This window comes from Nonomuraea polychroma (assembly GCF_004011505.1).
GTDB classification, from domain to species: Bacteria; Actinomycetota; Actinomycetes; order Streptosporangiales; family Streptosporangiaceae; genus Nonomuraea; species Nonomuraea polychroma.
Genome location: NZ_SAUN01000001.1, coordinates 7404394 through 7462064, shown reverse-complemented (window position 1 = coordinate 7462064; position 57671 = coordinate 7404394). Strand labels below are relative to the sequence as shown.

Here is a 57671-nt window from a genome sequence, read left to right as displayed (position 1 = left end):
CGTGATCGTGGCCGTCGTCGCCCTGCTGGCGGCCGGCGGTCTCTTCCTGCTCTTCAGGCCGGGACGCAAGGCGCCCCCGCCGGTCAAGCCGCCAGAGGCGCCGCCCCTTCCCGAGGAGGAGCGGCGGCCCGCGGCGGCAGAGGAGGGTGAGGGCGCCACCACCACGCTGCCGCCGCCGGCGAAGCCGGCCGAGCCGGTGGTCGTCAAGCCCGAGATCGAGGTGCCGCCGCCGTCCGCGGGCCGGATGGTGCGGCTGCGCTCGCGGCTGGCGCGTTCGCAGAGCACGCTCGGGCGCGGTCTGCTGGAGCTGCTCTCCCGCGACCGGCTCGACGACGAGGTGTGGGACGAGATCGAGGAGCGCCTGATCACGGCCGACGTGGGCGTCGCGCCGACGCGCGCCATCGTGGAGGAGCTGCGCACCAAGGTCAAGGTGCTGGGCAGCCGCACGCCCGAGGAGGTGCGCGGCCTGCTGCGCGAGCAACTGCTCATCCAGATCAACCCCGACCTGGACCGCACCCTGCACGTTCAGAAGCACGGCGAGCGGCCCGCGGTGGCGCTCATCGTCGGCGTCAACGGCACCGGCAAGACCACCACCACCGGCAAGCTCGCCCGAGTGCTCATCGGCGACGGCAAGAAGGTCGTCCTCGGCGCGGCGGACACCTTCCGCGCCGCGGCCGCCGACCAGTTGCAGACCTGGGGTGAGCGGGTCGGCGCCGACACGGTGCGCGGGCCCGAGGGCGGCGACCCGGCCTCCGTGGCCTTCGACGCCGTGGCCAGAGGCATGGAGGAGAAGGTCGACGTCGTCATCGTCGACACCGCCGGCCGCCTGCACACCAAGACCGGGCTCATGGACGAGCTGGGCAAGGTCAAGCGGGTCATCGAGAAGAAGGCCACGGTGGACGAGGTGCTGCTCGTCCTCGACGCCACCACTGGCCAGAACGGCATGCGCCAGGCCCAGGTGTTCGCCGAGGTCGTCAACATCACGGGCATCGCGCTGACCAAGCTCGACGGCACCGCCAAGGGCGGCATCGTGATCTCGGTGCAGCGGGAGCTGGGCGTCCCCGTCAAGCTCGTGGGGCTCGGCGAGGGACCGGACGACCTGGCGCCGTTCGACCCCGAGGTGTTCGTGGACGCGATCCTGGGCGAGTAACCGATTTCCGGATGGTCGGTAATTACTTCGGAAATGGCCCTTACCAAGATAAATAGTGATCGGTCACATATGTCTGTGTTGAGATGTACCGGTCATCTGTGATCGCATGCGGAAAGGGCGTCCATGAAGAAGATCGTTGTCCACCGGCCCGGGACCGTGAAGCCGACGGCTGCGGCTGCGCCGAGACACCACTCCTGATACCGGCCCGGCGTCTCACGCGGGCGCCGGGGCCCATGGAGGCTTGTGTGGACACGATCGTTCTTGACGCCGACCGCCGCAATGGCGGCCCGTACACGCTGGCCGCTGCGCTCCTCGGCCACCTCGTCCCACGGGCGCTGGAGCGTGGGACGGATCTGGTGGGCGCCCATGACATCGAGATCCGCGTGGCGGCGCCGCACCTGCGTGACGCCGTACCCGCGCGCCGGCGCTCGCTGGCCGACGAGCTGCCCAGATCCCAGCGCGTTCTCGTGCCGGGCGCCCGGCGCAGCCTCAGGATCGCCAACGGGCTGGCCGAATTCGTCCGCGGCCATCTCGCTCAGACCGGGCCGCTCGCGTTGACCGTAACCAACCTGGGCGAGGCCGACCACACCGACGCCGAGTTCGTCGCCGTGCTGCGGCGCAGGCTGGACCCGGGCCTCCTCAGGATCGACGAGGGCCCGTCCGCGCCTGGCACTGGCCCACTGCCTGCCGACTTCGACCGCTACCGCGACGAGGGTTTCCACCACGCGATGGCGGAGTCGGGCCTGGAGGCGTTGCGCGGCCGGCAGGACGTGCCCCTCCTGCTCCGCGTCGCCGCCGCCCTGGAGGCCATCGAACGCGAGGACGAGGCCCGCGAGCTCTACGACCGGGCCCGCCGCGAGTGCACCGACCCCCGGCAGCGCGCCACCGCCGCCTATGCCACCGCCATGATCCTCGTACGCCACCACGATCAGGGCCGGCGCGATCCCGAGCAGGCGCTCGCCTGGATCAACGAGGCGATCACGATCACCTCCCTGCTGCCCGACCCCCGCGAGCGCGCCTTCCACCTCGGCTTCGACCTGAACGGCAAGGCCCTGGTCGAAGTACGCAGGGGACGCCGCGAGGCCGCCATGGAGCTCGTGCAGCGCGCCATCGACCTGGCCGAGGCGGACCTGCCCGGCGAGCACCCGATCCACCGGCTCGTGCTGCACGCCAACCGGGCCCAGCTCCTCGCCATGGCCGGCCGCGAGGAGGAGGCGCTGGCCGACTACACGCGGGCCGTCGAGGCCGACCCCGGCTACCCCGACTACTACCTCGACCGGGGCAACCTGCTGCACCGGCTCGGCAGGGACGAGGAGGCGCTGGCGGACTACGAGGCCGTCATGCGGCTGAGCCCGCCTTTTCCCGAGGCGTACTACAACCGCTCCGAGCTGCGCTTCGCCGCCGGCGATCTGACGGGCGCGCGCGCCGACCTGGATCACACGCTGGAGCTCGACCCCGACTTCGTGCCCGCTTACGTCAATCGCGCCGGTCTCTGCGTGGCGACCGGCGACCATGCCCTGGCCAGGCATGACGTCGAGCGCGGGCTGGCGATCACGCCGCGCGACCCGCACCTGCTGTGCGTGCTCGGGCAGGTGGAGCTCGCCGACGGGCGCCACCCCGAGGCCCGCGTCGCGTTCGACCGGGCGTTGGAGCTGGATCCCGGGCTGGCGGCGGGCTGGGCGAGCCGGGCCGAGCTGGCGTTCCATCACGGCGACCACGAGGCCGCGCTGGCCGATCTCGCCCGGGCGCTGGAGCTCGACGAGACCGCCGAGCTGCTGTTCAACAGGTCGGTGGTGTACCGGGCCGCGGGCCGGCCGCACCAGGCCAGGCAGGACCTGCTCAGGGCCGCCGAGCTGGCCCCGGGCGACGAGGACGTCAAGCAGGCGCTGTCCGAGGTCTGATGGGGTCAGGGCGCGGCAGGACGGGCGTCTGACGGGGTCAGGAGCGCGGCCGGATGGGCGTCTGACGGGGTCAAGGCGCGGCAGGACGGGCGTCTGACGGGGTCAGGAGCGCGGCCGGATCGGCACGACCAGCGGCGTCCCCGCCACGGGGTCCTGGATGACCTTGGCGTCCAGCTCGAACACCTCGCCCAGCAGCTGCTCCGTGAGCACCTCGTGCGGGGAGCCCGCCGCGACCACCTTGCCGGCACGCATGGCCACCAGCCGGTCGGCGTAGCGGGCGGCCAGGTTGAGGTCGTGCAGCACCATGACGACCGTGCGGCCCGCCTCCTGGTGCAGGTGCCGTACGAGCTCCAGCACCTCCACCTGATGCGCCAGGTCCAGGAACGTCGTGGGCTCGTCGAGCAACAGCAGATCCGTGCCCTGGGCCAGCGCCATGGAGATCCACGCCCGCTGCCGCTGCCCGCCCGACAGCTCATCCAGCGGCCGCTCGGCCAGGTCTGCCAGACCCGTCATGTCCAGCGCCGCCGCGACCGCCTCCTCGTCGTCCGAGGACCACTGGCGGTACCACGTCTGGTGCGGATGCCGGCCCCTGGCGACGAGGTCGGCCACGGTCAGCCCCTCGGGAGCGGTAGGAGCCTGGGGGAGCACGCCGAGGATCTTGGCGACCTCGCGGGTGGGGATCTTGTCGATGCGCTTGCCGTCCAGCAGCACCTCGCCACCGTGCGGCTTGAGCAGGCGGCCGAGCGCGCGCAGGAGGGTGGACTTGCCGCAGCCGTTCGGGCCGATGATGGTGGTGACGGTGCCCGCCTCGATGCCCAGGTCGAGCCCGTCGACGACGATACGGTCGCCGTACCCGAGCTTGACGCCGGCGGCCTGCAGTCTCACTTCCGAGCCCTCCAGATCAGATGGATCAAGTATGGGGCGCCCAGGACGGCGGTGACGATGCCCACGGGCAGCTCGATCGGCGAGAACGCGGTCCTGGCGATCAGGTCGGCGCCAGTGGTGAGCACGCCGCCGATGACCGCCGAGCACAGCAGCGGCGGCTGCCCGGAGCGGGCCAGCCGGAGCGCGATCTGCGGCGAGGCGAGCGCCACGAACGCGATCGGCCCGGCCGAGGCCGTGGCCACGGCGGCCAGCAGCACGGCGGCCAGGATCATCAGGGCACGGGCCAGGTTCGTCCGGACGCCCAGGGAGGTGACCGTGTCGTCGCTGAAGCGCAGCGCGTCGAGCGAGCGGGTGCCGAGCAGGGTCAGCGGCACCAGCACGGCCAGGGCGAGGGCCGTGGGCGCCACGTGCTCCCAGCCGCGTCCGTTGAGCGAGCCGCTGATCCACACCATGGCGCGGCCGGTGTCGTTGACGTCGCCGACGGTCAGGAGCCAGAACTTGACGTTGGTGAAGACCGCGGCCACGCCGATGCCGACCAGCACCAGGCGGTAGCCGTCCAGGCCGCGCCGCCACGCCAGGCCGTACACGACGGCCGCGCCGATCAGGCCGCCGAGCAGGGCGAGCGCGGGGATGCCGAGGGTGGACAACAGGCCGCTCGTGCCGCCGTACACGCTCCCGCTGGCCACCACGCCGGCCACGACGGTGACGGAGGCGCCGGTGGTGACGCCGAGGATCTCGGGGCTGGCCAGCGGGTTGCGGGCGATGGACTGGATGATCGCGCCGGACAGTGCGAGCGCCGCGCCGACCAGGGCGCCGGTCAGCGCGCGCGGCAGGCGCAGCTCCATGATGACGAAGTGGGCGGCGCTGTTCGGATCGAAGGTAGCGGCGATCACCTCGGCGACGGTCATCTGAATGTCGCCGATGCGCATGTTGAGGGCCATGAGCAGGGCCAGCAGGCCCAGGCCGAACAGCGTGATCGCGACGCCACGCAGGCGTACCCGCCAGGACAGGCCGCCGGCGCGCAGGGAGAGGGCGGTCACAGTCGCACCGGCTTCCTACGGCGGACCAGGGCCACGAAGAACGGGGCGCCGATCAGCGCGAGCACCACACCGACCTCCAGTTCGCCCGGCGGGGCGACCACGCGGCCGATCACGTCGGCGAGCAGCAGCAGCGCCGCGCCGATCAACCCCGAGTACGGCAGCAGCCACCGGTGGTCGGTGCCCGACAGGGGGCGGGCCAGGTGGGGCACGATCAGGCCGACGAACGACAGCGAGCCGCAGGCGGCGACCGCCGCGCCCGACAGCAGGGTGACCGAGGCGACGCCGATGGTACGGGTCATGGCGATGTTCTGGCCGAGGCTCCTGGCCACGTCCTCGCCGAGGGAGAGCGCGTTCAGGCCGGGCGCGTTGACCGTCGCCAGGACCAGGCCCACCAGGATGAACGGCAGCACCTGCCACACCACGGAGGAGCCCCGGGCCCCGATCGAGCCGGCCTGCCAGAAGCGGAACACGTCCATGGCCTGCTCGTCCAGCAGCACGATGGCCGAGGTGAGCGCGTACAACATGGCGCTCACGGCGGTGCCGGCCAGCGCCAGCGTGACCGGCGTGGGCCCGCCCCTGCCGCCCACCATGCCGAGCGCGAACACCGCCACGCTGGCGATCAGCGCACCCGCCAGCCCGAACCAGATGTAGACGAGCAGGCTGGAGGCGCCCAGCAGGATGATCGAGGCCACCATCGCGAACGCGGCGCCCTGCGTGACCCCGAGCAGGCCCGGGTCGGCGAGCGGGTTGCGGGTGTGGCCCTGCATCAGCGCGCCTGCCACGCCGAGCGCGACGCCGGCCAGCACCCCTAAGACGGTCCTCGGGACGCGCAGCGAGCGGATGATGATGTCGTTCTCGCTGCCGGTGGGCGCGGTGAGCGCGGTCCAGGCGTCGCCGAGCGGCACGGACTTGGAGCCGATCGTGATGCTCAGCACCACCGCGACCGCCACCGCGGCGAGGAGCACGAACAAGAGGGTGACCCGGCGGTGACGAATGCTCTGGAGGCGCGGCGCGGCAACGGTAGCGCTCACCCTGTTCCTCCTCAGCATTTGCTCGATCCTGGTGAAGTATGCCAGCTTAGGCAGGGCTAACCTAATTTAGGTTTGCCTTACTTTTCAGGGAAGGGATTTTTACAATGAGACCGTTGCGTGCGCTGATCGGCGCTCTTCTCGTGGCGGGACTCGCCGCCTGCGGCTCCACCACGGGGCCCGACACGACGGGTGCCACAGGCGGGAACACTGCGGCCGCCGCCCCGTTCAGGACCATCAAGCACGCGATGGGTGAGACGAAGATCCCGACCCAGCCGAAGCGCGTGGTGGCGCTCGACCAGAGCTTCGTCGACGCGGTCCTGACGCTGGAGACGCCGGTGGTCGGGTACACGACGTACCGCTCGCTCGACGACAAGCTGCCCGCCTATCTCGGGACCGTCGCCGCGCAGTACGGCAAGGAGGCGACCCCGGTCGGCACGCTCGAGGAGCCGAGCCTGGAGAAGATCATCGCGCTCAAGCCCGACCTGATCGTCTCGGCCAAGGTCCGGCACGAGGCCCTGTACGACAAGCTCTCCAAGATCGCGCCGACCGTCTTCAGCGAGACCACCGGGGCCATCTGGAAGGACAACATCCGGCTCATGGGGCAGGCCCTGGGCAAGGAGCAGCTCGCCGACACCAAGATCAAGGAGTACGAGGACCGGGCCGCCAAGATCGGCGCGTCGATCAAGGAGAAGGAGGGCGAGCTGCCGACGATCTCCATCGTGCGGTTCGCCGGTGAGCCCACGGTCCGCCTGTACGTCGAGAAGTCCTACTCCGGCATCGTGTTGAAGGACGTCGGCTTCCCGCGTCCCGAGGGCCAGCCGACCGTGGCGGACACGATCGCGGTGGACGTGAGCCAGGAGAAGATTCCGGACCTGGACGCCGACCACATCTTCGTCTCCACCTACGAGGACCCGACGGTGGCGGAGTCGAAGGACAAGTTCCTGAACAACCCGCTGTGGGGCAAGCTCAAGGGCGAGAAGCACGATGTCGCCGACCTGACCTGGATGACCGCGGTGGGCATCCAGGGTGCGCACTCGATCCTGGACGACGTCGCCAAGTTCTTCTCCGTGGACCCGGCCAGGGCCGCCTAACGAGGCAGCCAGGCCCGTAGCTCCGTCAGGTGTGGCTCGACGTCCAGACGCTGGCCGGCGAGCCACTCCGGGTTGCCGTACGTGCCCTTGTAGCGGTTGCCGCTGTCGCAGATCAGCGTGACGATGCTGCCCCGCTCGCCCTTTCGCCGCATCTCGTCGATCAGCTCCACGCAGGCCGCCATGTTGGTGCCCGTGGAGCCGCCGACGTCCAGGCCGGTCACCTCGCGTGTCCAGTGCATGGCGGCGATGGAGCGGGCGTCGGGCACGGCGATCATGCGGTCGATGACGGACGGCTGGAAAGAGGGCTCCACACGGGGGCGGCCGATGCCCTCGATGCGGGAGCCCCGGGCGGTGACGGTGGCGTCGCCGGAGATCCAGCTCGGATAGAAGGCCGATCCCTCGGGGTCGACGACGGCCAGGCGGGTCGCGTGGCGGCGGTAGCGGATGTAGCGGCCGATGGTCGACGACGTGCCGCCGGTGCCGGCGCCGACCACGATCCAGGAGGGCTCGGGGTACGGCTCCATGGACATCTGCGCATAGATTGATTCGGCGATGTTGTTGTTGCCGCGCCAGTCGGTCGCCCGCTCCGCATAGGTGAACTGGTCCATGAAGTGACCGCCGGTCTCGCCGGCGAGACGGTGAGATTCGTCATAGATCGCACCAGGGTCCGCCACGAGGTGACATTTCCCACCGTAGAACTCGATGAGGTGACACTTCTCCGGGGATGTGGTGGCCGGCATGACGGCGATGAAGGGCAGGCCGAGCAGCCGGGCGAAATAGGCCTCGCTCACGGCCGTGGACCCGCTGGACGCCTCGACGATCGTGGTCGTGGGGCCGATCCAGCCGTTGGCCAGACCGTACAGGAACAGGGAACGGGCAAGTCGATGTTTGAGTGAACCGGTGGGGTGTACCGACTCGTCTTTCAAGTAGAGGTTTACACCCCAGTCGGAGGGCAGCGGAAAGACGTGCAGGTGTGTGTCGCAACTGCGGTTGGCGTCGGCCTCGACCTTGCGTACGGCCTCCGCCACCCAGCGGCGCGTCCCCGTGTCATGACGGTCCACGAAATCCATGCCTTTACGCTATCCCATGTGACTCTGGCCACTATTACTGCAAAATTGGGTGGGTAGTGTTATGATACTGAGACTTGTCCGGCCGTGGACGTGACCACGCACGCCGCGAGCAGATGGACAGAAACCCCCTCTGACCAAGGCGGATCCTCGTTAACGCGTCCCTTAACAGGGACTTGCCATGATGGGATCGCCGTCAGGCGGCGTGTGCCGAAACGGGGGATAGCGCAAGGGGGAATGATTTGATCACTATGACCGATGAGCAGCGTCAGGACTGGTTCGAGCGCGATGTCGTGCCCGTGACGTCGCAGCTGTTCGCCTCCGCCATGCGCCTCACCCGTAACGCCGCCGACGCGGAGGATCTGGTGCAGGAGACAGTGGCGAAGGCGTATACGTCGTACCATCAGTTCCGGGAGGGCACCAACCTCAAGGCGTGGCTGCACCGGATCCTGACCAACAACTTCATCAACGACTACCGCAAGAAGCAGCGGTCGCCGAAGCTGTCCGCCGCCGAGGAGATCGAGGACTGGCAGCTGCACGCTGCCGAGTCGCACACCTCGACCGGCCTGCGGTCGGCCGAGACCGAGGCGCTCGACCGGCTTCCCGACAACGTCGTGATGAACGCCTTGCGCTCCCTGCCGGAGGACTTCCGCGTGGCCGTCTACCTGGCCGACGTCGAAGGGTTCCCGTACAAGGAGATCGCCGAGCGCATGGGCACGCCCATCGGCACGGTCATGTCCCGTCTGCACCGGGGCCGCCGGCAGCTGCGCGGCATGCTGGAGGAGTACGCCCGCGAGGAGGGCTCCCTCCGCGTCCCGACGCAGCGTGCCGCCTAGGAGTGCATGGACAGATGAAGGCGGACGCGTAACACGCCGCCTTCCGTGCGCAGCTCCACGAGATCGCAGAGCTGACGGCTGATCCAGAGCCCGTATCCCCGGGGGGATTCGGGCTCAGGTGGTATGTAGCCGGGTAAGGGGTCGTCGAGGGCGCCGCCGGGGTCGGCGATCTCGCAGATCAGCTCCCCGTCGCCGGCCCACGTCGTGATCGTGCCGTACCCGGCGCCGTGCTCGATGCTGTTGGCGGCGATCTCGGAGACGCTGATGACCAGCGACGTGATCTGGTTGCGATCCATGCCCGCCGCCCTGGCGTACTCGCCGACACTCTGGCGCAGCCGCCGCAGCTCGCGTCCGGTGAACCGGATGGTCACCGCGCCGGGTCCCGGCTCCGGGAGCGGCGCGTGGTCGTTGTTGAGCATCAGCTTGTGGGGCGGGACGAAACGGGTGCTGGCCGCCTCGCCGTCGGCGCCGAGCACGAGCGGATGGTTCACCTCGTTGTACGCGAGCACGGCGGGCGGCACGGCGCGGAGGTCGTACATGCACAACATGACGGCCGAGGCCGGGCTGAGCGCGGCGTTGACCACGGATTCGGCCCGGATCAGCTCCCTGATCTCGCGCTCGCTCCTGCCCTCCCAGCTGGGCTCGCCGATCACGAGGGTGCGGCGCCCGCGCGTGTATTCGTGGCAGGCGGCCAGCGTGCGGTACGGGTGGCCGTACCAGGCGGCGGAGACCCGGCTGTCGATGCGTCCCGCGTCATCGCCCAGGGCCTCGGCCAGCCGGGCGAGTTTGGCGGCGCCGGTGATCACCAGGACCCGCCTGCCCTCGTTGAGCGCGGCCCGCACGCGGGGCACGGTGAGATCCAGAAAGGACTCATCAGAGTCGTAAGGCACGCCAACGTGCCGCAGACCCTCGCCGTCGAAACGTGCCCGCTCAGGGCGCACGGGCGAAACGTAGCAAGCGTCGCGGGGCTACGCAACGGCTATCAAGGCCACCGCGCCGAGCGCGCATGCCACACCGGTCACCTGGATGGTGTTCAGCCGCTCTCCGAGCACCTGTCTTGCCAACAGCAGCGTGCTGGCGGGGTAGAGGGACACCAGCACGGCGACGAGGCTGAGCAGGCCTTGGCGCTGCGCCAGCAGGTAGAGGACGTTCGCGGCCATGTCCAGCACGCCCGCGGCCATGATGATGCGCAGCGAGCCCGGGCGCGGCCTCAGGGAGCGCCGGGCCACCAGGGCCACCAGCACCACCGAGGTCACCGATGACAATCGCGCCCCGACCAGCGGCCACAGGCCCGCCTCAGCCGGCGCCATGGCGAGCAGGATGAAGAACCCGCCGAACCCGGCGCCCGCGGCCAGAGAGGTCACCAGGGCGCCGAGCGAGGCCCGCCCGCCCGGGGTCCCGTCCTGGCTGACCAGCAATACCGAGCCCAGGGCCAGCACCACGCCCGCGAGCGCCCAGAACCCCGGCCGTTCGCCCGTCGCCAGCCCGAACACCACCGGCAGTGCTGCCGAGGTCACCGCGGTCGTGGGCGCGACCACCGACATGACGCCCGTGGCCAGCGCCCGGTAGAACAGCGCCAGCCCGGCGGCGCCCGACAGTCCGGCGGCCAGTCCCCAGAGGATGGCCCGGTCGCTGAAGGCGCCCGGCAGCACGGGCAGCAGCCCGAGAATCAGCACCAGCCCCGCGAGCTGCGAGAGCACGATGACCGACAGCACCTGGGTGCGTCGGGTGGCCAGGCCGCCGAAGAAGTCGGCCGTCCCGTAGACCACCGCGCAGGCGGTCGCCAAGATCACCGCGGTCACCCTTGTCCTCCTAAACCTAGTTCAATGCGTTGCACTGTCAGAACAATATATTAGGTGCAACAGAGTGCAAATCAGTGTCACTAGACTGGACTGGTGGAGGATCCCGAGCTGATCAACCAGGCCATCGCCAACAATGTGCGCTTCCAGCGCTCGCACCGAGGGCTGACGCTGGACCAGCTGGCCGCCAGGTCGGGTGTGAGCCGGGGCATGCTCGTCCAGGTGGAGCAGGGACGGACGAACCCGAGCGTCTCCACCCTCACCCGGATCGCCTCCGCCCTGGGCGTCACCGTGGCCCGGCTGGTCGAGGTGGGGGACGTCCCCATGGTGCGCATCGTGGACAAGGCGGACGTGGTCACGTTCCACCAGGGCGACGTGCAGGCCCGGCTGCTCGTCGGGGCGGACACGCCGATGATCCTGGAGTTGTGGGACTGGCGCCTGGCGCCGGGCGAGCACCACGACGGCGACGCCCACCCGGCCGGCACCCGCGAGATGCTGACCGTGCTGGAGGGCGAGCTGACGCTCAGCGTCTACGGCAAGAGCCACGTCATCGGCAAGGACGACGCGGTGCTCTTCACCGCCGACCGGCCCCATCGGTATGCGAACCTGGGCGAAAAGGAGCTCAGGCTCATCATGGTGGTCGCCGAACCACGCGAGACCCATGAGCAGTGACCATGCGTGACCGCTGGATCACCTGCGGGAGTTGACGAGTACGGCATATCTTGGACGCCTCATGGCCATTGCTGGGTACACCCCTGGTGTACTGCGGGACGTCGGCAGGGGGTGACGGGTGAGTGAGGCCCGAGCGGCGACGGAGAAGCTCCACACGGAGCTTCATGGTCTGGGCGTCACCAGCGCGTACGAGGTGGGCGACGACGCCACCATTTCGGTGTGGATCGGCCTTGTCGTGCGATACAGGGATGGTTTTTACCGCTGGCAGGAAGGACCGGCGAAACGTCGGCATCTGGGTACGGATCCGGTCGGATGTGCCATACGCGTGGCGCGCCGCTACAAGGAACTGCAGGCCGATATCCCACTCTGGTGGGACGACCTGGCCAGGGAAATGCGGGGGAAACCGGTCCAGGACTATCCATAGCGTAGGCCCCCGCATGCGGCGTTTCGGGGGGAAGCATGCGCGTGTGGGCCCTGCCGCTGGCCCTGATCGCCTTGGCGGCCTGCGTCACGTACTCGGTGGCGCAGCGGCGATCGGCCGAACCGCCGGAGATCGTGCCGATGCGGCCGGTGAGCGTCGATCCCGTCGTGCTGGCCAAACGGCTGGTGTCGATGCAGGCCGGCTGGCCGCGTAGCCGCAAGTTCGACTGCGCGCGGATCAAATGCGTGGCCCTGACCTTCGACGACGGCCCCGGCGAGCACACCGGCCGGCTCCTCGACCTGCTCAGGGCGCGTGACGTCCGGGCCACGTTCTTCGTCATCGGGCAGATGGTGGCCGCCGACAAGGGCGGGCTCATCACGCGCCGCATCGTGGAGGACGGCCACGAGATCGGCAACCACTCCTGGAGCCATCCGCCGCTGGCCGCGCTCTCGCACGAGGCGGTCCGGCGCGAGCTCAAACACACCGAGGACATCGTGGAGCAGGTGACCGGGGTGAGGATGCGGGTCATGCGGCCGCCGTACGGATCCACCGACGACGACGTCGCCGCGGAGACCCGCCGCGAGGGGCTGGCGCAGATCCTGTGGAACGTCGACACGTTCGACTGGCGCGATCGGGTGGCCGCGAAAGTGGCCAAGCGGGCCGGGGAGGCCAAACCGGGCTCGATCGTCCTGCTGCACGACATTCACCGCAGCACCGTGGACGCCGTGCCGGCGATGCTCGACACGCTGACCAAGAAGGGGTACACGTTCGTCACGGTCTCGGAGTTGTACGGCAAGACGCCGCTGCCGGGACGGACGTACATCTCGCGGTGACCCGGGATGTCGGCGGGACGTGGCACCCTGGCACCATGGGTTTCACCGGCTTCCCCGACGAGGCGTTCATCTATTACGAGGGCCTCGAGGCGGACAACAGCAAGACCTACTTCGCCCGGCACAAGCAGCTCTACGAGGAGGCCGTGCGGGCGCCCATGCTGGCGCTGACCGACGAGCTGGCCGCCGAGTTCGGGCCCGCCCAGCTCTTCCGGCCCTACCGTGACGTGCGCTTCTCCAAGGACAAGTCGCCCTACAAGACCCATCAGGGTGCGTTCGTGGATCTGATGCCGGGGATCGGACTCTATGTCGAGATCAGCGCATCGGGGTTGTTCACGGCGGGCGGCTTCTACACGCAGGCGGCCGACCAGGTGGCCCGGTATCGGGCGGCGGTGGACGAGGACCTGTCGGGCAAGCCGTTGTCGGCGATCGTCGACGCGCTGGTGGTGGGTGGCTACGAGGTGCAGGGCGAGCGGTTGAAGACCAAGCCGCGTGGCTTCACCGAGGATCATCCGCGCATCGACCTGCTGCGTCACAAGTCGTTGTACGCGGGGATGCGGTTCGAGCCCGAGCCCTGGGTGCACACGCCGGAGGCCCGCTCCCGGGTGGAGCACACGTGGCGCGCCTACGGCCCGCTGGTCGAATGGCTCTGCACCCACGTCCGAGGCAGCGAACTCCCCCGCCGCTGACCCACCGGCGTCCCACCCACAACCTCCGCTCGTCGTCCTGCCCGCGTCGGCACGCGTGCCTGGCCCGCTTTCGCCACCCGCAGCGCGCCACCCGCTTGCGCCGTTCGCGTCCGCCCGCGTCCGCCGTTCGCGTCCGCCCGCGTCCGCCGTTCGCGTCCGCCCGCGTCCGCCGTTCGCGTCCGCCGTTCGCGTCCGCCCGCGTCCGCCGTTCGCGTCCGCCGTTCGCGTCCGCCGTTCGCGTCCGCCCGCGTCCGCCGTTCGCGTCGGCCCGCTTGCGCCGTCCGCGTCGGCCCCGGGTGGCCCGCCCCCGCGTGGCGCGCCCCCCGTGCGGCCCGCCCGCGTCGGCCCAGCCCGCGACGCATGGGCTCGTGTTGCGTGGGCCCGGCCCCGTCGGCCCGACGCGTGCCGGACCGGCATGCGTCGGGCCTCCGGCATGCCGCCTGCCGCACACCGCCCGCGTGGCCTTGCGCGGTGGTGTGCGGCAATCTGGTCGGCGGCCATGGCGGTGCGTCGTGCCGGACGGTGCGCGGTGTGGTGTGGGGCCAGGCAGGGGGTGGGGAGGGTGGGCGTCAGCGGGGGAAGGTCATGGTCACCTGCTCGCCCTTCAAGATCCGGTCGACCGTTTGGCCGGCCGCCGACGTCGCCGCCGTCGTCCCCACGGCCAGCACCAAGGCCACGGTCGGCGCCACGAGGCTACGGACACTGCGCAGGTTGCGTACCCGGGCCCATGGCTCGTCGGCCAGGTGCATGATGCGCCACTCCCAGAACAACCCGAGCCCGATGCACACCAGCATGACCTGCCCCACCACGATCCCCACCACCTGCGCCTTGTCCATCGCCCCGATGTCCGGCTCCGCGAGCGTCGACAGATACCCCGACAGTTCGGTCAGCAGAGCGGCGGCCGTGAGGTGCAGGGCCTTGGTCATCGGCTGTGTGCCGCGGATGCGCGGATAGAAGTAGCCGAACAGGAAGCCGAACGCGGGCAAGGTGATCAGGTAGCGGCCGTCGAAGACGAAGGTGGTCAGGTCCACGCCTTCAGGCAGGCCGTACACGAGCGTGAAGGGCAGGCTCAGCAGCAGGCTGACGGTGAAGGCGTGGACGCCGTTGTGCCAGGGCGTGCAGGCGGCGGCCGTGGCGAACGCGGTCTCGGGGTGCCGCCCGTGTGCGCGCAGCGCCGCCTCCACAGCGGTCCGCTGCTGCTCGAAGTCGGTCATCGACAGGTCGCCCGCGCCGATCCTGCCGCGCCCGAAGCGGTAGAGCTCCTGCTCGGCCAGGAGCAGCAGGCGGCGGTGGATGGCCGCCCTGATCAACTGGCGGTGCTGCTCCTGCGTAACAGGTTCGTCCACCACCGCGCGCGGCCCGCTGAGCAGCCACCGGGCTGTCGCCCAGGCGACGATCGAGGTGATCGCCAGCAGCGGCAGCGGCACGTCGATGTCGGCCAGCGTCGTGCTGCCGCTCGGCGTGATGTAGAGCACCATCAGCACGGCGATCATGGTGGACTCGGCGACCGGGTTGCCGATCGCGGACAGGTCTCCGCCGAGCCGCCGCAGCCGCAGGACGAGCATCACGAACCCCAGCAGGAGCAGCCCCAGCACCCCGCGGACGATCGGGTCGAGCGGCAGGCTGCCGATCGCGGGCACCGGCTGGGGTACGGCCAGGCTCCATGACCCGGCGTCCAGCCACTCGGTCGGCCACCCCTGCACCAGCAGGCTGACGAGCACGGCGCCCACGACCGCGCCGCGGCTCCACTGCTTGGTGGCCACGGCAATGGCGGCGATCGGGATCATGGCCCAGCCCAGCGCCAGTACCAGCCGGGTGCTGTCGGGCGGGTACACCCCGTCCAGCAGCGCCCGCAACCACAGCGCCAGCGCCAGCAGCCCGATCGCGGCCTCGGCCGACAACACGGCCAGCCGTACGATCACCAGCCTGACCCCGAGGTCCACGCTGAACGCGATCGCCGACCCGGCCGCCGCGAGTGCCGCCACCGCCCCGCCGGCCAGCAGGGCCTGGCCGGACAGTTGCCCGTGCAGCCACGACCAGCTGAGCATCCCGAGCCCGACCACTACCCCGAGCCCGGTCACGATCAGCAGGTCGCGGGTGTTCCACGGCGGGCTGGTGGGCAGCACCCGTCCGGAGTGCCGCAACACGAGCGCGGGCACGGCCACGAAGAGGATCACGTACGCGATCGCCGACCACTCCTCGGCGAACAGCGGGATCAGCAGCGTGGGCGCGGCCAGCGCGAGCCCCACGACGAGCTCCCTGTTGGGCAGCCGCTCCCACCAGCCCCGGCCGAGCGAGCGCAGCAGGAAGAAGGCGAGCGCGACCGCGGTGAGCACGCCGAGCGCGGTGGCCCAGGAGAAGTCCTCCTCGACGGCCACGTCGGCGAACCCCTGCGAGTCCGGCGCCAGCGTCACGCTCACCGGGTAGGCCCCGACGGCGAACTCGAGCCGCTCCTCCTGCTCCCGCTGCGGCGTGATGCCTTCCTGCCTGAGCACCGTCCACTCGCCGGGCAGAACGGCGATCGTACGTGAGGTGACGATGAGCGGGAAGGCGTTGGGGGCGTTGAAGTCGATCTCGAGCAGTTGCTCCTGCGGCAGCTGGCGCAGCAGCGTCACCGTGAACGTCGCCGTGGTGTCCGCGGTGTCGGAGGTGAGGATCGGAGCCAGGCGCGTCGTGGGCGCGAGTCCGGGGCCGTCCACCTTGACCGCGCCGAACGCGGCGTCCGTGACCTGCTGGAGCGTCCCGGGGAACCCGCTGCCATGGCGCAACGCCTCGGTGAGCGGGTCCTCGTGGGCCATCTGCAGCCGGTGCACGACGGTGACCTTGACCTGGCGCTGCCGGGGGTCGATCCGCCCTTCGGGCACCGACTCCAGGTCGTCCGTGTCCGCCCTGGTGAGCAGGACCTCGGTGGTGGCCTTGCGGGCCCAGCCGACGTCGGGGTCGGCACGGGCGGCGGCGGCCACCCACGGGTTGGGCGCCGGCGTGCTCTTAAGCGTCGCAGGGCCCGCTACCGGTCTGGCCGCAACGGTGCACCAAACGATCGCCCCCAACGACACCAGCGCCAGCCCGAACGCGATTGTCAGCCGGAGCTTTCCCACAATTTGGATGATTCTCCGGCGTGCAAGAATGTTCTATCGCATTCGGTCACGGTGTGATTACAGCTGCTCCCATAACAGCTTTTCTTTACGACGTGACACGGGAGCAGCCGCCGATGGGGACCGTCCTTTACTTTCCAGGCTTACCCGGTGCCGTGCTTTGCTCGGCAAAAAGCAAAAACTTCACGCGCGCTTGGCGCGGGCGGCGGCGCGACCGCGGGTGGCGGCGTCGAGCACGACCTTGCGGATGCGTACGGCATCCGGAGTGACCTCCACGCACTCGTCCTCACGGATGAATTCGAGCGCCTGCTCCAGCGACAACACGCGCGGCGGGATCACCTTCTCCGTCTCCTCGGAGGTGGAGGAGCGCATGTTGGTGAGCTTCTTCTCCTTGGTGATGTTGACGTCCATGTCGTCGGACCGGGAGTTCTCACCGATGATCATGCCTTCGTAGACCTCGGTGGTGGGGGAGACGAACAGGGTGCCGCGCTCCTGCAGGTTGAGCATGGCGAACGCGGTCACGGGACCGGACCGGTCGGCCACCAGCGAGCCGCTCGCACGGGTGCGCAGCTCGCCGAACCACGGCTCGTACGAGTCGAACACGTGGTGCACCAGGCCGGTGCCGCGCGTCTCGGTCAGGAATTCGGTACGGAAGCCGATCAGGCCGCGCGCCGGCACCACGAACTCCATCCGGATCCAGCCGGTGCCGTGGTTCGTCATGTGCTCCATGCGGCCCTTGCGCACGGCCAGCAGCTGCGTCACCGCGCCGAGGTATTCCTCGGGGCAGTCGACCGTGAGCCGCTCGACGGGCTCGTGCACCTTGCCGTCGATGTCCTTGGTGACCACCTGCGGCTTGCCGACGGTCAGCTCGTAGCCCTCGCGGCGCATCTGCTCGACGAGGATGGCCAGCGCCAGCTCGCCACGGCCCTGCACCTCCCAGGCGTCGGGCCGCTCGGTCGGCAGCACGCGCAGTGACACGTTGCCGACCAGCTCCTTCTCAAGGCGGTCCTTGACCATGCGGGCGGTGACCTTGGCGCCCTTGGTCTTGCCCACCAGTGGCGAGGTGTTGGTGCCGATCGTCATCGAGATGGCCGGCTCGTCCACCGTGATCAGCGGCAGCGGGCGCGGGTCCTCCGGGTCGGCCAGCGTCTCGCCGATCATGATCTCGGGGATGCCGGCGATGGCGATGATGTCGCCGGGGCCCGCCTCCTCGGCCGGCTTGCGCTCCAGCGCCTCGGTCATGAGCAGCTCGGTGATCTTGACTCTCTGGATCGTGCCGTCGGTGCGGCACCAGGCCACCTGCTGGCCCTTGCGCATGACACCCTGGTGGATGCGGCAGAGCGCGATGCGGCCGAGGTAGGAGGACGCGTCGAGGTTGGTCACGTGGGCCTGCAGCGGGGCGCTCGGGTCGTACATCGGCGCCGGGATGGTCGACTTGATGATGTCGAACAGTGGCTCCAGGTCCTCCGAGTCGGGCATGCCGCCGTCGTCGGGGCGGTTCATCGAGGCCCGGCCGGCCTTCGCGGAGGCGTAGACGATCGGGAAGTCGATCTGCTCCTCGGTGGCGTCGAGATCCATGAACAGCTCGTAGACCTCGTCCACGACGTCCTTGATGCGGGCGTCGGGGCGGTCGACCTTGTTGATGCAGAGGATGACCGGCATCTTCGCGGACAGCGCCTTGCGCAGCACGAAGCGGGTCTGCGGCAGCGGACCCTCCGAGGCGTCCACCAGCAGCACGACGCCGTCGACCATGGACAGCCCGCGCTCGACCTCGCCACCGAAGTCGGCGTGGCCGGGGGTGTCGATGATGTTGATGGTCATGCCGCCGTGCTGGACTGCGGTGTTCTTCGCGAGAATGGTGATGCCCTTCTCGCGCTCCAGGTCGTTGGAGTCCATGACGCGGTCGTCGACATCCTGATTGGCGCGGAAAGCCCCGGACTGCCAGAGCATGGCGTCGACCAGCGTGGTCTTGCCATGGTCGACGTGCGCGATGATCGCGATGTTCCGCAGGTCGTCGCGGCTGTTCAAAGGCATGATGACGTCTCGCTCTGTGTCGTGGGGCCGCCGCGCGAAGTCGCGACCGTATAAGTCTAGTTGATCCCCTCTGATGGCCAGAGCGGCGCGAGGTGACGGCGAGCGTAAGTGTGAGTGTCGATCCGGTCGGCCCGGCGTGCCTGGCCACGTCGTCCATGGTCAACCGGCGGCTCAGGCGCGGCGCTCTGGCCTGCAGCTACATAGCGGGTTGCACAATTGTACGCATGGCAAGTCCTGGCCCGGTCCTTACATTGTCGGCATGACGTGGACAGAGCTGGTTATGACGTCGGCGCCGACGAAAGGTGACCAGCCCGCGGTGAGCGACGTCAGGACCGGTGAGGTGTTGTCGTACGCCGCGTTCGTGCGCCGCGTCACGCGCGCCGCGGCGGGCCTGCGCCGCAACGGCCTCCAGCAGGGCGAGCACGTGATCGTCGACGTTTCGCTCGGTGTGTCTCTGCCTGTCGTGGTCCACTCCGTCGCCTGGGCCGGCGGGGTCTCGATGCTCGCGTCCACCGGCAAGGCCCGCATGATGATCACATCGCGCGACTACGACCCGCTCGCCGTGCAGGTGGACCGGGTCTTCTCCGTCCGGCCGGGGCCGGGCGTCAGGCCGTTCGGCGAGCTGTTGCTCAGCAAGGGCGTGGAGTTCGGGCCGCTCGCGGGGCCGGCGGTCACGCTCGACGGCGTGCGCGTGTTCGACCACATCGAGCTGGCCGGCGACCTGCGCAGGCTGGCCGCCCGCCTGGCGATCGGCAAGGACGACGTCGTGATCAGCGCGGTCAGCGAGCCGTTCACGGGCCTGCGGGTGATGGATCTGGCGATGATGGCCGGCGCCCACGTGGTGCTCGCCCACGACCCGAGCGTGATCGCGTGCCGCGTGCTGGCAGAGGAGCGCAGGGCCACCATGATCGTCGCACCGTACGATCTGGCCAGACGCCTGCTCGGCGACCCCATCCTGCGCGTCGTGGACGAGAGAGCGGTCGTGAGCTCGCTCGGCCTGTGAAAGGCCGGAGCTCGCTCGGCCTGTGACAGGCCCTTCCTGAGGCCCTTCACGTCCGGGAGGGCCACCTCTGAGGCTCTCACGGTAGCGGGCTCCCTCATGAGCATCGTGAGCTTCGCCGGGCTGTGTAACACTGTGCAAAAGGGTGATCCTTCAACGACGCAGGGTGACCGCATGCCAGAGCCCCCCAGGCACAATCTCCCCGCAGAGCCCAACCGGTTCGTCGGCCGCGAACGCGACCTCGAAGACCTCGGCGGGCTGTTCGGTCAGGCGCGCGTCGTGACCCTGTGCGGCGTCGGCGGCATCGGCAAGACCCGGCTGGCCCTGCGGGTCGCCGCGGGGCTGCTGCCGAGCTTCGCCGACGGAGTCTGGCTGATCGAGATGGCCAGGCTCGGCCGCGCCGAGCTCGTCGTGCCGGAGATCGCCCGCGTCCTGCGGATCCGCGCGGAGGCCAACCGGCCGCTGCTCGACACCGTGACGGCCAGGCTGCGCGACCTGCGCTGCCTGCTGGTGCTCGACAACTGCGAGCACCTGATCGACGTGTGCGCCGAGGTGACGGCCGGCCTGGTGGCCTCGTGCCCGCGGCTGAGCGTCATGGCCACCAGCAGGGAGCCGCTGCGCATCGCCAGCGAGCTGATCTGGCGGGTGCCGCCGCTCGACCTGCCCGACGCCGAGAGCGCCGATGCCGAGTCCGTCCAGCTGTTCCTGGACCGGGCGGCGGCCGCGGGCACCCGCCTCGGGCCGGACAGCCTGCCTGATGTCGTACGCCTGTGCCGGGCGCTCGACGGGCTGCCGCTGGCGCTGGAGCTGGCGGCGGCCCGCACCAGCCTGCTCAATCCCGGGCAGATCGCCGACCGCATCGACGATCGTTTCTCGCTGCTCACCACGGGCGGCCGTACCGCCCCCGCCCGGCAACGCACGCTGCTGGCGGCCGTCGAGTGGAGCTACGACCTGCTGTCGACCAAGGAGCAGGTGCTGCTGCGCCGGTTGTCGGCGTTCGCCGGCGCCTTCGATCTGGAGCTGGCCGAGCAGGTCTGCGCCGATCAGCCCCTCTCACCCGCGGAGATCGTCGACCTGCTCGGGAGCCTCGTCGACAAGTCGCTCGTGTTGTGCGACGAGAGCCGCACGCGCTACTGGCTGCTGGAGACGATCAAGCGCTACGCGGTCGATCGCCTCCAGCAGGCCGGGGAGCGCGAGCTCCTCCGCGAGCGGCACCTTCGCGTGCTCTGCGAGTTGCAGGCACGCCACTTCGTGACCGAGATGATCGAGCAGGGCGTGCCGTGGCCCGCGCGGCTGCGTGCCCTGACCGCGGGCAGGAACCTGCTCGACGACCAGCGGGCGGCGCTCGACTGGGCCGTCGAGTCCGGGAACGTGTCACTGGGTCTGCGCCTCTGCGCCACCAGCATCGGGCTGCTGCGGGCCGGCGGCCTGACGGAGATCGTCAGCTGGACCGAGCGGCTGCTCTCGCTCGATCTTTCCCGCGTGCCCGCCGAGCAGATCGCGTACGTCAAGGCGTACCTCGCCTATGGCTTGACGGCGCGTGACGAGCTGGGCCGCGCGCTGGAGGTGGCCGAGGAGAGCCTGGCCGGCATGTCGCCGGCCCACCAGTTCCCGCGCTGCGTCATGCTCAACATCATCGTGACGGTGCTGCTTCGCATGGGCCGGGCCGACGAGGCGCTGGGCTACGCGGAGGAGAGCCTGGCCATCGCCACCCGCTGCGGCGACGCGTGGAACCAGGCCGTGGGGCTGGCCGGGCTGTCGGCGGTGGCTCTGATGCGCGGCCGGTTGCGGGAGGCGCAGCGGCACGGCGAAGAGGCGCTCGCCCGGGCCCGCGAGCACGGCCACCGCTGGATCATGGCCAGGACCGCGGCCCAGCTCGGCGCGGTGGCCGAGGCCCGCGGTGACCTGGTCGCGGCCGAGAGTCACTACGCGATGGCCGTCCCGTGGCTGCGCGAGCTGGGGGGCGACGTCGACCTCGGGCGCTGCCTGGCCAGGACGGGCCGGATCGCGGCGATGCTGCACGACTTCGGCGCCGCCAGGGAGCGGCTGGCCGCGAGCCTCGCGCTGAGCAGGGAGGCCGGGCAACGCCAGGGTGTGGCCCGCTGTCTCGTGGGGTTGTCAGTGCTGGCGGAGCAGGAAGGGGACCTGGAGGGCGCCGTGCTGGCCGCCGCGGCGGCGTCCGCGCTACGCGAGTCCATCGGGCAACATTCGGCCACGACCAGGATCGAGGAGCTGCTCGGCAGGGCCCGTGCCAAGCTGGGCGAGGGCCGCGCCATGTCGCTGTGGTCGCGGGGCCGGGTGATGAGCCCCGACGACGCCGCCCGCCACGTGCTGGAGGGCGAACGTGCGGCGCCCGAGAGGCCGGCGGCCGCCGCGCCCGTCAAACCCTCGCTGCTGACCGCCCGCGAGCAGGAGATCGCCGGCCTGCTCACCCGTGGCCTGTCCAACAGGGCCATCGCGGAAGAGCTGGTGATCAGCCCGGCCACGGTCGCCCGGCATATCGCCAACATCATGGAAAAGCTGGGCTACTCCTCCCGCGCGCAGATCGCGGTGTGGGCCGCAGAACATTCTTCGAATTCTTCTGCATAGGCATCTGCATATTCCGCCCCATGTACGCACGAGACGCCCTCCCTACCGTGGGCGGCATGGATGAGCGCATCGTCATCGTGGACTCCGACACGGGCCTGAGGCTCACCGAGGAGCAACTGGACGAGAGGTCCGCCGTCGCGATCATCCAGCTGCGGCGCAGGGGCGTGCGGGCGGGCGACACCGTGCTCATCTGCCTGCCGGTCGGTCCTGACCTGCTCGTGGCGGCCGACGCCGTGATCGCGGTGGGCGGTGTGGCCTGGCCGGTGCCCACCGAGCTCGACCCGTACGCACTTCATGAGCGCATCGAGGCCAGCCGGGCCCGCGTGCTGATCTCCGACCTCCCGCACGCGCTGGAGGCGGCGGAGGAGTCCCGGGTCCGGATCGTCATGGGCGCCGCAGACCTCAGCATGTATCCGAACAGTCGCGGACTCTCCACGGAAAGTGATCGCATCCAGCCTTTGGACGGGGGAGGATAAGGGGGAAGGTGATCCCCTCGCGACCACTTGGGCTTACATGACCGCGCACAACCTCCCAGCCGAGCCCAACCGCTTCGTCGGACGCGCGCGCGACGTGGCCGAGCTCAGCGCGCTCGTCCGGCAGCATCGGGTGGTCACGCTGTGCGGAGTGGGCGGCATCGGGAAGACCCGCCTGTCGCTGCGTGTGGCGGCGCGGGCGGTGCCCTGGTTCGCCGACGGTGTGTGGCTGGTCGAGCTGGGCCGCATCGGCGACCCCGAGCTGATCGTCAACGAGATGGCCGAGGTGCTCGGCGTCCGCGACGAGATCCCCGGCCGGCTCCTCGACGGCCTGCGCGTACGCCTGCGCGAGGCCAGGGCGCTGATCCTCCTGGACAACTGCGAGCACCTGGTGGAGCGCTGCGCGCAACTGGTCGCCGGCCTGATCGCCGAGTGCCCGTGGTTGCGGTTCCTGCTCACCAGCCGCGAGCCGCTGCGGATCCCGGGCGAGCTGGTGTGGCGGGTGCCGCCGCTCGAGCTGCCCGACGAGCACCATCAGGACGCCGAGTCCGTGCTGCTCTTCGTCGAACGGGCGGCGGCGGCCGGCGCCCGCGAGGTGACCGCGAGCATGGAGGACGTCGTACGCCTGTGCCGCGCGCTCGACGGCCTGCCGCTGGCGCTGGAGCTGGCGGCGGCCCGCACCAGCCTGCTGAGCCCGGGCCGCATCGCCGACCGCCTCGGCAACCGGTTCGGCCTGCTCACCACCGGCGACCGCACCGCGCCGCCCCGGCAGCGCACCCTCCTGGCGACCGTCGAGTGGAGCCACGACCTGCTCCAGCCCAAGGAACGCGTGTTGTTGCGCCGGTTGTCGGTGTTCGCCGGCCTGTTCGATCTCGGCCTGGCCGAGCGGGTGTGCGCCGACGGCGGCATCCTGCGCAAGGCGGAGCTGCTCGACCTGCTCAGCGGCCTGGTGGACAAGTCGCTCGTGCTCCACCACGACGCCGGCGGCGGCTACCGGATGCTGGAGACCATCAGGCAATACGCCGCCGAGCGGCTGTCCGAGGCCGGTGAGGACGCCCGGCTGCGCGCCCGCCACCTGCGGGTGATCTGCGAGGAGATGGAGCGCTGCTACGAGGGGGGCTCCCTGGATCGGCGGATGCCGTGGAGCAAGCGGTTCCCGCATTTCGCCAGGGGCCGCGGCCTGCTCGACGACTGCCGCATCGCGGTGGACTGGGCGGTGGAGTCCCGTGATCCGGTGCTCGGCCTGCGCCTGGCCCGCGCGGCCCTGTCGATCCTGGCCGTACGCGGCGACCTGGGGGAGAGTGTCGGCTGGCACGAGCGGCTGCTCGCGCTGGACCTGTCCGGGGTGCCGGGTGACCTGATCGCGGTGGCCAAGGGTGGACTGGCGTACGGGCTGGAGCTCTGCGACGAGCTGGGCCGCGCCGAGGAGCTCATTGTGCAGGCCGTGGAGGAGCAGAAGAGACACCCGTACACACACTGGCTGGGCATCTCGTACGGCGTGGCGCTGACCGTGTTCTTCCGCACCGGGCGGAGCGAGCGCGCGCTGCCTTACCTGGAGGAGCTGGAGGCCGCGGCCGAAGCCCACGACGATCTGTTCAATCTGGCCACGGCCCGGATCGCGCAGCTCAACCTGGCGCTGTTCCGCGGGCAGGTGCGTTACGCGCGCCGCCGCGGCGAGGAGGCGCTCGCCCTGGGCAGGGAGTCCGGGCACCACTGGACGCAGGCCAGGGCGCTGACCCACCTCGGCGCGGTGGACGAGGCCGACGGCGACCTGGAGGCGGCCATGGCGCACCACATGGCCGCCCTGTCGCTGCTTGAGGACATGGACAACCGGGTCGAGCTGGCCCGCTGCCACGCCAAGATCGGCCGGGTGGCGGCCGGGCTCGGCGACTACGCCGCCGCCCGCCGCCACGTGGCCGCCGGACTGGCCTTGAGCAGGCAGAGCGGGCAGCGCCGCGGGATCCTGCGCACGCTCATGGCCCTCGCCGCGCTCGCCCAGGCGCAGGGCGACCTCGAGGGCGCGGTGCTGGCCGCGGCGGCGGGCACCGCGCTGCGCGAGTCCATCGGCCAGTACGGCACGCCCGGCCGGGTGCAGCAGCTGCTGGCGCCCGCCCGGGCCCGGCTCGGCGAGGGCCGGGTGGCGCTGCTGTGGTCCAGGGGCGTGGACAGCCCGCCCGAGGACGTCGCCGCGCGGGTGCTCGCTGGCGACACCGCCGCCGTGCCGCCGCTTCGGTGGCCCGCGGCGACGGGCTCGGAGACCGCTGCCTCGCCCCCGTCGGGGCTCGCCGGCCCGCGGTACTACGGGCTGACCTCCAGGGAGCAGGAGATCGCCGCATTGCTCACCCGCGGGCTGAGCAACCGGATGATCGCGCTGGAGCTCATGATCAGCCCGGCGACGGTGGCCAAGCACGTCGCCAACATCATGGAGAAGCTGGGCTTCACCTCACGCGCCCAGATCGCGGTGTGGGCGGCCGAGCACGGGCTCGATGCCGAGGAGAAGGCCGCGCGTGAGGCGGGCATCGAGCGAGCATAAGCTCGTATTCATGCCTTTCGCGCCCAACTTCCCCGTCATGCTCCGGACCGAGGACGGGATTCGCATCGACGCCGCCCACACTCCGTCTGCAAGGACAGACCTGGGGATCGTGGTGGCGCACGGCTTCACCGGGTCGTGGCGGGAGCGGCCGGCGCGCCGCATCGTGCACGTGCTCAGCGGGTACGGCGGCGTGATCGCCTTCGACTTCCGCGGCCACGGCCGCTCCGGCGGCGAGTCCACCGTGGGCGACCAGGAGATCCTTGACGTGGAGGCGGCCGTCAGGCACGCCCGTGTGGTGGGCTACTCGAAGATCGCGGTCGTGGGCTTCTCCATGGGTGCGGCGGTGGGCGTGCGGCACGCGGGCCTGCGTGGCGGGGTGGACGCGGTGGTGGCGGTGAGCGGCCCCGCCCGCTGGTACTACCGGGGCACCAAGCCGATGCGGCAGGTGCACTGGGCCATCGAGCAGCCCTTCGGGCGGTGGGCGGCCAGGGTGGCCAAGCGCACGAGGATCGCCCGCGGCCGGTGGGACCCGATCCCGATGCCGCCCCACGAGGCCGCCGCGCTCATCTCCCCGGCCCCTTTGCTGATCGTGCACGGCGACGCCGACGCGTTCTTCCCGCTGGAGCACGCCCATCAGTTGTACGCCGGCGCGCGCGAGCCCAAAGAGCTCTGGATCGAGCCCGGATACGGCCACGCCGAGACCGCGGCGACCCCCGCACTCATCCGCAGAATCGGCAAATGGATCTCTTCGAACTTTTCATGAGTAAAACACGTCTACCTAGAGCGGATGGAAGGAAACCGCCGGGAGAAAGTCCCTGGGGAAGGAAACCGTCGATGCGGTGGACGTGGGACATACTTCAGTAGTCGGGCGGTCGCCCAGCGTCGCGGGGGCGCGCTGGGTGGCATCCTGCACGAGGGCCCCGCGACACATCGCGCGGGGCCCCGGGCAGGACTCCTCCTTAGCCCAGACGGGCGATCGACTTGTACTCGAGGTAACCCTGCAGGCCCTCCGGCCCCAGTTCGCGGCCGATGCCGCTGGCCTTGTAGCCGCCGAAGGGCGCGTTGGTCTCCAGCATGAAGCAGTTGACGCCGTAGGTGCCGGTGCGCACCTGGCGCGCCACCTCCATGCCGCGTTCGGTGTCGCCCGTCCACACCGTGCCCGCCAGGCCGTAGTCGCTGTCGTTGGCGATCCTGACGGCGTCCGCCTCGTCCTCGTACGGGATCACGGCCAGGACCGGGCCGAAGATCTCCTCGCGGGCGATGCGCATGTCGTTGGTGACGCCGGCGAAGACGGTGGGGGAGACGTACCAGCCGCGGTCGTGCGGCCGGTCGAGGCCGCCGACGACGACCTTGGCGCCCTCGTCCATGCCGATCTTGATGTATCCCTCGACTCTCTCCTGCTGCCGTTGGGCCACGAGCGGGCCGATGCCGGTGGCCGGGTCGGCGGGGTCGCCGACGGGCTGGGAGTTGACCATGTTGGCGACCGCCTCGACGACCTCGTCGTAGCGGTTGCGCGAGGCCAGGATGCGAGTCTGCGCCACGCATGCCTGCCCGTTGTTCATGAGCGAGGCCATCGACAGGAAGCCCATGCTGGCGGCCAGGTCGGCGTCGTCCAGGATGATCGCGGCCGACTTGCCGCCCAGCTCCAGGCTGACCCGCTTGAGCTGCTCGCCGCAGATGGCGCCGATGCGGCGGCCCGCCGCGGTGGACCCGGTGAAGGCCACCTTGTCCACGCCCGGGTGCGAGATCAGGTGCTCGCCGACCTCGCGTCCTGCGGCCACGATGTTGAGCACGCCGGCGGGCACGCCTGCCTCGGCCACCCACTCGGCCAGCAGGTACGCGTCCAGCGGCGTCTCCGGCGCCGGCTTGAGCACGACCGTGCAGCCGGCCAGCAGCGCGGGCGCGAGCTTGGTCATCGTGACGAACTGCGGGACGTTCCACGGCACCACGGCCGCCACCACGCCCACGGGCTCGCGTCGCACCGTGACCGGGCCGAACAGCCCGGGCCGCTGCTCCTCCTGCTCGTACGTCTTGCCCAGCTCGGCGTAGTACTGCAGCATGCCGAGCGGCTGCGGCGCCTGCGCGAGGTTGGAGAACGTGATCGGCGAGCCCATTTCCTCCGTGATGAGCTGGGCCATCTCGCCCTGCCGCTCGTTGTAGATCGCGGCCAGCCTGCCGATGACCTCGGCCCGCTCGGCGAACGTCATCCGCGGCCACGGCCCGTGGTCGAACGCCTCACGGGCGGCCGCCACCGCGCGTTCCATGTCCGCGGCCGTGCCTTCCGGCACCCGGCCGACGACCTCCTCGGTGTGCGGTGAGACGACGTCGATCGTTCCCGTGCCCGCCGGGGCCACCCATTCGCCCCCGATGAACAGCGTGTCGTGCTGGCGCATGTCGTGAGCCTCCTGCTGTGTTTTCCCGATCAACCAACCCTGTATCCCAACCAACCGACCCCGGCCGACCTCCCGGCGACCTCCCGGCCTAATGCTTGCTTGTTCGCGGGATGTCCCAAGCCGACCGAACCATGTTCTGTCCGTGCACGCAAGAGGGGCGCGGCACCAGCGTGCCGCGCCCCTCAGTAACGGCTCAGCGAGGATCGCCGAGCAGGTGCAGCATGGACCGCTTGATCAGGTCCGTACGTGTCGCCTGGTCGGTGATGCTCTCAGCGCCGAAGCCGAGGTAGACGGTGTCCTTGGTGACGATGCCGCCGCCTTCCTCGAAGACTTGGTCGGTGCGGAACCAGTTGTTGATCGACGTTGAGGTGCCCCCGGGCGGCGCCCCGACGGTCCAGCCGCCGAGGTCGGACTCGAACGAGGTCTCCTCGGCCGTCGCGCCGTCCAGCGTGACCTTGAAGTCGTCGAGGAAGACGCCCGCGCCCTGGGTGGCCCAGTCGCTGATGTAGGAGATGGACAGCTCGACCTGCTTGCCCGCGTACGGGGTCAGGTCGATCTTCCACTGCTGCCAGCCGGCCGAGTTGCCCGAGGCCGCGTGCCACGAGCCGGAAGTGCCGGTCGGCTCGCAGTTGACGCCCTGGTAGCGCTGGGTGAACGGGTGGATCGTGCGCCAGCCGCCGCTGCTCTCGGTCAGGCAGCTGTCGCCGGTCTCCTGGGTGGTGTGCCCGTTGGCGTCCGGCAGCGTGGTCCAGTCGTCGCCGCCGGCCGTGCGGGCCTCCACGGTCAGGAAGTCCCAGGCGGCCTCGGTGTCGTACGACGTCCAGAACGACAGGTCGCCGCTCGTCTTGCCGGTCAGGTCGATGGTCTTGGTCAGCCGCTTCCACGAGACGTCGGCGATGCCGCTGTAGACGTCCCACGCGCCGGTGTGCGGGTCGAACGGGCCGCCCGGGCGTACCCACTTGACCTGGGCGGAGCTTTCGAACAGCGGGAACTGCTGCGCGGGAAGGATCGCCGAGGTCGCCACGAACGAGTTGGTGTGGCTGGGCTCCAGCGTGGCGTTGAAGCCGTCGAACCTGCCGCCGTTGCCGGTCAGCGGGTACGGCTGCCCGGTGTCGTGGTCGGTGCCCGCGTCGTCGAAGAAGACGTAGGCGCCCAGGTAGTACTGCTGGAAGTCGTTGAACACCGGGATGCACGGCGGGTCGTCGGCCACGGTGCACTCGGACTGCGCGGGCTGGTCCGGCTCGTAGTAGTACGCGCCGTTGTTGTTGGCCGCGTACGACGCGAACTTGCCGGCGTGCAGCAGCTTGCCGCCCTCGTTGAGGTAGTCGCGCACGGCAAGCTCGGTGTCCACGCCGCCCTTGGACGTGGTTCCCGGCACCTGGCCGGTCGAGCGCGGGATGATGTCGTCGCCGGTCTCCCACACCACGGCCTTGTAGTGGCTGAGCACGCCCAGCGGGTGCGGGGCCTTGCGGCCCATCTTGTCCATGTCGTACACGTCCGAGGTGTAGCCGGCCGCCGTCAGCGCCGCGGCGTACTCGTCGGCGTACTTGGCCTCGGTCACGCCCTGGACGGGGCTGATGCCGGTGACGTCCTCCGTGGCCAGCACCAGCACCTGGCCGCCGATGTCCGCGGCGACGGTGTAGGTGAAGTCGGCGCACTTCTTCCCGATCGAGGTGAACCAGACCTTCACCTTGTCGCCGGGCTCGGTGCCGGTGATCTTGCCGCGCATCCAGTGGTAGTAGCGGTTGTAGCCCTTGCCGTAGCGCTCGCCGCCCTTCCACTCGCCGGTCAGCACGGTCTTGGTGCGTCCGCCGTTGACCTGGTAGTTCAGGAAGACAGGGCCGAGCTTGCGCTTGGCGTTGACCTGGACGACCTGGTCCTTTCCGTGGCTGACCTCGAACGGGTCGAGCACGAAGTCGGGGGTCTTGTTGCCCAGGTGGCTCACCGGCTCGGCCGGGTTGACCGCCGACTTGGCGACGTCGAGCGCGAACGGCAGGTTCTTCTCGAACTCCGCCTGCACCAGGGCCTCGGCGTCGGGGAAGACGAAGCCGCAGCCGTCGCAGCCCTCGTTCAGCTCCGGCGTCCACGACAGCGTGCCGTGCTGGAAGTGTGCCTGGTCATTGGTGTCGCCGTTGGTGGTGTAGAGCTCGGCGCCGAGGTCCGGGTCGAACCCGGGGACGGCGGGCTTGTCGTCGGTGCCGGTGAGCGCCTCGTAGATCGGGTTGTCGGCCGTCTCCGTGGCGATCTGGAAGCCGATCGGGTAGAGCAGCAGCGGGCCGTAGGAGTGGTAGTTCAGCTGCATCTCGAACCCGACGCGCTTGAGCAGGCCGTCCATGGCCTTGGTCTCCGGCTCGCTGGCCGGGCCCGAGCCGCGGTAGGTGTCGCTGCTCGTGACGCTCGACGAGCCCTCTTCGTCGTAGTGGAAGTTCGTGGGGAAGTTTCGGTTCGGGTCGACGCCGTCGCCGATTGTGATCTTGCCGTCGCCGTTGTTGTCACGCAGGTTCTTGCGCCACAGGCGGTTGCCTTCGGTGAACGTGAAGTCGTAGCCGTCGGGGTTGGCCACCGGCACGAACCACAACTCGGTCTTGTTGAGCAGGTCCTTGAGTGCGGTCTTGTTCGCGATCACGTACTTGAGCAGCCGCATGTCGACCTCGGTGGTGATCCACTCGCGGGCGTGCTGCGTGGCGGAGAAGAGGGTGGACGGCTTGAGGCCGTCGGGAAGCACCCGCGCGCCGGTGGTCACCTTGGCGGCCAGGATGTCCTTGCCCTGCACGGACTTGCCGATGGACTGGAGCTTGACGATGTCCTTGTTGGCGTTCGCGATGGCCTTGAGCTGGTCGGCGATGCCGCCGGGCTCGGAGTAGGACTTCCAGACGGTGTAGCCGCCGCTCGCCTGCGCTTTGGCGGCCTGCAACTGGGTCTGGCCCTGGGGGTTGCGTACGGGCTCGGGTTTGTAGCCGAGCTTCTTCAGCCCGGCCAGGTCCGCCTGCGCGGCGGTCAGTTCCACGTGCTCCTTGTCGCCCTTGGTCTCGTGCTGGACGACGTCGAAGCCCTTCTCCCTGAGTGTCTGGCTGGTGCCTGGCGTGCTCTCGAGCTGGTAGAGCTCTATCTGATCGCTGGGCGGCAGCGGGTCCGCGGACGATGGGGTGGCGATGGCCACGAGTGAGGTGCCTAAGCCGAGGATCACGGCTGCGGCGAGAGTTGTTGATCGAGACAACGGTCTGCCCCTTCGCAGAGACGGAGTTCGATCCATCTCAGACCGTTGGAGCGATCTAAGCAAGACCTAAGTTTTAGATCCCCGTTAACTACGGCAAAGTGTGCTAAACCTCGCCAAAGGTGCGGCAGTTCCGTCGTTCGGATGACAGGGATCAAGATCATCTTCTATAGTTTCGGTCCGTCTATGAGGGGAGGGACGGGTGTGAGAATCTGGCGGTTCGCCGTTCTTGTCGCCGTCCTCTCCGGCCTGCTCGGACTTCACTCGCCGCAGCCGGCGTCGGCCGATCCCAGCCCCGCTGAGCTGCGTAAGCTCACCAAGCAGGCGGCCCGGCTCAACGAGCTCTACCGGGGCCAGATCCAGAGCCTGGAGGAGATCAGGATCCAGGCCAAGAGGGCCACCGACACCTCGAGCGATCTCCAGGCCCGGCTCGCGGCCGCTCAGGCGGACGTGGGACGCATCGCTCAGACCGCGTACATGGTGGGTCCGCTCGACGGCATCCAGCTTCTCGGCATGAAGGCCCAGCCGCACCAGATCCTGGGCCAGGCGGCCAACATGGCCTACATGGCCACCGAGCGGACCGAGCGCGTCAAAAGCATCCAGAGCCTGATCGAGAAGTCCAAAGAGGCCAAGCTCAACGCCAACGACAAGATCGAGAAGCTGAAGAAGGAGATCAAGACCCTGCAGAGCAAGCGCGACGAGATCCAGCGCCTGCTCAACAAGTACGGTTTCCAGCAGCCCGGCGGGGCGGAGGGCCTGACTCAGCGCATGATCACGGTACGCGCCGAGATCATGCAGAACTTCCCCATGAAGTACGGCGTCGGCTGCCTGCGCCCCGGCGACCCCGGCGAGCACGGCAAGGGCCGGGCCTGCGACTTCATGATGTCGCGAGGCGGCACCATGGCCGCCGGGGCCGACGCCGCCAACGGTGACGCCCTGTCCGACTGGCTCATCAAGAACGGCCCCAGGCTCGGCGTGATGTACATCATCTGGAAGCAGCGTTACTACGACATCCGCTCAGGGGGCGGCTGGGATCCGATGTCGGACCGCGGCGGGGTCACCGCCAACCACTACGACCACGTTCACGTGTCGGTGTTCTGACGCTCCAGGAAACCCTTCAGCCAGGCGTAGGACGCCTTCGGGGTGCGGCGCTGGGTGGCGAAGTCCACGTGCACCAGGCCGAAGCGCTGGTGGTAACCCTCGGCCCACTCGAAGTTGTCCAGCAGGGACCAGACGAAGTAGCCGCGTACGTCCACGCCCTCTTCCATGGCCTGCCGCATCGCGGCGATGTGGCTCTCCAGGAACGCGATGCGGGCCTGGTCGTCGACCGTGACCGTGTCGTCGTTCGAGCAGCCGTTCTCGGTGATGAGGATGGGCGGGAGCGCGGCGCCGTACCTGGCCTTGAGGCCGGTGAGGAGCTCGCGCAGGCCGTCGGGGACGATCGGCCAGCCGAACGCCGTCGTGGGGTAGCCGGTGATGCCGGCGTCCGCGAAGGGGAGTCCTCCGGAGGTCGGGGCGGCGATGCGGGTGGGGTTGTAGTAGTTGACGCCCAGGGCGTCCAGGGGGGTGGCGATGACGTCGAGGTCGCCGTCGCGGACGACGTCCAGGGTCGGGACGTAAGCCGATAGATCTGGATATTTCCCCAGAAGGATGGGGTCGTTGAACAGGCGGTTGTGCAGGATGTCGTAGGCCTCGGCGGCCCTCAGGTCGGGCTCCCGCTGGGAGGCCGGCCAGACGGGCGTGCAGTTGTTCGTGATGGCGACCTGGGCCACGCCCGCGGCTCTCAGCGCCCGCACGGCCAGGCCGTGGGCCAGGAGCTGATGGTGCGCGGCCGGCAGCGCGCCGGTCAGCAGGGCCTCGCCGGGGGCGTGCACGCCCATGGCGTAGCCGAAGGCCATGTGCACGAACGGCTCGTTCAGGGTGATCCACAGGGGAACGCGGTCGGCGAGGCGGTGGGCGACGGTGGCGGCGTACTCGGCGAACATTTCCGATATTTCGCGATTCAGCCACCCGCCGCGATCCTGCAGCGCCTGCGGCAGGTCCCAGTGGAACAACGTGGGCACCGGCTGGATGCCCGCCTCCAGCAGGGCGTCCACGAGCCGTTCGTAGAAGTCGAGGCCTTTGGCGTTCGCCGGGCGCGCACCGAGAGGCTGGACGCGGGGCCAGGCGATGGAGAACCGGTAGGCGTTCACGCCGAGGCCGGACATGAGGGCGACGTCCTCGCGCCAGCGGTGGTAGTGGTCGCACGCCACGTCCCCGGTGTGGCCGTCTCTGGTGCGGCCGGGCTCGTGGGCGAACGTGTCCCAGATGGAGACGCCTCTGCCGTCCTCGGTGACAGCGCCCTCGATCTGGTAAGCGGCGGTGGCCGTACCCCAAAGGAACATGCCGCGCTCCCTGTATAGATGTGAGTGATGCTCATGTTATCTGAATCCCAAGAGACTCCCTGTACCTCCTGGTAATACGTCAGGATGGGAACATGACGAGTATCTTGCGCCGCCGTCCCGCCCAGCGTCGCAGCGTGGAGCGGGTGGAGCGGATGCTCGACGAGTGCGCGCTGCTGCTCGACGAGGTTGGATACGAGGGGCTGACCACGAAAGAGGTGGCGCGCCGGGCCGAGGTGCCGATCGGCACGTTTTACCAGTTCTTCCGCGACAAGCAGGGGCTGGTGCGCGCGCTGGCGCTGCGCAACCTCGACGCGTTCCTCGAGCGGATCACCGAGCGCATCGCCACGGCCGATCTCGGGCACTGGACCGACCTGGTCGACCTGGCCATCGACGAGTTCGTCGACATGAAGCGCACCACGCCGGGGTTCGCGGTCATGGACTTCGGCGAGGTGCTCACCGCGCCGGGCGGGCCGGCGATCCCGGGCACCAATCGGGCGCTCGACGGGTCGAAGGACAACAACGCGATCGTGGCCGACCGGTTGCGTGCCCTCACGATGGACGTGCTGGACGCCCCGGCGGGGCCGGGGCTCGATCGGGCGCTGGTGGTGGCGGTCGAGGCCACGGACGCGGTGCTCAAACTCGCCTTTCGCGTCGACCCCCGAGGCGACGCGGCGCTGATCGCCGAGTGCAAACAACTGGTCCGCCGCTACCTCGCCGACCACCTCCCCTAACCCACCGCCCCGGCCTCGGTGGCCGACACGCCGTGTCGGTCATGCGACGCGCTCTCGCCATGCGGTGTCGTCTCGGCATGAGCGCCCGGCTCTCGCCACGTGACGTGAGGCCGCCTCGGCCAGGCCGTGCTCCGTTGGCGGGGCCGTGCTGCGTCGGCCACGCCATGCCGCGCCGGGTCAGCCGTGTCTCGCCGGGGCGGCCATGGGGCGCCGTCCCGGGCCGGCGGGCCGTGGCGGGGCCCGAGACGGCACGTGGCGGGGGACGCATGCCCGGCCTGGGCGATCGCTCCAGGGCTGGGTCCGCCAGCGGTGTGACGCGGCGGCGGCCGGGACGGCGGGTCGGCGTGGAGGGCGGTGGGAGGACGTGGTGGCGGGGCGGCGGTCAGGCCGGGGTGTCCAGGCGGGCGCGCAGGTCGGGGTCCAGCTTGAGGTCGGCGGCGCCGATGGCCTCCTCCACCTGGGCCATCGTCGAGACGCCGACGATCGGGACGATGCCGTCGGCCATCATCCACGCCAGGACCACCTGGTTCGCCGTCGCGCCGAGCTCGTTCGCCACGTCATGAAGCACGGCCAGCCGCCGGGTGGTGCCCGGGTGGTCGTAGATCTCCGAGATCGGCCGATCAGGGCGCGTGTAGGCGCCGAACATCAGCGTGTTGTACGCCCACAAGGTCATGTCCTGCTCGGCGGCCAGATAGTCCAGCAGCTCGTCCGTCACCAGCCTGTGCCCCGCCTCCGCGGGCTTGGTGAGCGGCCGCGGCCGCAGGTACGTGTGCCGCAGCTGCACGTACGTGTACGGCATCCACCCCCGTGCCAACGAGATGTTCCTGCCCCGGTCCAGCCGCCAGGTGGCGACGTTGCTCGCCCCCAGGGCGCGCACCTTGCCCTGCACGGCCAGCTCGTTGAACGCCCCCAGAGTCTCCTCCAGCGGCACGGACCGGTCCTCGATGTGCGCCCAGTACAGGTCGACGTAGTCGGTCCCCAGCCTCTGGAGGCTGCCTTCCGCGGCCCTGGCGATGGCGGGCGCCGACAGACCCTCTGCGGAGTCCAGGGTTCTGTCGCCGGGGACGGTGGGCCGCGCCCCGGCCTTCGTGCTGATGAAGATCTCGTCCCGGTTGCCGCGGGCGGCCATCCAGGCGCCGATGGCCTGCTCGCTCTCGTCGCCGGTGCAGCCCTCCACCCAGAAGGGGTAGTTGTTGGCCGTGTCGAGCATGGTGCCGCCGGCCTCGTGGAAGCGGTCCAGGATGGCGAAGGTGTCCTTCAGATCGACGCCGGTGCCGAAGTGAATGGTGCCGAGTGCGATGTTCATGGCCCCGACTGTGTGACCTGGAGTGCGCTCCAGGTCAAGCGGGTTGACCTGGAGCGCACTCCAGGTGGGAAACTAGAGGCCGTGACGGTGTATACGCCTGCGGAAGCGGTCGAGGAGACCGGCTTCAGTCTCGACACTTTGCGGTATTACGAGAAGATCGGCCTGCTGGAGCGTGTCGACAGGAACGCGGCAGGTCAGCGCAGGTTCAGCCAGAACGACATCGGCTGGCTGGGCATGCTGCGCTGCCTGCGCGACACGGGCATGCCGATCGCCACGATGTTGCGCTTCGCCGAGCTCGTCCGCGCGGGGGACCACACGATCCCGGACCGGATCAAGCTCCTGGAGGAGCACGACAGCCAGGTTCAGGCGCAGATCAACAACCTGGCCGAGCGGCAGCGCTATATTCACAACAAGATCTCCTACTACCGCAGCGTCATGTAATACCGCCTTTGCCCTCCGGCCGATAAACCAAGATCCATGGCCGGATCGAAGGGCGGGCCGATCAACAGGTCGCTGGGCCACGTCGCCATGGCCGGCGCGGCGATGTTGTTCCTGCTGCTGGGGCACATCACGATCGTGCAGGCGTTCGGCTCCCAGGCGCTCAACGCCGACCGCAGGAACGAGCGGCCGTTGATCGCCAGGTTCGGCCATCCGCGCGGCGACATCCTGACCTACGACGGCACGGCCATCGCCACGAGCCGCCCGGCCGGCGGAGGGCCGTACCTCTACCAGCGGGTCTACCGGCACGGCGAGCTCTACGCGCCGGTCACGGGCCACCTGGCGCTCTACCGCTCCACCGGCATCGAGCGGGCGCAGAACGCGGTGTTGTCCGGCGACGACGCCAAGGTCAAGGTCAGGTCGCTGGTCCGGGACGGCACCGCCGAAGGTGCCGACGTCCGGCTGACGATCAGCGATCGGGCGCAGTGGGCGGCGTACCAGAGTCTCAAGGCGACGGGCGTGCCCGGGGCGGCGGTGGCGATCGACCCGGCGACCGGCGCGATCCTGGCGCTGGCCTCGTACCCGTCCTACGACCCGAACGCCTTCACCACCTTCGACCGCACCCGGCTGGTCGAGACGGCGCGGCGGTTGCGGCGGGCGCCCGGGCAGCCGCTGCTGAACCGGGCGCTGCATCGGGCCTATCCGCCGGGGTCCACGTTCAAGCTGGTCACCACGGCCGCGGCGCTGGCCTCCGGCGAGTACGAGCCGGACAGCCTGGTCAACGCGCCGGCACGGCTGCCGCTCCCGGGGAGCTCCTCGAGCGTCCGCAACGATCGCGGCTGCCGCGACACCCGCCCGACCCTTTTGTACGCCTTCCAGGCCTCCTGCGACACGGCGTTCGCCACCATCGGGCTGCAGCTCGGTCAGGACATCCTGCGGGACCAGGCGGAGGCGTTCGGGTTCAACGCGGAGAACCTGGCGATCCCGGTGGCCACGACGCCGAGCAGGTTTCCTTCCGCCATGAATCGCGCCCAGACGGCTCTGGCGGCCATCGGGCTCCACGCCGACAGGGCCACGCCGCTGATGATCGCCATGTTGTCGGCCGCCGTGGCCAACGACGGGGTGCTGATGCGGCCGTACCTGGTGGAGGAGGTACGCCTGCCGGACGGCTCCGTCATCAACCGCGCCGGGCCCACGCCGTACCGCAGGGCGGTGCCGGCCACGCTGGCCAAGCACCTGGCGGCGATGATGACGACGGTGACCCACGCGGGCGGCACCGGAACAGGCGTGGCCATCCCCGGCGTGGAGGTGGCCGCCAAGACCGCCACGTCGCGGGCGGTCCCCGGCGCGGAGGACAACGCGCTGGTCACCGCCTTCGCTCCGGCGGACAAACCCGAGGTGGCGGTCGGGGTGGTGCTGGAGCGGCCGGGCGCACGCGCCGCCGACGTGGCGTCGATCGCGCGGGCCGTGATCGAGGCCGTCCTGGCGTGAGCGCCGGTCAGCGGTAGGCCCTGGCTTGGAGGGTGTAGAGGTCGGCGTAGAGGCCGTCGAGGGCCATGAGGGTGTCGTGGTCGCCTTGTTCGGTGACTTTGCCGTGCTCCAGGACGTAGATGCGGTCGGCGTAGCGCACGCTGGCCAGGCGGTGGGTGATGAGCAGGACGGTGCGGCCGTCGGCGTGGCCGCGGATGCGTTCGAAGAGGGCGTGTTCGGCGCGGGCGTCGAGCGCGGCGGTGGGTTCGTCGCAGATGAGCAGGTCGGCGTCGCGGTGGAAGCCGCGGGCCACGGCGATGCGCTGCCATTGGCCGCCGGACAGCTCGTGGCCGTCCTTGAAGCGGCGGTCGAGCAGCGTGCGGTAGCCGTGCGGCAGTCCGGCGACGACCTCGTCCGCGCCCGCCACCGCGGCGGCATTGTGTAACGCCTCCTGCCCTTTGTCGGTGCCCATCGTGATGTTGTAGCGGGCCGTCAGGGGCCAGCGGGTGTGGTCCTGGGCGATCACGGCGGTGCGCAGGCGCAGTTGCTCGGGGTCGATCTGTTTGAGGTCGATGTCGTCCCAGAAGACCGCGCCGGAGTCCGGCTCGTAGAGGCCGGAGAGGATCTTGGCGAGGGTGGTCTTGCCGGAGCCGTTCTCGCCGACGAACGCGATCACCTCGCCCAGCTTGATCTCGATGTTCACCTTGCGCAGGGCCGGCTCCTTCGCGCCGGGGTAGGTGAACGTCACGTCTCTGGCGGTGATGCGCTGGAAGCCGGGCGGCAACGCGGCCGGTCGGCTCTCGGACACGCGGCGCTCGGCGTCGGCGCAGAACTCGAGGAAGTCGGTGAAGTAGAGGCCCTCCTCGTAGAGGCGGTTGGTGGCGTAAATGAGATTGTTCAGAGACTGCTGGGCCGATCTGATCGCCAGGACCGCCGTGCCGGCCACGGCCAGCGGGATCGCCCCGATCGCCAGGAGCACACCCAGGGCCGTGTAGACCAGGCCGGTGCCGAGGCCGCCGAGCGCCTGGCCGGCGAGCCCGGCGAACATCTGCCGCCTGGCCAGCTTGAGCAGCACGTCCTGCTCGGCCCTGGCCACGGCGTCGTACATGCGCAGCAGGAATCCGCGCATCGTGAACGAGCGCACCTCGGCGGCCGGCTCCCGGTCGGCCAGCAGCTCGGCGATGATCCACTTGCGGCGCTTGGCGGGGATGAGGGCGTAGAGGGTGGCGTAGCGCATCTTGGCGCTGCGGACCATGGCCCAGGCGTCCGGCAGCACCGCGAGGAGGAGCAGCGGGAGCAGCACCGGGTGCAGCACACCGAGCACGCCGGCCACGGCGGTGATGCCGACGGCGGCCGTCAGCACGTCGACGGCCGCGGACACCACCTGGTCCGCCATGGCCACGCCACGCAGCCTGGCCCGCTGCAACGCGTCGTGGAACTCGGGGTCGTCGTAGGCCACCAGGTCGACGCGGCTGGTCAGGCCGTAGAGCCGCTCCTCGGTCAGGCGGCTGACCTGCGGGTCGAGGCGCGACTGCGCCCAGCCGGCGCCGGCCTGCACCGCCGTGCGCAGGGCCGCGGCGGTGGCCACCAGGGCCAGGCTGGGCAGCGCCGCCATGACGCGGTCCGGGGTCGGGCCCTCGCTGAAGAGCGCGGTGAGCACGCCGGTCGTGGCCAGCAGCCCGAACGCGGTGAACACGCCGCCGAGCAGGTTGAGCGCGACCGTGGCCACCGTGTCGCGCGGGCTGGCCCGCCACGCCATGCGCATCGCCTGGGCCACGAGCGACGGCAGTCGCCTGGCGATGGTCAGGAAGCCCACGTCCGCCAGCTTGTCCGTGTGGGCGTGCCAGTCGGAGAAGGAGATCTCGCCGAGCTCCAGCGGCTCATCGGCCATGAGTTGAGTGTGCCCACGGGCACTGACAGTTCTCTACCAATTATCGAGCGTAGTCAGTAGACTACTCACAGTGATTCCGGCCTCATCTACACATTGGCTTCTGCATCGTCGAATGGCCATGTCAACGCATGCGCCACTGTCTTGTGCAGCCCTACGGTTGAGGACGTCGCGCGGTCCACGGGTCCGGACGTCTTCGGAGGGGTGGGAGTCCGGCTCCGGTCGTGCGGCAGCGGGCTCGAGTCGCGCAGGCTCGGGCCCGCCCGCCAGAATGCACATCGGCGTACATAGATCGGTGGATGCTGCGCCGCCCGGGCGGTCATACGTTGGCGGGCATGCAGCCCGACGCCTCGGCCACCGTGATCAACGAGGTGTTCCGCCGGGCCTACGAGCGCGGTGACCGGCCTGCGCTGGTCGACCTGCGCGGCGGCCACGTCTACGGCTATCGGCGGCTGGTGACCGACGTGACCAGGGCGGCGTCCGGGCTGGTGCGCAGAGGCGTGCGGCGCGACCACGTCGTGGGGGTGCACGTCTCGACGCCGGGCGCGCAGACGCTGGCCGTGCACACGGTGCTGGCGGCCGGCGGCGTGGCGGCGCCCATCGACCCCGCGCTCGGCGCCGGGGACATGGCCGCCTGGCTGCGGGCCTGCGGCGCCCGTGCCCTCATCACCACGCCGGACCTGGCCGAGACGGCGACGTCAGCGGCGACCGGGTCCCAGGTGCGGCAGATCGTCTCGCTCGGCGCGGCGCTCGACACGGTCGACTACCGCACGCTGCTCACGCTCGAGCCCACCGCGCTGCCCGCGCTCGACGCCGAGCACCAGGACGCGCTGCTGCTGGCGGACGGCCGCCGCATGTCGCACGCGGCGCTCCTGACCAGGATGGCCGAGCTCGACCAGCCCGTACGCCTGGCCGAGTCCGACGTCGTGCTGACCACGTGGCGGCCCGACGGCGGCTGCGACCTGCTCGCGCTCGTCGGTCTCGCCATGTCGAAAGGGGCGCTCGTGGTGGCGTCGGGCGACGGCGATCTTCCGGTCGACGGCCACGAGTTCGATGTCACCGTGGTGACCGGCCCCCGCCGCAGGCTGGAACGCCTGCGCTGACTACGCGCTCCACGCTGAAGGCGCGCCCGTCCCGACTCGGCAGGTTCTTCATGCGCGGGCTCATGGCGCGAGCGCTCAAGGGGTGGCCACGTGGACGAGCGGCTCGCCGCGTACGTAGCGGGCCACGTCCGCCGCCACGATCGCGGCCGCCTTCATCGCCGTCTCCTTGCTGGCCCCGGCCAGGTGCGGTGTCATGATCAGATTCGGCGTCGTGAGCAGGCGCGAGCCCGGCGGGATCGGCTCCTCGGGGAAGACGTCCATCGCGGCGCCGAACAGGTGGCCGGAATCCAGCGCGTCGCACAACGCGTCGTAGTCCAGCAGCGCGCCGCGGGCGCAGTTGACCAGGACCGAGCCGCGCGGCATGGCCGCGAGCTCGGCCGTGCCGATCATGCCGGCGGTCTCCGGGGTGGCGCGGGCGTGCAGGGAGACGAAGCGGGAGCGGCGCAGCAGCTCGTCGAGCTCCACCCGGCCGGGCACGTCGACGTACGGGTCGTGGACGAGGACGTCCGCGCCGAAGCCCTCCAGCATGCGGGCCACGCGGCGGCCGATCGCGCCGTAGCCGACCAGGCCGACCGTGCTGCCCTCCAGCTCGGGGCCGACGTTGTCGTACATGTAATAGTCGCCGCGCCACACGCCCCCCGCCAGGTCGGCGTGCGTCTGGGGGATCCTGCGCGTGGCGGCCAGCAACATCGCGAGCGTGTGCTCGGCGGTGGCGACCGCGTTGCGGCCCGGCGCGTACGTCACCGCCACCCCTGCCTGCGCCGCCGCCTCCAGGTTCGCGTTCACCGGGCCGCCCCGGCTCACGCAGAACAACCGCAGGTCGGGGGAGGCGTCCAGGACCCGCTTGGTCAGGGGAGCCATCTGGGTCACGCAGACCTCGACGCCGCGGAGCGCCTCGATCAGCTCGTCCTCCACGTCCGAAGCCTCGTCCACCTCACCCACCCGGCCGAACGGCTCCACCGGCCACGGCAGCGTCAGCTCGCGGATGTCCACCTCGCCGGGGACCTCGCGCCTGAGCGCGTCGGCGAGCAGGCGGTTCTGGACGAAGTGGTCGCCTGCGACAAGGACTCGGATGGTCAACGAACGGCTCCAATCGGAGAGTTGTACTGCAGCAACGCGGCCCGTCCGCCCTCATCGCGCAGACGCAGCTCGGTCAGCGCGCAGTTGTCCAGGCGCGGGAACAACCGCCGGTACTCGCCGAGCGGCACGCCGATCAGCCGGCACAGGGCCAGCCTGATCGCCGTGGTGTGCGCGACCACCAGCACCCGGCCGCCCGGGTCCGCGGCGGCGATGTCGTGCAGGGCCGCGACGAATCGGGCGGCGGCCGCGTGCGGGTCCTCGCCACCGGGCAGCGGGTGCCCGGCGGGGTCGGCCTCGAAGGCGGCGCGTGCCCCGGGGAAACGTTCGGTCATCTCGGCCGAGGTCAGGCCCTCTCCCTCGCCGAAGTCCAGCTCGCGCAGCCGGGCGTCAGTCCGGAGCGCCACGCCGCTCTTGGCCGCGCTCGCCTCGGCGGTGATCCTGGCGCGGCTGAGCGTGGAGGCCCACACCGCCGACAGGCCCGCTCCCGCGGCCCATGCGGCCAGTTGGGCGGCCTGGGCGTGGCCGCGCGGCGTCAGCTCGACGTCGCTGACGCCGGCGTAGCGGTTCTCGGCGTGCCAGACGGTCTCGCCGTGGCGGACGAGGACGAGGTCGGTCATCGGGCGGTCCTCTCACGGGCGTGTCGCGCGGCCTTGTCCGAGAGCCAGCCGCGCCGCTCCAGCTCGGCGACGAAGCGCAGGTACGGATCCCGCAGATCGATGTGCGACGGTTCCACGATCGCGCGGGTCCTGATCATCAGGGCGGGGTCGCCGCCCGCCAGGACGGCCATGCCCAGCGCGGGCTCGGCGTTCTCGCGCAGCGTCACGGGACGTCCCAGGACGTCCGCCCGCAGCTGGTTCCAGAAGGCGCTGCGGGTGGCGCCACCGGTCAGGATCACCTCGCCGTCCACGGCAGCACCGAGGAGGTCGAGGTAGTCGAGGCACAGGCGTTCGATGAAGGCCGCGCCCAGGAGGATCGCGGCGTACCGGTCCACGTCGTCGGCGGGGTCGCCGAGGGTGAAGGTCTCGGCGTCGGGGGCGTCGAACGGGAAGCGCTCGCCGCGCGACACCAGCGGGTAGGTGATGGGCGTGTGTCCGCTGAAGCGCGTGGCGGCCTGCTCGCTGAGCATGTCCAGGTCGCGGCCCGGCAGGTCGCGGGTCAACGCCCCCGCGCCCGTGCTGGACGCACCGCCCGGCAGCCAGGAGCCGTCAGGGGCGCGGTGCGAGTACACCACGCCGAGCGGGTCGTGGAGCAGCTCCTTCGTCACGCCCTTGAGCACCAGCGTCGTGCCCAGCACCGAGTTCCAGTTGCCGGCCCGGGTGGCGCCCGCGCCGAGCTGGGCCGCGCAGCCGTCCGTCATCCCGGCGATCACCGGTGTGCCCGCCGGTATGCCGGTCTCCTCCGCGGCCGCCGCGCAGACCACCCCCAGCCGGGCGCCCGGCCGTACGACTTCGGGGAGGATCTCCGCAGGCACCAGCTCCAGCACCTCGGCGGGCCAGCGCTCCTCGATCAGGTCCACGCCGGTCTTGAGCGCGTTGCTCAGGTCCGTGGGGACCTCGTGCCCGACCAGCCGCCGGTTCACGAAGTCGTTCTGGTGCGCCAGCCGGGCTCCGGCGGGAGCGTCGGGGAGCAGCCACAGCAGTTTCGGCAGCGCCCAGTTGGGTTGCATGCGGCGGTAGCCGAGCCGCTCCCACACGGGCGCGCCGACCTCATTGACGCGTTCGGCGCCGGCGCGGCGGTCGTCGTACATGAGGGCGGGCGTCAGCGGCCTGCCGGAGACGTCCGTGAGCAGGATCGTTCCAGACGTGGCGGCTACGGCCACGCCCGCGACCAGGGAAGACGGCACGTCACGCAGCGCCTCCCGGGTGGCGGCGGCCAGCGCGCGCCACCACTCCTCGGGATCCTGCTCATGGCGTGGCCCGTCGCGGCGGCTGGTCAGGGGGCGACCGGCCACGCCGAGCACCTCGCCGCTCTCACCGACGGCCATCGCCCGCACGCTCTGCGTCCCCAGGTCTATGCCGATCCAGATGCTCATGTCCGGCCCCTGGACCGCATCTCGCCCAGCAGCGGCCACGAAACCGCGCTGGTCTCGCGCAGTGTCAGGAAGTCGTCGAACAGCCCCGCGTAGAACGCCTGCCGGGCCGGGTCGGGTTCCACCCCGTCACGCAGGCGTACGTGCTCGGCGGCCGCGGCGGCGATGGACGGGGCGGCGCCGGTGCCGGCCAGTCCCACCAGGAAGGCTCCCCGGGCGCCCACCTCGGCGTCGGCCGAGCGCCGCACCGGCAGCCCGGTGACGTCGGCGATCATCCCGAGCCAGGCGGTGCTGGCCGACCCGCCCCCGCAGACCCGCAGCTCCGTCGGCGCGAGCTCCGTCGCGCCGGTGGCCGCCAGGCAATCCTTGATCACCATGGTGAGTCCTTCGAGTGCCGCCCGCGCGACGTGCTCGCGCCCGTGCTCGAATGACAGGCCCAGCATCGCGCCCCGCGCGAGGGGGTCCGTGAACGGCGCCCGCTCGCCGGCGGGTGACAGGTACGGCAGGAACGTCAGCCCGCCCGCGCCGGGCGCGCTCCGGCCGGCCAGCTCACCGAGCTCCGCCGGCTCCCGCAGCCCCAGCAGGCGGCACGTCCACTGCACCACCTCCGTGCCCGCGAACGTGGGGAACGCCCGCAGGTAGCCCTCCGGCAACGCGATCGTGATGCCGATCGGGTCGCCGTCCAGCGCGGGGGAGTCGACGACGACCTCGGTGCACAGCGTGGTCCCGAGGATGTCGCACGCCTGCCCGGGCGCCACCGCGCCCGCGCCCAGCGCCGTCGCGGCGATGTCATAGGGGGCCATCACGACCGGTGTCCCGGTGGCCAGCCCCAGCGCTGCCGCCGCCTGCGGGCTGAGCTCGCCGACCGGGCAGGAGCGGACCGGGGGAAGGAGCCGCTCGGCCCACTCCAGGCCGAACATGGCGAGCAGGTCGGGCGAGTAGGCCCGCGCCCGCAGGTCCATGAACGGCGCGGAGGCGTCGGACTCCTCCGCCACCGCCTCCCCGGTCAGTTTCGCGAAGATCCAGCCGCCGCAGGTGAGCATGGCGGCCGACCGCTCCAGCCGCTCAGGCTCGTGCTCGCGCAGCCACGTCAGGATCGCGTGCGGCAGCCCGGACGCGGCCGAGGATCCGTTGATCCGGAAGGCCGCCGCGGCCAGTCCTTCGCGCGTCCAGGAGTCCACGGTGGCCGCCGCGCGGGCGTCGTTCCACAGGATGGCCGGTCCGGTGGGCTCGAGATCCGCGCCGACCAGCCAGCAGCCGTCGCCCTGGGCCGTCACCGCCAGGAAGTCGACGTCTCCCGTCGCGACCTGGCGTACCGTGGCCGCGACCGCGTCCCAGACCGCTGCCATGTCCTGTTCGGCGTGGCCGGGCGCGGGCCTGGACACCACGGTCTCGCGCCGGGCGACGGCCGACTCCGCGCCGGCGGCGTCGTACGCGACCGCCTTGATGACCGTGGTCCCCGCGTCCACGCAGATGATCGCCATCACGCCCTGCCGTGCGAGGTCCTCGACCGGCGCGACACCGAGTCGACGATCACCGCGAGCAGCAGCACCGCGCCGGTGACCACGAACCTGATCGAGGAGTCCAGGTTGAGCAGTGTCAGGCCGCTGGAGATCGACTGGATCACGATGATCCCGAGCAGCGCGCCGAACGCGGTGCCGCGCCCGCCGAACAGGCTCGTCCCGCCGATCACGGCCGCCGCGATCGCGTTGAGGTTGACGTCACCGCCGCCGCTGCTCTGGTTGGCGGCCGCGAGCCTGGCCGCGGCCAGGATGCCGCCGACCGCCGCGAACGTCGAGCACAACACGAACACCGAGGTGTAGATCGCCCTGACGTTGATGCCGGCCCGGCGCGCGGCCTCCACATTGCCGCCCACGGCGTAGACCGCCCGGCCCCACTTTGTCCGCGACAGCAGGTAGTGCATGATCAGCACGAGCGCGACGAAGAAGACGAACATCCAGCCGATGCCGCGCGTCTGGCCGAGGTACCAGACCACGAAGGCCAGCACCGCCAGCAGCGCCACGCTCCTGAGCGCCAGGGTGGACACGCTCCTGGCAGACAGCCCCGCCCGGCGCCGCTCCCGCGCGTGCAGGTAACCGCTGGCGAACAGCCAGACCGCGGCGATCACCGCGAACGTGTACGACAACCAGGCCGGGACGAAAGCGAGCTGCGCGAAGTTCACCAGCCCCGAGTCGAAGGGCAGGTTGATCGATCCCTTCGTGCCCAGCACGTACAGCTGGAGCCCGAGGAACCCCAGCAGGCCGGCCATCGTGATCACGAAGCTCGGCACGCCGAACCGGTTGAACAACTGCCCGTACAGCCAGCCGATCACGGCGCCCATGATGACCGAGGCCGCGATGGCCAGCCAGACCGGCAACCCCTCGCCCACGAACAACACCGCGAGCACCGCGCCCGAGAGCCCGCTGACCGAGCCGACCGACAGGTCGATCTGGCCCACGAGGAGCACGCACACGATGCCGAGCGCGATGACGCCGACGGCGGCGGATTCGAGGGTGAGGTTCACCAGGTTCGCGCTGGACAGGAAGACCGGGTTGAGCACCTGCAGGACGGTCCAGATGACCACCAGGCCGACCACGACCGGGATGACGCCGAGGTCGCCGCCACGGGCCCGCTCGACCACGTCGGCGAGCGCCCCGCGCAGCCCGTCGCGGTTCTGGAGGCGCTCGTCCTGGCGATCCGTGGTCAGTGTGCTCACGACGGCATTCCTTTCTGCGCGCGACGAGAGACGGCATTGTCGGTGGCGCCGGTGATGGCGGCGATGATGTCCTCGGTGGTGACCTCGCTGACGTCGAACACACCGTTGTTGCGGCCGAGCCGCAGCACCGCCACGGTGTCGGCGACGGCCTTCACGTCCGCCATGTTGTGGCTGATCATGATGACGCCCAGGCCGTTCTCACGCAGCCGCTCGACCAGGTTGAGCACCTCGGCGGTCTGGGCCACGCCGAGCGCGGCGGTGGGCTCGTCGAGGATGATGATCTTCGGGTCGCCGAGCAGCGACCTGGCGATGGCGACCGTCTGGCGCTGGCCGCCGGACAGCGCCGCGACCGGCACCCGTACGCTCGGGATCTTGGCGGAGAGCTGGCGCAGCAGCTCCCACGAGCGCGTCTCCATGGCCACGTCGTTCAGCCGCAGCGGGCGGATCTCCTGGCCGAGGAACAGGTTCTGGATGACGTTGAGGTTCTCGCACAACGCCAGGTCCTGGAAGACGGTGGCGATGCCGAGCTTGTGCGCGGCGGCCGGTGTCGGGATGTCGACCTCGCGGCCCTCGAACGTGATCGTGCCGGAGTCCTGCGGGTGCACGCCCGACAGGATCTTCACCAGTGTCGACTTGCCCGCGCCGTTGTCGCCGACGACCGCGACGACCTGGCCGGCGGCGACGTCGAGGTCGATGCCGGTGAGCGCGGCCACCGCGCCGAAGGTCTTGCTGATCCCGCGGAGGGAAAGAACGTTCATTACTTGATTCCGAGCTCGGCGCAACCCTTGGCGTACTCGCCCGTGCAGATCTCGGCGGCCTTCATGATGCCGCTGTCGAACAGCACTTCCTTGATGTTCTCCCTGGTCACGACCGTGGGGGTGAACAACTCGGACGGCGTGTTGTACAGCGTGGTCTTGCCCGCGGGCTTCTTGCCCTGCATGAACTCCCAGGCCACGTTCGCCGACGCCTCGGCCACGATCTTGATGGGCTTGGAGATCGTGTTGTACTGGTCGCCGGCGATGATGCGTTGCGCGGCGGCCGGCTCGGCGTCGTTGCCGGTGATCGGCGGCACCTTCACGCCCGCGGCCTTGAACGCGGCGATCGCGCCGCCGCCGGTGCCGTCGTTCGCCGCGACCACGCCGACGATCTGGTCCTTGAACTGCGTGATCTGGCCGCTCACCCAGGTCTGTGCCTTCTCCGGCTGCCAGTCGGGGGTGTCGTACTCGGCCAGCAGCTTGAAGCCGCTGGGGTCGATCGCGCTGTGGATGCCCTTCTTGATCAGCCCGGCCGCCGCGTCCGTCGGGGAGCCGTTGACCTCGAGGATCCCGCCCTCGGCGTTCTCCTTCTTGAGGTGGTCCACCAGGGACTGGGCGATCATCTGGCCGATCTTCTCGTTGTCGAACGAGATGTAGTAGTCGGCCGGCGTGGCAGGGATCGGCCGGTCGTAGGCGATGACCGGCACCTGCTGCGACTGCGCCGACTTGACGATGGTGGCCGCGGCGGCGGAGTCGACCGGGTCGAGCACGATGGCCTTGACGCCCTGGGCCAGTGCGGAGTTGGCCTGTTGCTGCTGCTTGGCGGCGTCGGAGTCGGCGTTCTGGTAGATGACCTCGCACGTCGGGCACAGCTGCTTCATGCGCGCCTCGAACAGCGGCTTGTCCTGCAGTTCGTACCTGGTCGACGCGAGGTCGGGCATGAGGAAGGCGACCTTGGCGTTCTGCAGATCGCCGCCGCCGCCGCTGGTGGTGGTCCCGCCGGTGGAGCCGGAGCCTGAGCCGCACGCGGCCAGCATCGAGCCGGCGAGCACTGCCACTGCGGTGAACGCGGAGGTCCGCATCTTAACTCTGTTCACGGATTCGTTCCTCACTCGCTACGTCCTCGCGGACGGGTCCATTCGCTCGCTGCCCCCGAGACACGGACATGCCCTCACACAAGGGAAAACCCGTGGTGCGGCTCACGTTAGCGTGCGTTCAGAAACTTTGTCCAGCACAGATGTTCAGAGCTGACGTGCGGCGGCCACCAGGCCCTCTGCGGTGGGAGTGTCGGTGACGAGCTGCTTGAAGTAGCCGCCACGGGCGCCGGCGACGATCGACAGCACCTTCTCCGCGCCCACGGCCACCGCGATCACGGCGGGAATGCGGCGCAGCTCCTCCAGCTTCGCGGCCACCAGCCGCTCGCCGCCCGGATAGGTGATCGGGGCGCCGTCGCGGTCGTAAACCCGCATGCACACGTCGCCCACGGCCTCGCGCAGGCTGTCGGCGTCGCGTGGCATGAGTGAGGGCACCATCTGCCGCATCAGCGGCGGCGATCCGACGCCGACGATCGCGCACTTGGCATGCGCCCACAGGTCCATGACGCGACGCACGGACGGCTCGTGCTGCAGGGAGTAGAACAGCTCGGGGCCGGGCAGGGCGGGCGCGTAGAGGTAGGCGGGCACGCCGCCGACGCGTTCGGCCAGGATGCGGGTGGTCTCGTTGGTCTGGAACCAGGGCTGCGGCTCCTCCTGCCCGCCGACCGCGGGCGCGATCGTGACGCCGGGGAACCGGCCGAGCCCTTCGCGGGCGCACTCGTAGACGGTGCTGCCGGAGGAGACCAGCACGACGTCGCCGGATTCCAGGCCGACGGCGGCCAGCGCGCGGGCCACGCCGGGCGCCAGCCAGGGGCCCAGGGCCGGGCCGCTGACCTTGGGCACCAGATAGACGCGCTCCAGGCCGAGCGCCTGCGCGACCTCGTCGGCCAGCGGGCCCTCCGCCAACGTGGCGGGACGATGCACCTTGATCTCGACGATGCCCTGCTTGCGTGCCTCGGTGAGCAGCCTGCTCACCGTCGCTCTGGAGACGCCGAGCCGCTTGGCGATGTCGCCCTGCGTGGCGTCCTCCATGTAGTACTGCTGCGCCGCCGCGTACATCAGCTCATGCGGGAACCTGGCCTGCTGCGCGTCCGGGGCGACGTCGGCGGCATTCATTGCACGCGCTCCTCGTGAACAAGCTTGCTGAACTGATGTGCAACGACTATACCCGTGTGCTCTCCGGAGAGAAGGCTAGTCGTCGATCATGATCAGCGAGCCGGGTACGGCGCGGGAGACGGGCGCAACACGCCGGCCAGGGCCAGCGCCACCAGGATGCCCCCGCCGCCCGCGACCGCGATCGCGGGGCCAGGCCCGATCGCCTCGCCCAGCGCCCCGACCAGGGCCGCGCCGACCGCCTGGCCGGTCATCAACCCTGCGGACTGCAGTCCGAACGCCTGCCCGCGCACTTCCTCGGGCACCGCGTCCACGAACCGCCGCTGCAGCCCCAGCTGGTACGCCAGCCCCGCCGTCGCCACCCCCGCCAGCACGGACGCCCACACGACCTCCGGCCCGAACGCGTAGCCGACCCAGGGGATCCCCAGGAGCACGGCCAGCGGCAAAGACAACCGCTCACGCAGCGTCGGCGCCGCGAAGCGGCCGACCGCGAACTCGCCGACCGCCATGCCGGCCGCGGCGGCCGCCAGCACCACCCCGGCCTGCCCTTGCCCGCCCATGTACGGCACCACCATGGCCTCGGCCCCGGCCAGGCACACACACGGCAGCCAGCCGGCCAGCAACAACCCGCGAACCTGCCCGTCTGCCAGCAGTCGCCGGTTGACCCGCAGCGTCTCCCGTACCGCACCGCCCCGGGCCGCACCCCGCGCCGGCTGGTGCGGGAGCCCCGCCCGCAGCACCGCGGCGGCAACGACCGACAGGGCCGCGGTGACCGCCAGCGCGCCGGAAGGCCCGGCGAGACCCAGGAACGCGCCCCCGGCGGCCAGCCCGGCGATCTGCGCGCTCGCGGAGGCGACGTTGAGCACCGAACGCCCCAGCACGAACGCGTCCCCGGGCAGGATCTCGGGCAACATCGCCGCCCGCGCCGCGAAGAACACCGGCGAGAACAGCCCGGTGACCAGCACCAGCGCCAGCAGCGCCCACACCGGCAGCCCCGCGTACGCCAGCAGCAGGCACGTCACCGCCCTGATCAGCTCGCCGGCGATCATCAGCGCCCGGGGCGGCACCCGGTCGGCCAGCGACAGCAGGAGCAACCCGCCGAGGATGAACGGCAACCACCCGGCCATGTACGCCGCGGCCGACAGCCCGGGAGAGCTGGTCCGCTCGTAGACCAGCACGGCCAGCGCCAGCATCTTGATCACATCACCGGCGATCAGCAGCACGAAGCTGCCGAACAACACCCGGAACTCCCTGACGGCGAACACCTCGCCGAACGTCGCGCCCTTCACGCCCCCGATGCTGGGGCGCGGCCGGGCCGGCCGGCGACTTTTTCGGATATAACCGAAAGATGGCTGCGGTGATCGAGGTCACCCCGCAGGATCTGGTGGCCAGCAGGTTCGCGATCTCCCCGTTGGTCGAGGCCATGCACGCCCAGTGGGTGCTGGCGGGCCGCATGGAGGCCGGCGTGCACGGGCGGTGGGTCGCGAGGTGGCGGGGCACCTACCGGCGGTTGGAGTGCGAGCACCTCGCGATGCGAGCCGCCGCGCTGGTCAGCGGCTTCAAGGGCAACACGAACGTGGACTTCATCGCCCCGCCGCCCACGGCGGTGGACGTGCCGTTCGAGGACGAGCTGGCCGCCATGCGGGCGACACCGCTGGCGCAGGCGCACGCGGAGATAGCCAGGGCGCTGGCCGGTCGCCCGCCTGTCACGGGTCCGGTCCGCGAGTTGCTGCTGGGCCCGCACGTGGTGCAGCGGTTCGCGGACGCCTATCAGGCGTTGTGGACCGAGATCCTCTCCCACGAGTGGCCGCGTCTGCGGGCGATCCTGCAGCGGGACGTGGCGCAGCGGGCGGGACGGCTGGCGGCCTACGGCTGGGCGGCGGCGCTGGAGGATCTCAGCCCACGGGTGCACTGGCGGCGCGGCGGGCAGATCGAGATCGAGATGCACTACAGCGGCACGCACAGGCTCGGCGGCAGAGGGCTGCTCTTCCTGCCGTCCGCGTTCACCGGCAGTGTCGGCGCCTATCTGGCGGACGCTTGGCCGTATGCGCTGGTCTACCCGGCCAGGGGCACCGCGGTCGCTCCTCCGGCGGCCGACGCGGACCTGTCGTCACTGATCGGCCGCAGCCGCGCGCGCATGCTCGCCGAGCTGGCCGAGCCCGCCACGACCACGCAGCTCGCGGCCCTGCTCGGGCAGAGCGTGGGCACCACGGGCGGGCACGTGGCGGCGTTGCGGAGGACCGGCCTGATCGCCGGCACCCGTACCGGGCGCAGCGTCCTGTACGTCCGCACCCCGCTCGGCGACGCCCTGGTCAAGGGAGCTCTCCCGAGCCGCGGGGGATGAGGCGTACCGGGAGCTGGATGTGCTCGGGCGGCCCGACGTCGCCGCGCAACCGGCGGAACAGCAGCTCGGCCGCGACCCTGCCCATCCAGGACGGGTCCTGCGCCACGACCGTCACCCCAGGCTGGAGCAGGTCGGACAGCTCGAAGTCGTCGAAGCCCACCAGCGCGATCGGCCGGCCCGCCAGCGCCCGCAGCGTGGTCACGGTGTAGCGGCCGTTGCCGGTGAACAGGGCCGTCGGCGGCCGGTCCAGGGCGAACATCCTGTCCAGGTCCGCCCGCACCCCCTCCAGCGTGGGCGGCCGCATGGAGACCAGCCGCGGGTCGTACAGGCCGCCGAGGGCCTCCCGGTAACCGCGGTGCCGCTCGGCGGCGGTGTAGATCGCCGGGTCGTCGCCGAGGAAGGCGATGCGGTGGTGGCCGTGCCCGAGCAGGTGGCGGATGGCCTGCTCGGCCCCGCCCGCGTTGTCGGCGAGCACGGTGTCCACGTCGAGCCCCGCTCCCGGCGGCCGGTCCGCGAACACCACCTTCGTCCCCGCCTCCAGCTCCGGCCGCAGGTACGTGTGGTCGTCCCCGGCCGGCACCACGATGAGCCCGTCCACCCGGCGCGTGCAGAACGTCTCGACCAGCTCCCGCTCCCTGACCGGCTTCTCCCCGGACGAGCCGGTCAGCAGGAGGCAGTCGTGGCCGATGACCACGTCCTCCACGGCTCTGCTCAAACCCGAGTAGAACGGGTCGGCGACGTCCTCGATGACCAGCCCGATCGTGGCCGTCCTGCCCCGGCGCAGCACCCGCGCGCTCTCGTTGCGGCTGTAGCCCAGCCGGTCGATGGCCGCGCGCACCCGCTCGGCGGTGGCGGGGTGCACGCCAGGCTCGCCGTTCACGACGCGCGAGACGGTCTTGAGCGCCACGCCCGCCGCCGTGGCGACGTCCTTCATCGTCGGTCTCACGCCAGGATCATGTCTCACCAGGTAGGGGGCAGACAACGTTGTCAAGGCGGCTGTGCGAGAGTGTTCCCCTATGTCGTTGAGATCCGCCGTGCTCGTGGCCGGGTTCGTCGTGGCCGCGCTCAACCTGCGGCCCGCCATCGCGGGCGTCTCTCCGCTCCTCGACGAGATCATGGATGATGTCGGACTCTCACCGGCGGGCGGCGGCGCGATCACCACGGTCATGGTGATCTGCCTCGGCGTGTTCGGCCCTGTGGCGCCGCTGCTCGCGCGGCGCATCGGGCTCGACCGCACGTTGCTGGCCGGGCTGCTCGTCATCGCCGCCGGCGTGGCGCTGCGCGGCCTCGACGGCGCGCCGATGCTCTACCTCGGCTCCGCCCTGGCCGCCACCGCGATCGCCGCCATGAACGTCGCCATGCCCGCCGTCGTCAAGCAACACTTCCCGTCCCGGATCAACCTGATGACCGGCGTCTACGTCGCGGCGGTGGTGGCCGGCGCCGCCACCGCCTCCGCCGTGATGATCCCCGTAGAGCACGCCACCGGGTACGGCTGGCGCGGCGTCTCGGCACTCCTGGCCGTGCCCGCCCTGCTGGCGGCGCTGCTCTGGCTGCCCCAGGCCCTGGCCAAGCAGGCGGGACCGCAGAACGGGCCCAGGCCGATCGGCATGGTCCTGCGTAGCCGCGTGACCTGGTACGTCACCGCGCTCATGGGCCTGCAGTCCCTCACCTTCTACGTCGTCCTGGCCTGGCTGCCGACGATCTTCCTGGACCACGGCCTGCCGGCCGACCAGGCGGGCTATCTGCTCAGCCTCACGAACCTGGTCCAGGTCGCCGCCTCGCTCGCGGTCCCGGTGCTGGCCGGCCGGCGCGCCTCACAGGTGCCGTACGTGGTCGGGGCGGGCGTGCTGACCGTGATCGGCTATCTCGGCGTGCTGCTGGCCCCGCTGACCGTGCCGTGGTTGTGGATGATCGTGCTCGGCATCGGCCAGGGCGCGTCCTTCGCGCTCGCCCTGCTGATCATCGCCCTGCGGCCGGCCGACCCCGCCACGGTGACCGCGTTGTCGGCCGTTGCTCAGTCCGTCGGGTACGTGATCGCGGCGCTGGGCCCGATGCTCTTCGGGCTCCTGCGGGAGGTCTCCGGCGGCTGGTCGGTGCCCCTGATCGCGGTGCTGGGGGTGCTGATGGTGCAGATCTTGGCTGGCTGGTTCGCCGGACGCCCTGCTACCTTAGGTAAGGCTAACCTTTAGGGGAGGGTGTTCCAGCGTGCTGACCGAGGCGCTCCAGCGTTTGGCCGACGGGCGCGGCGGGGTGATCGGGGTCGAGCCCGGCCTCGTCATAGAGCCCGATGAAACCTGGACGCCGGTCAGGGAGTTGCTGCGGGAGCCGTACACGCTGCTGGACGGGCTGATCGACGAGACGGCCGGGCGCTGGAACGCGCCACGCCACGTCGGCGCGGCGCTGTTCTGGAAGACCTTCGGATACTGGCACACGTTGCCGATGGCGCTGGGCTGGGCGCTCGACGGGCGTGTGCCGATCATGCGGCCGGGCGACACGTACTTCAAGCCGTCCGATGCCGGCGTGACGATCGCCGCCACCCGCGTGCGCTGGGACTCCGGCGCGGGCGCCATCGGCGAGGCGCTGGCGGAGTCGCAGGAGCCGCTGGTCAAGGCCATCAGCGCGCGGGCCAAGGTCGGGGAGCGCACGTTGTGGGGCTCCACGGCGGAGGCGTTCGCCCACCCGCTGACGGCCATCGTGCCCGGCGACTACATGAAGTTGCTCGAGGAGATCGGCCGGCCGGTCGACGGGCTGGTGGAACCCACGGACGACGGCTACTTCCGCAGGACCTGCTGCCTGTGGATCACGCTGCCCGACGTGGATCCCTGCGGAAGTTGCTGCGTCCTCCGACCACGGCACCGTCCTCAGGCGACGGCGTCGTCCAGCGGCCTGAGCTCGTCCGCGTAGCTGACCGAGACGCGGCGCATGACGCCGGTGCCGTCGATCGAGTACTGCCCTAGGCGCCACAGCGGCGGCGAATAGGCGTGGATGGACACGCTCTCGTCCACCGCGCCGGTCAGCCGGTGGATGTGGTCGGGCCCGAACGAGAACGACTGCCCCGCCGGCACCACGGTCTCCAGGTGCTCGCCGCCGATGCGCGGATTGCACTCCAGGAGCGCCCCCTTGACCACGTGCACGGCTCCGGAGGAGATGTCGTGGTCGTGCCAGCCCGTGTCGTCCTGCGGGCGCCAGCACAAGACCCACACGTCCACGTACGCGTCCCGGTGCAGCGAGGCGTAGTGCCGGCCGCCGTCCTCGGGGAAGTCCACCAGGTCGCGCCACTCCTCCGGGCGGGCGGCCAACTGGTCCACCAGGTCGCGCAGCTCGCGCCGGTCGAGCGTGCGCTCGGGGAGCGCGGCACAGGTGCCCCCGTCCTGGATCTGGTAGGTGCTCATGTACGAGGCTCCTTTCTGCTGCTCAAGAGGCGACGGGGGTTGGTCATGCGGATGGCGTGAGCGGCGGCGGCGCCCAGGCCGGGGTCGGGTGCGGTGGCGTAGGGGGCGTCCGAGCCGTTGACGACGACGTCGATGCCCAGCTCGCGGACGATCGCGTCGATCGCGCGCGGGCCGTAGGACGAGGTCTCCACGAAGAAGTCCCTGTCGACCAGGCCACGGCCGGTCCCGCCCCGGGCGATCAGCCGTTCGGAGTGCAGCGGCGCCAGGCCGGCCAGCAGCGCGAAGCACACCCGCAGCCGCGGGTGCCTGGGCCTGACGACGGCGTGAAAGTAGTGCCACGACTGGTGCATCTGCTGGACGTACGGCACGAGCGCCGGCCACCACGGCGGCATGCCGTCGGCGGCCTTCGCCGGACCCGGGTGCACGAAGAGCGGCAGGTCCCGGTCGGCGAGCACCTCCAGCAGCCGGTCGTCGGGCACGGCGGTCGCCGGGATCTGCAACCCGGCGAACCCCGAATCGAGATTCTTGGCCAGCCGATCGGGATCGGGCTCGCTGTGACAGGTGGCCGCCCAGGCGCCGAACGGCTCACCCAGCGCCAGCGCGCCGTCGTGGTAGGCGTCGAGCAGCGGCCAGCACTCCTCGGGCGGCAGGAACTCGATGCCGAGCGGGCTCGACAGCGACACCAGCGCCAGCTCAAGGCCGGTGGTGTCGCGGTGCTCGTGGTCGGCCGGATCCACCTCGTACGGCGGCTCGCCGTCGAGGATCAGCGTCCACCCGTCGAGGTACGGCGGGGAGGTGCGGGCACGCAGCGCGTCGACGAACGAGCCCGTCCACACATGCTGATGCACGTCGATGCCCACGATCACACCTCCCCCTATTCCCTACTAGTATTACAGGTAAACCCGCCGGCCTGCGAATCGAGAGTTGTGAACCGCTTCACTGATACGATTCAGTGAACCGCTTCACACAGGGCTTGTCAACGGCTCGCCGGCCGCGGACCACCACGGCCGGCGTCATGAAACAGGTCCAGGAGGGTAGGCGAGCATGCCTTCACCGAAGGAAGGGCAAATCCGACAGGCCAGTGTCGGGAAAACCGATTCTGTCGGTGCGACGCAATAGGCTGGCGTAATGCCTCGCAAGAGAGCCACGATCCGTGAGGTGGCCCAGGCCACTGGCCTCTCACCGGCGGCCGTCTCCTACGCGCTCCGCGGTCTGCAGGTGTCCGAGGAGACGATGGAGCGGGTGCGCGCCGCGGCGGCCGAGCTCGGCTACGAGGCCGACCCCATCGCCAGGGCCCTGGCCAGTGGGCGCACCGGAATGATCGGGCTGCTCTGCGGCTCGCTCGAGGACCTGTGGCAGCAGTCGCTGGCGGTCGGCATCAGCAGGGGTCTGCGGGAGAAGGACCGTTACGCCCTGATCCTCGACGCGGTCGGCGACCCCTCCAGGGAGCGAGCCCTGGCCCAGCAGCTCCGCGACCAGCGGGTGGACGGGATGATCGTCCAGCCGCTGGATCCCGCGGCGGCGTTCTGGAAGGAGTTGTGCGAGTCGTTGCCGGTCGTGGCGATCGGCGACTCGCTCGCCGGCACGGCCGGGGAGGTCATCTTCGACAACCGGCAGGGGGTCACGCTGGCGCTGGAGCACCTGCGGGCCCTGGGGCACCGCCGCATCGCCGTGCTCACGCCCACCCGGGCCAGCACGCCAGACCGTCCCGCGGACGTGCACGTCACGGCCGAGGCCGAGCGTCTGGGGCTGGACATCGAGGTCGCCACCGCCCCGCACGGCCTGGCCGGGGCCACCGCGGCGGCCCGCGACATCCTCGCCGACGACAAGCCGAGCGCCGTGTTCTGCTTCGCCGACTCCATCGCGTACGGGGTGTACGCGGCGGCCCAGGAGCTGGGGTTGTCGATTCCCGGCGACGTGTCGGTCATGGGGTATGACGCGCATCCGATGTCGGGGCTGCTCACGCCGGGGCTGACGACGGTGGACTGGGAGATCGACGGGATCGTGCGGGCGGCGGTGCGGCTCATTTCGGCGGCGGCCGACGGCGCCACCCGCCGGCGCCGCATCGTCCAGGCCCCCACTCTCAGGGAACGCGGCTCGGTCGCCCACCAGATCTCCTGACCCCCGGCCGACGCCCCCGCGCTCCACCCTGCCCTCCTGGACCCGCGACCGCATCGCCAGCGGCTGGCCCGGTCTGCCGGGGCTGTGGCACGCCGGGCCGGTGCCGCACTCGGCTTGGGGTCTTCAACGGTCGTCTGGCCGGAGGCCTGGCTCGGGGTCCAGACGGTGCGGGAAGTCGGGGCGGGTGAGGGCCTGGTGGTGTTCGCCGGGCGGATGGCGGGTGCGTACGTGCAGGCGGCGCGCCTGGCGCTCGTACCGCGTCAGTGGGGGAGGTGGGCGTTGGAGGTGGTCAAGGCGCGCCGGGCTGCCTCCAGGTCGTCGGTGAGCGGGCGGTCCGGGGGAGGGGTGTTGAGCGCCCGGGTGGCGGCGGCACGCTCGCACGCCAGAACGAGCTCCAACGGCTCCATGCAGCGCAGGGCGTGCCGGGCGGCCTGGGTGGCGAAGCCGGCGTGGTCCTCGACGCCCAGGGAGATCACCGCGGTCCCGGTCGTCACCGGGTTCGCGAGGTGGCGCAGCTCGGCCAGGGCGTCCTGGGCCACGTACTCGAGGATCAGAACGCCCGAGGCGCCGGGGCGGTCGGCGAGGAAGGGGTGGCGGCCGGTGTAGGCCGGGTCCATGAGGACGGCCAGGCGGGCCGTGCTGAGCTGGGCCGTCTGCACCAGCGCGGCACGCAGCGCGTCCAGCGCCAGAGCCACGGGAGCGGAGTGGAAATTGCCGTTGTGCCAGGCCAGGGAGCCGGCGATGAGCGGGTTCTCGGCCGCGGCGTTGAGGTCGGTCTCGACGGTTGCGGCGGCCCGGTCCACGGCGTCCACGGCGGCGCCGTGCACCTGGGCGAAGGCGCGGAACCCGTACGGGTCCTGGATGCGGACGGCCTGCTCTCTGCCGAGGAGGCCGCGCAGGCGGGCGGCGACGGCGGCCTGACCGCGGTGCGGCCGGGCCTCCTGTACGACGGCGGCCAGCGGCT

At 70.7% G+C, this 57671-nt stretch carries 48 protein-coding genes (2 of these 48 only partly in view); 22 read left to right on the top strand and 26 right to left on the bottom strand.

Going from position 1 to position 57671, the window contains the following annotated elements; all coding sequences use genetic code 11:
* On the top strand, positions 1-1150 hold the 3' portion of the coding sequence (gene ftsY / locus EDD27_RS34010) for a signal recognition particle-docking protein FtsY (protein ID WP_127941141.1). Its footprint begins 53 nt before the window's first position; only the last 1150 of its 1203 coding nucleotides appear in the window; its start codon lies off the left edge, out of view; its stop codon occupies positions 1148-1150.
* Between the two features lie 245 nt (positions 1151-1395).
* Positions 1396-3051 (top strand): tetratricopeptide repeat protein, encoded by a 1656-nt coding sequence (locus tag EDD27_RS34005; protein ID WP_127936031.1) that lies wholly within the window; start codon positions 1396-1398, stop codon positions 3049-3051.
* Between the two features lie 102 nt (positions 3052-3153).
* On the opposite strand, the gene EDD27_RS34000 is transcribed toward EDD27_RS34005, so the two are convergent.
* Genes EDD27_RS34000 through EDD27_RS33990 form a run of 3 tightly spaced genes read right to left on the bottom strand, consistent with a single transcriptional unit; the run spans position 3154 to position 6007 of the window.
* Positions 3154-3936, bottom strand: a complete 783-nt coding sequence (locus EDD27_RS34000; protein ID WP_127936030.1) for an ABC transporter ATP-binding protein — start codon at positions 3934-3936, stop codon at positions 3154-3156.
* The gene (locus EDD27_RS33995) at positions 3933-4976 is read right to left on the bottom strand and encodes a FecCD family ABC transporter permease (RefSeq protein ID WP_241564407.1); all 1044 of its coding nucleotides are present in this window, start codon (positions 4974-4976) and stop codon (positions 3933-3935) included. The genes EDD27_RS34000 and EDD27_RS33995 overlap by 4 nt, the downstream gene beginning before the upstream one ends.
* A complete protein-coding gene (locus EDD27_RS33990; protein ID WP_241564406.1) occupies positions 4973-6007 on the bottom strand; it encodes a FecCD family ABC transporter permease in 1035 nt (344 codons plus the stop codon). Before EDD27_RS33990 ends, EDD27_RS33995 begins: the two co-directional genes overlap by 4 nt.
* A gap of 104 nt (positions 6008-6111) precedes the next feature.
* Between EDD27_RS33990 and EDD27_RS33985 the strand changes: the two genes are divergently transcribed.
* Entirely contained in the window at positions 6112-7098 is a 987-nt protein-coding gene (locus tag EDD27_RS33985; protein WP_127936028.1) for an ABC transporter substrate-binding protein, read from the top strand.
* On the opposite strand, the gene EDD27_RS33980 is transcribed toward EDD27_RS33985, so the two are convergent.
* Complete coding sequence (locus EDD27_RS33980) at positions 7095-8168, bottom strand: PLP-dependent cysteine synthase family protein (protein ID WP_127936027.1); 1074 nt, start codon at positions 8166-8168, stop codon at positions 7095-7097. The two genes, EDD27_RS33985 and EDD27_RS33980, sit on opposite strands and share 4 nt — an antisense overlap.
* Before the next feature lie 248 nt (positions 8169-8416).
* Between EDD27_RS33980 and EDD27_RS33975 the strand changes: the two genes are divergently transcribed.
* On the top strand, positions 8417-9001 hold the full coding sequence (locus EDD27_RS33975) for a sigma-70 family RNA polymerase sigma factor (RefSeq protein ID WP_127936026.1): 585 nt from the start codon (positions 8417-8419) through the stop codon (positions 8999-9001).
* On the opposite strand, the gene EDD27_RS33970 is transcribed toward EDD27_RS33975, so the two are convergent.
* Positions 8998-9942 carry a sensor histidine kinase gene (locus EDD27_RS33970; RefSeq protein ID WP_127936025.1) on the bottom strand — a complete coding sequence of 315 codons (945 nt, stop codon included), beginning with the start codon at positions 9940-9942 and terminating at the stop codon, positions 8998-9000. The genes EDD27_RS33975 and EDD27_RS33970 overlap by 4 nt on opposite strands.
* A 27-nt stretch (positions 9943-9969) precedes the next feature.
* Positions 9970-10803 (bottom strand): DMT family transporter, encoded by an 834-nt coding sequence (locus EDD27_RS33965; protein WP_127936024.1) that lies wholly within the window; start codon positions 10801-10803, stop codon positions 9970-9972.
* A 93-nt stretch (positions 10804-10896) separates the two neighbouring features.
* Here EDD27_RS33965 and EDD27_RS33960 point away from each other — a divergent pair, with 93 nt between their 5' ends.
* From EDD27_RS33960 to EDD27_RS33945, 4 genes are all read left to right on the top strand, one after another.
* A complete protein-coding gene (locus EDD27_RS33960) occupies positions 10897-11472 on the top strand; it encodes a helix-turn-helix domain-containing protein (protein WP_127936023.1) in 576 nt (191 codons plus the stop codon).
* A gap of 118 nt (positions 11473-11590) precedes the next feature.
* Positions 11591-11896, top strand: a complete 306-nt coding sequence (locus tag EDD27_RS33955; protein ID WP_127936022.1) for a hypothetical protein — start codon at positions 11591-11593, stop codon at positions 11894-11896.
* Between the two features lie 35 nt (positions 11897-11931).
* The gene (locus EDD27_RS33950; RefSeq protein WP_164903908.1) at positions 11932-12726 is read left to right on the top strand and encodes a polysaccharide deacetylase family protein; all 795 of its coding nucleotides are present in this window, start codon (positions 11932-11934) and stop codon (positions 12724-12726) included.
* A 35-nt stretch (positions 12727-12761) separates the two neighbouring features.
* The gene (locus tag EDD27_RS33945; RefSeq protein ID WP_127936021.1) at positions 12762-13412 is read left to right on the top strand and encodes a DUF2461 domain-containing protein; all 651 of its coding nucleotides are present in this window, start codon (positions 12762-12764) and stop codon (positions 13410-13412) included.
* A 569-nt stretch (positions 13413-13981) separates the two neighbouring features.
* Here EDD27_RS33945 and EDD27_RS33940 read toward each other — a convergent pair.
* Positions 13982-16510: a hypothetical protein gene (locus EDD27_RS33940; RefSeq protein ID WP_127936020.1), complete on the bottom strand. Its 2529-nt coding sequence runs from the start codon at positions 16508-16510 to the stop codon at positions 13982-13984.
* A 180-nt stretch (positions 16511-16690) separates the two neighbouring features.
* Positions 16691-18541: a translational GTPase TypA gene (gene typA / locus EDD27_RS33935; RefSeq protein ID WP_127936019.1), complete on the bottom strand. Its 1851-nt coding sequence runs from the start codon at positions 18539-18541 to the stop codon at positions 16691-16693.
* A gap of 259 nt (positions 18542-18800) precedes the next feature.
* On the opposite strand from typA, the gene EDD27_RS33930 reads away from it, so the two are divergent.
* From EDD27_RS33930 to EDD27_RS33910, 5 genes are all read left to right on the top strand, one after another.
* Positions 18801-19544, top strand: coding sequence for an AMP-binding protein (locus tag EDD27_RS33930; RefSeq protein ID WP_164903907.1), 744 nt, complete (start codon positions 18801-18803; stop codon positions 19542-19544).
* Between the two features lie 171 nt (positions 19545-19715).
* Positions 19716-22130, top strand: a complete 2415-nt coding sequence (locus EDD27_RS33925) for a LuxR C-terminal-related transcriptional regulator (protein ID WP_127936017.1) — start codon at positions 19716-19718, stop codon at positions 22128-22130.
* Positions 22131-22186: 56 nt separating this feature from the next.
* A complete protein-coding gene (locus EDD27_RS33920) occupies positions 22187-22606 on the top strand; it encodes an AMP-binding protein (RefSeq protein ID WP_164903906.1) in 420 nt (139 codons plus the stop codon).
* Between the two features lie 37 nt (positions 22607-22643).
* A complete protein-coding gene (locus EDD27_RS33915; RefSeq protein ID WP_127936015.1) occupies positions 22644-25136 on the top strand; it encodes a LuxR C-terminal-related transcriptional regulator in 2493 nt (830 codons plus the stop codon).
* Positions 25137-25146: 10 nt separating this feature from the next.
* A complete protein-coding gene (locus tag EDD27_RS33910) occupies positions 25147-25899 on the top strand; it encodes an alpha/beta hydrolase (RefSeq protein WP_241564405.1) in 753 nt (250 codons plus the stop codon).
* 196 nt (positions 25900-26095) lie between these two features.
* Here the strand turns inward: EDD27_RS33910 and EDD27_RS33905 are convergent, their stop codons facing one another.
* Together EDD27_RS33905 and EDD27_RS33900 are read right to left on the bottom strand one after the other, a co-directional pair.
* A complete protein-coding gene (locus tag EDD27_RS33905) occupies positions 26096-27529 on the bottom strand; it encodes an aldehyde dehydrogenase (RefSeq protein ID WP_127936014.1) in 1434 nt (477 codons plus the stop codon).
* Between the two features lie 193 nt (positions 27530-27722).
* Positions 27723-30716, bottom strand: coding sequence for a M14 family metallopeptidase (locus EDD27_RS33900; RefSeq protein ID WP_241564404.1), 2994 nt, complete (start codon positions 30714-30716; stop codon positions 27723-27725).
* A gap of 231 nt (positions 30717-30947) precedes the next feature.
* Here EDD27_RS33900 and EDD27_RS33895 point away from each other — a divergent pair, with 231 nt between their 5' ends.
* Entirely contained in the window at positions 30948-31844 is an 897-nt protein-coding gene (locus tag EDD27_RS33895; protein WP_127936012.1) for a VldE C-terminal domain-containing protein, read from the top strand.
* Here EDD27_RS33895 and EDD27_RS33890 read toward each other — a convergent pair.
* Positions 31826-33127, bottom strand: a complete 1302-nt coding sequence (locus EDD27_RS33890; protein ID WP_127936011.1) for a GH1 family beta-glucosidase — start codon at positions 33125-33127, stop codon at positions 31826-31828. The genes EDD27_RS33895 and EDD27_RS33890 overlap by 19 nt on opposite strands.
* 92 nt (positions 33128-33219) lie before the next feature.
* Between EDD27_RS33890 and EDD27_RS33885 the strand changes: the two genes are divergently transcribed.
* Positions 33220-33858, top strand: a complete 639-nt coding sequence (locus tag EDD27_RS33885) for a TetR/AcrR family transcriptional regulator (protein ID WP_127936010.1) — start codon at positions 33220-33222, stop codon at positions 33856-33858.
* A 382-nt stretch (positions 33859-34240) separates the two neighbouring features.
* Here EDD27_RS33885 and EDD27_RS33880 read toward each other — a convergent pair whose 3' ends face one another.
* Entirely contained in the window at positions 34241-35164 is a 924-nt protein-coding gene (locus tag EDD27_RS33880; RefSeq protein WP_127936009.1) for an aldo/keto reductase, read from the bottom strand.
* Between the two features lie 81 nt (positions 35165-35245).
* On the opposite strand from EDD27_RS33880, the gene EDD27_RS33875 reads away from it, so the two are divergent.
* Together EDD27_RS33875 and EDD27_RS33870 are read left to right on the top strand one after the other, a co-directional pair.
* On the top strand, positions 35246-35605 hold the full coding sequence (locus EDD27_RS33875) for a MerR family transcriptional regulator (RefSeq protein ID WP_127936008.1): 360 nt from the start codon (positions 35246-35248) through the stop codon (positions 35603-35605).
* 36 nt (positions 35606-35641) lie between these two features.
* Complete coding sequence (locus EDD27_RS33870) at positions 35642-37093, top strand: peptidoglycan D,D-transpeptidase FtsI family protein (protein WP_127936007.1); 1452 nt, start codon at positions 35642-35644, stop codon at positions 37091-37093.
* Between the two features lie 7 nt (positions 37094-37100).
* On the opposite strand, the gene EDD27_RS33865 is transcribed toward EDD27_RS33870, so the two are convergent.
* The gene (locus tag EDD27_RS33865; RefSeq protein ID WP_127936006.1) at positions 37101-38963 is read right to left on the bottom strand and encodes an ABC transporter ATP-binding protein; all 1863 of its coding nucleotides are present in this window, start codon (positions 38961-38963) and stop codon (positions 37101-37103) included.
* Between the two features lie 332 nt (positions 38964-39295).
* On the opposite strand from EDD27_RS33865, the gene EDD27_RS33860 reads away from it, so the two are divergent.
* Entirely contained in the window at positions 39296-40063 is a 768-nt protein-coding gene (locus EDD27_RS33860) for an AMP-binding protein (protein WP_164903905.1), read from the top strand.
* 75 nt (positions 40064-40138) lie between these two features.
* On the opposite strand, the gene EDD27_RS33855 is transcribed toward EDD27_RS33860, so the two are convergent.
* The 9 genes from EDD27_RS33855 to EDD27_RS33815 form a co-directional block, all read right to left on the bottom strand.
* Positions 40139-41143, bottom strand: coding sequence for a 2-hydroxyacid dehydrogenase (locus tag EDD27_RS33855; RefSeq protein ID WP_241564403.1), 1005 nt, complete (start codon positions 41141-41143; stop codon positions 40139-40141).
* Positions 41140-41760 (bottom strand): histidine phosphatase family protein, encoded by a 621-nt coding sequence (locus tag EDD27_RS33850; protein ID WP_127936004.1) that lies wholly within the window; start codon positions 41758-41760, stop codon positions 41140-41142. The genes EDD27_RS33855 and EDD27_RS33850 overlap by 4 nt, the downstream gene beginning before the upstream one ends.
* Complete coding sequence (locus EDD27_RS33845; RefSeq protein ID WP_127936003.1) at positions 41757-43175, bottom strand: FGGY-family carbohydrate kinase; 1419 nt, start codon at positions 43173-43175, stop codon at positions 41757-41759. The genes EDD27_RS33850 and EDD27_RS33845 overlap by 4 nt, the downstream gene beginning before the upstream one ends.
* Positions 43172-44656 carry an FGGY-family carbohydrate kinase gene (locus tag EDD27_RS33840; protein ID WP_127936002.1) on the bottom strand — a complete coding sequence of 495 codons (1485 nt, stop codon included), beginning with the start codon at positions 44654-44656 and terminating at the stop codon, positions 43172-43174. The genes EDD27_RS33845 and EDD27_RS33840 overlap by 4 nt, the downstream gene beginning before the upstream one ends.
* On the bottom strand, positions 44656-45888 hold the full coding sequence (locus EDD27_RS33835) for a sugar ABC transporter permease (protein ID WP_127936001.1): 1233 nt from the start codon (positions 45886-45888) through the stop codon (positions 44656-44658). Before EDD27_RS33835 ends, EDD27_RS33840 begins: the two co-directional genes overlap by 1 nt.
* The gene (locus tag EDD27_RS33830; RefSeq protein ID WP_127936000.1) at positions 45885-46646 is read right to left on the bottom strand and encodes an ATP-binding cassette domain-containing protein; all 762 of its coding nucleotides are present in this window, start codon (positions 46644-46646) and stop codon (positions 45885-45887) included. The genes EDD27_RS33835 and EDD27_RS33830 overlap by 4 nt, the downstream gene beginning before the upstream one ends.
* Positions 46646-47740, bottom strand: coding sequence for an ABC transporter substrate-binding protein (locus EDD27_RS33825; RefSeq protein WP_206641785.1), 1095 nt, complete (start codon positions 47738-47740; stop codon positions 46646-46648). The genes EDD27_RS33830 and EDD27_RS33825 overlap by 1 nt, the downstream gene beginning before the upstream one ends.
* Positions 47741-47884: 144 nt before the next feature.
* Positions 47885-48853: a sugar-binding transcriptional regulator gene (locus tag EDD27_RS33820; RefSeq protein WP_127935999.1), complete on the bottom strand. Its 969-nt coding sequence runs from the start codon at positions 48851-48853 to the stop codon at positions 47885-47887.
* A gap of 92 nt (positions 48854-48945) precedes the next feature.
* Entirely contained in the window at positions 48946-50139 is a 1194-nt protein-coding gene (locus tag EDD27_RS33815; RefSeq protein WP_241564402.1) for an MFS transporter, read from the bottom strand.
* Between the two features lie 59 nt (positions 50140-50198).
* Here EDD27_RS33815 and EDD27_RS57995 point away from each other — a divergent pair, with 59 nt between their 5' ends.
* A complete protein-coding gene (locus tag EDD27_RS57995) occupies positions 50199-51194 on the top strand; it encodes an ArsR/SmtB family transcription factor (RefSeq protein ID WP_127935997.1) in 996 nt (331 codons plus the stop codon).
* On the opposite strand, the gene EDD27_RS33805 is transcribed toward EDD27_RS57995, so the two are convergent.
* Positions 51163-52140 carry a LacI family DNA-binding transcriptional regulator gene (locus EDD27_RS33805; protein WP_421916211.1) on the bottom strand — a complete coding sequence of 326 codons (978 nt, stop codon included), beginning with the start codon at positions 52138-52140 and terminating at the stop codon, positions 51163-51165. The two genes, EDD27_RS57995 and EDD27_RS33805, sit on opposite strands and share 32 nt — an antisense overlap.
* A gap of 70 nt (positions 52141-52210) precedes the next feature.
* Between EDD27_RS33805 and EDD27_RS33800 the strand changes: the two genes are divergently transcribed.
* Positions 52211-53383, top strand: a complete 1173-nt coding sequence (locus EDD27_RS33800; protein ID WP_127935996.1) for a CynX/NimT family MFS transporter — start codon at positions 52211-52213, stop codon at positions 53381-53383.
* 16 nt (positions 53384-53399) lie between these two features.
* The gene (locus EDD27_RS33795; protein ID WP_127935995.1) at positions 53400-54098 is read left to right on the top strand and encodes a hypothetical protein; all 699 of its coding nucleotides are present in this window, start codon (positions 53400-53402) and stop codon (positions 54096-54098) included.
* Here EDD27_RS33795 and EDD27_RS33790 read toward each other — a convergent pair.
* Entirely contained in the window at positions 54056-54586 is a 531-nt protein-coding gene (locus EDD27_RS33790) for a cysteine dioxygenase (protein ID WP_127935994.1), read from the bottom strand. The two genes, EDD27_RS33795 and EDD27_RS33790, sit on opposite strands and share 43 nt — an antisense overlap.
* On the bottom strand, positions 54583-55446 hold the full coding sequence (locus EDD27_RS33785) for an amidohydrolase family protein (RefSeq protein ID WP_241564399.1): 864 nt from the start codon (positions 55444-55446) through the stop codon (positions 54583-54585). Before EDD27_RS33785 ends, EDD27_RS33790 begins: the two co-directional genes overlap by 4 nt.
* A gap of 268 nt (positions 55447-55714) precedes the next feature.
* Here EDD27_RS33785 and EDD27_RS33780 point away from each other — a divergent pair, with 268 nt between their 5' ends.
* Positions 55715-56707 (top strand): LacI family DNA-binding transcriptional regulator, encoded by a 993-nt coding sequence (locus EDD27_RS33780; RefSeq protein WP_127935993.1) that lies wholly within the window; start codon positions 55715-55717, stop codon positions 56705-56707.
* A 260-nt stretch (positions 56708-56967) separates the two neighbouring features.
* Here EDD27_RS33780 and EDD27_RS33775 read toward each other — a convergent pair whose 3' ends face one another.
* On the bottom strand, positions 56968-57671 hold the final stretch of the coding sequence (locus EDD27_RS33775) for an aromatic amino acid lyase (protein ID WP_127935992.1). It continues 721 nt past the right edge of the window; the window shows 704 of its 1425 coding nt (coding positions 722-1425); its start codon lies off the right edge, out of view; its stop codon occupies positions 56968-56970.

Bases quoted from the DNA above. Each gene is read 5' to 3' on its own strand.
- EDD27_RS33920 (WP_164903906.1), top strand. From the start codon at position 22,187: ATGGATGAGCGCATCGTCATCGTGGACTCCGACACGGGCCTGAGGCTC.
- EDD27_RS33930 (WP_164903907.1), top strand. From the start codon at position 18,801: ATGACGTGGACAGAGCTGGTTATGACGTCGGCGCCGACGAAAGGTGAC.
- EDD27_RS33860 (WP_164903905.1), top strand. From the start codon at position 39,296: ATGCAGCCCGACGCCTCGGCCACCGTGATCAACGAGGTGTTCCGCCGG.
- EDD27_RS57995 (WP_127935997.1), top strand. From the start codon at position 50,199: ATGGCTGCGGTGATCGAGGTCACCCCGCAGGATCTGGTGGCCAGCAGG.
- EDD27_RS33790 (WP_127935994.1), bottom strand. From the start codon at position 54,586: ATGAGCACCTACCAGATCCAGGACGGGGGCACCTGTGCCGCGCTCCCC.
- EDD27_RS33820 (WP_127935999.1), bottom strand. From the start codon at position 48,853: ATGAATGCCGCCGACGTCGCCCCGGACGCGCAGCAGGCCAGGTTCCCG.
- EDD27_RS33880 (WP_127936009.1), bottom strand. From the start codon at position 35,164: ATGAACATCGCACTCGGCACCATTCACTTCGGCACCGGCGTCGATCTG.
- EDD27_RS33915 (WP_127936015.1), top strand. From the start codon at position 22,644: ATGACCGCGCACAACCTCCCAGCCGAGCCCAACCGCTTCGTCGGACGC.
- EDD27_RS33905 (WP_127936014.1), bottom strand. From the start codon at position 27,529: ATGCGCCAGCACGACACGCTGTTCATCGGGGGCGAATGGGTGGCCCCG.
- EDD27_RS33945 (WP_127936021.1), top strand. From the start codon at position 12,762: ATGGGTTTCACCGGCTTCCCCGACGAGGCGTTCATCTATTACGAGGGC.
- EDD27_RS33885 (WP_127936010.1), top strand. From the start codon at position 33,220: ATGACGAGTATCTTGCGCCGCCGTCCCGCCCAGCGTCGCAGCGTGGAG.
- EDD27_RS33865 (WP_127936006.1), bottom strand. From the start codon at position 38,963: ATGGCCGATGAGCCGCTGGAGCTCGGCGAGATCTCCTTCTCCGACTGG.
- EDD27_RS33800 (WP_127935996.1), top strand. From the start codon at position 52,211: ATGTCGTTGAGATCCGCCGTGCTCGTGGCCGGGTTCGTCGTGGCCGCG.
- EDD27_RS33845 (WP_127936003.1), bottom strand. From the start codon at position 43,175: ATGAGCATCTGGATCGGCATAGACCTGGGGACGCAGAGCGTGCGGGCG.
- EDD27_RS33980 (WP_127936027.1), bottom strand. From the start codon at position 8,168: ATGGATTTCGTGGACCGTCATGACACGGGGACGCGCCGCTGGGTGGCG.
- EDD27_RS33840 (WP_127936002.1), bottom strand. From the start codon at position 44,656: ATGGCGATCATCTGCGTGGACGCGGGGACCACGGTCATCAAGGCGGTC.
- EDD27_RS33910 (WP_241564405.1), top strand. From the start codon at position 25,147: ATGCCTTTCGCGCCCAACTTCCCCGTCATGCTCCGGACCGAGGACGGG.
- EDD27_RS33985 (WP_127936028.1), top strand. From the start codon at position 6,112: ATGAGACCGTTGCGTGCGCTGATCGGCGCTCTTCTCGTGGCGGGACTC.
- EDD27_RS33950 (WP_164903908.1), top strand. From the start codon at position 11,932: ATGCGCGTGTGGGCCCTGCCGCTGGCCCTGATCGCCTTGGCGGCCTGC.
- EDD27_RS33870 (WP_127936007.1), top strand. From the start codon at position 35,642: ATGGCCGGATCGAAGGGCGGGCCGATCAACAGGTCGCTGGGCCACGTC.
- EDD27_RS33780 (WP_127935993.1), top strand. From the start codon at position 55,715: ATGCCTCGCAAGAGAGCCACGATCCGTGAGGTGGCCCAGGCCACTGGC.
- typA (WP_127936019.1), bottom strand. From the start codon at position 18,541: ATGCCTTTGAACAGCCGCGACGACCTGCGGAACATCGCGATCATCGCG.
- EDD27_RS33890 (WP_127936011.1), bottom strand. From the start codon at position 33,127: ATGTTCCTTTGGGGTACGGCCACCGCCGCTTACCAGATCGAGGGCGCT.
- EDD27_RS33850 (WP_127936004.1), bottom strand. From the start codon at position 41,760: ATGACCGACCTCGTCCTCGTCCGCCACGGCGAGACCGTCTGGCACGCC.
- EDD27_RS33830 (WP_127936000.1), bottom strand. From the start codon at position 46,646: ATGAACGTTCTTTCCCTCCGCGGGATCAGCAAGACCTTCGGCGCGGTG.
- EDD27_RS33975 (WP_127936026.1), top strand. From the start codon at position 8,417: ATGACCGATGAGCAGCGTCAGGACTGGTTCGAGCGCGATGTCGTGCCC.
- EDD27_RS33925 (WP_127936017.1), top strand. From the start codon at position 19,716: ATGCCAGAGCCCCCCAGGCACAATCTCCCCGCAGAGCCCAACCGGTTC.